This is a genomic window from Amaricoccus solimangrovi (genome assembly GCF_006385685.1).
Lineage (GTDB): Bacteria > Pseudomonadota > Alphaproteobacteria > Rhodobacterales > Rhodobacteraceae > Amaricoccus > Amaricoccus solimangrovi.
On record NZ_VFRP01000013.1, the window covers coordinates 1 to 56,215 of the forward strand.

Genomic DNA, 56,215 nt, shown 5'->3' on the forward strand with positions numbered 1-56,215 from the left:
AGACGCAACCCTTGACGCGGGGTGGAGCAGCCCGGTAGCTCGTCAGGCTCATAACCTGAAGGCCGCAGGTTCAAATCCTGCCCCCGCAACCAAGATTTACGCACAAGATCAAACACTTAAGCAAGCCCCGGAGTGACCCTCCGGGGCTTCGTTGCGCTTGCGGTCAAGAAGGGGTCAAGGATTCGGGGGTTTCAGAGACACGGTCAAGCGACGGCGCTCAATCGTCTTCCGTTTCGACCTGAGGCTGAGGACGTTGGAAGTGACCTGCCCCCCGGAAACTCCCTCGCTCTGATGTAGGGTCTGCTCGACCTCGAAGGAGCAGACGAATGAGAAAGAGCCGATTTTCCGAGACGCAGATCATTTCGATGATCAAGGAGCAGGAAGCCGGGATGCCGACGGCCGAGGTGTGCCGAAAGCACGGGCTGAGCCCGAACACGTTCTACAAGTTCAAGTCGAAATACGGCGGCATGAACGCTTCGGACGCGGTGAGGCTGCGGACGTTGGAAGACGAGAACGCGAAGCTGAAGCGGCTCTTGGCGGACGCGATGCTCGACAACACCGTTCTGAAGGATCTTCTAGGAAAGCGCTGACGACGCCGAAAGAGCGACGGGCGGCGGCGCTGAAGGCGATGCGGAACCATGACATCTCGCAACGCCACGCCTGCCGCATCGTCGGTGTCGATCCCAAGACCGTCCGGCGCGACCGTCCGCCGGACAACACGGATGTTCGTGAGGCGATGAGGGAGATCGCCGGAAAGCGGCGTCGGTTCGGTTATCGCCGGTGGCCCACCTCACGTGAAAGCAGACTGTAGCCTTTCGATCGTCCAGAAGGCGGCAACGATGCCGATGGCGTAGCTCGAAACAAGGGTGGCGTATCGCGGTATGGTGTAAAGGCGGTTCAGTGCGGCAAGAGCGGTCAGGACGACGGTAATGAACACCATCTGTCCCGCCTCCACACCGACGTTGAACATCAGGAGGGCCAGCGGAACGTCGCCCTGCGGCAAGCCGAGGTCCTGCAGGGCACCGGCGAAGCCGAAGCCGTGAAGCAGCCCGAAGGCGAACGCAACGACCCAGGGCCATTCGATCGCGATGCTGGTCCTGCCGCGTTCACGCCGGACCGCCTCGACGGCGACGAGCATGATGCTGGCGGCGATCAGCACTTCGACCGGGCCCGGCGGAAGGCGGAAGAGGCCGAAGGTCGCGAGGGCGAGCGTGATCGAATGCGCGACGGTGAAGGCGGTAACGGTCTTCACCAACATCCGCCAGTCGCGGACGATCAGCAGCAGCGCGAGGACGAAGAGCAGGTGGTCGATGCCGGAGAGGATGTGGTCGATCCCCTGCCGCAGGTAGGTCATGGCGATGGCGATGGCGATGGCGAGCGCGCCGCGGTCCGGATCGAGTTCGATCCATGGGCTCGAGGGCCGGACGAGTTCGGTCGCGTAGCCGCCGTCGCCGTCACCGATGCGGACAAGGACGTCGGTGATCGTCGCCTCCAGTCCGACAAACGCGATCCGCTCGCCGGCGAGACCGCCTGGGAGCGCGATCATCTGGCGCTCGACGCGGGAGCCTGGAAGGGCCTGCACGCGCGGCGGAGAGATGGTTTCGGCCGCTTCAGGCAGGGACAGCACGACCGGGAGCGGAGCGCCGGAGAGGACGGGCGTGCGCCAGATCAGCGTGTATTGCTCGGGGCCCGTTGGATCGATCTGCAGGTACGCCGGGCGCACATCGTGGGCGGAGACCTGCCCTGCCCACGACAGCGGGATGAGCAGCGTCAGGACCGCCGCGACGAGGTCGCGCCGGATCATCGTCCCAGCGCCTGCGCGCTTCGACCCATTGTGGCCGCGGGCGCGAGGTCGACGGTGGCGGGATCGGGGATGACGATGGTGTAGCGCAAGAGCATCTCGTCGTAGGCGCGCGCGCGGATCTCGCGGTAGCGCTCGTCGAGCCACGCGGAGCGGACGTCCTCGCGGATCGTTTCGAAGTCGGCGGGGCGTCCGGGCTCCAGAGTGTCGATCCAGACTAGGTGCCAGCCGTAGCCCGAGCGGATCGGCCCTGCCCAACGGCCTTGCGGCTGCGCGAGCAGCTCATCGGAAAAGGCCGGACCGAACTCCTTGGCGATCTCATCAGGGGTGCGGCCGCCGTAGTAGTCGCGGAACATGAAGCGGTCGGCCATGCCCGGGAGCCGCGGGTCGTCGGGGGCGACCGCCGCCAGCGTCGGCAGCGCCTGGGAAGCGGCGATCCGGGCGCCCTCGGGCCCGTGTGCGTCCAGGGAGAAGTAGAGGTGGCGGAAGCTGACGCGGGGCGGCAGGGCGAAGCGGTCCGCGTTCTCGACGTACCAGGCGCGCAGTTCGTCCTCTGACGGCTCGTCGAAGGTGGCGAGATCGGCGAGCAGGAAGTCCATCTTCTGGGCAAGGCGCCGCGCGATGATCTCGTCTTCCTGGTCGAGGCCCAGCGACACCGCCTCACGCACCAGTATTCGCTGGGTCGCTTCCTGCTGGGCGAGTTCGCGCATCTGGTCCGGCGAGGGCAGAGGGCGTCCCTGCGACAGCCAGACCAGTGCCATCCGGCGCAGGTCATCCTCGGTGATCTCGATCCGCACCGGGTCCGGTGGCGGCGCGGCCTGCGGCGAGAAGGCGGTCCAGGCCGCGAAGAGCACGCCGCCCGCGACCAGGAAGTGCGTCAGCGGATCGCGCAGTATGTGCCGCATCCAGCCCAGGGGGGCGCGTTCAGCCATCGGGCAGTTCCAACTTCGATGCGGCAGCCGTATCGGGGCTCCGCTGGACATAGCTCAGCGCCGCGAAGGCCCCGGCTGGGTCGGGTATGGCGCCGGCGTTGAGCAGCGTCACATATTCGGCGGTCGCGCTCCACTCTTCCCAGGCGGCAAGATCCATGGCGACGAAGCCCGCCATGGGCGGCCGGGAGCGGAGGAACCTGCGATACGCCGCCGCCACGTCTCCGCGCGGCACCGCCGCGTCGGCCTCGCCGTGTAGGCGAAGCGCCAGCAGGGCCGCCTCGATCTCGTCGAGGCCCCGTGACCGGTCGAGGAAGTAGCGTTCCTCGATCCGTCCTATCCGCGAAGGGCCGCGCAGCTCTAGATCGGCGGCAAGGAGTGCGGCGAGATCGCTCGCGTCGCGGGACTGCCACGCCCTGTCGAGCCGCCCGTCGAGCCACGCCTCCGCGGCCTCGTCGCCGGTTGCGCCGAGCATGTGGATGTAGGCCGCCCGGTGCGCCGGATGCGCCTCGTTCCGGAGGTGCTGCAGGATCTCCGGGGTCGTCATGGCGCGACCGAGGTCGAGGATCACCGGATAGGGCGCGCGGGCAAGGTCTCCGTGCGCGATGGCCTCAATTTGCGGGTCGTCGCTCCGGAGTTCCTGCACCGCCAGTGCCAGCCGGGCGCGCCACTGCGCCGCCGCATCGTCAGCCTTCCCGTCGGGGGCCGGTGTCAGAGCCACCTTGCGCAGCCACGCAGCGTTGGTCTCCGCGACCTCGCCCAGTGCGCTCCAGCGATGGCCCAAGGCATCGCGCAGGAACAGTTTGGACCGTGCCCCGTCGGAGGGGGCCGCGTCGGCCAGAGCCGCCGGGTCGACAGGCGCCGAGCCCTTGATGTCCGCAACGATGCGCCAGCCATCCGCGCCGTCCGGTACGGCAAGGAGGGCGCGGTCCGCGTTGTCGAGGCGCTCGCCCGGCGAGATCTCGAGGGCCGAGAGGCAGATCGCGCAAGCCAGCGCGGGCCCCGCAGATGCGGCCCCGGCAAGCGCCAGGACCGCGTGTGACAGGAGCAGCCTCCTCACGGCGATGTCGTCGGCGGCTCCGCCGGAACCTGGGCGTCGGTAATCTCGGTGCCGAGGAACACCGGCGGGTCGATGACCTTATAGTTGACGTAGCCGAACTCGTTGCTGCGGGCGAAGTAGTAGGTCGGCTTCGCCTCGGTGCTGCTGGCCGTCGTTGCGCCCGAGGTGCTGCTTGCGCCGCGGCTCGAAGGATCGAGTTTGTAGACGGTATAGCCGTAGTCGCGGTTGCCGAAGTTGGTCACCAGCTTCCCGTCCGCGATCGACCACGCGCTGTTCGCCTCGCCGAGGTAGGAGTGACGCGCGAGGTCGCCGAACTCGGACGGCTGCGGGATGCGCGGATCGACATTCATGATCATGAACAGGCCGTCCTCGGTCCACCGCGTCTTGAAGGAGCCGCCGGTGACGGTGTTCTTCAGCCAGAGGTACTTGGCCGACACGAGGGTCTTGAGTTCGTCGTCGATGAGCGCCACCGCGCCCTTGCCCGTCAGGTCATCCACCGTCATGCCGGCCACTGCCTTGGCGCGCGCGTCGGACGTGGGCGTGTACCAGATCGGCGAGGACCAGGCGCGCTCCTGCACCGTCGCGGCCACCATCTCGGGCGGCGAGATGCCCATCTCCCTGGCCTGGATCGTGGTCCAGCGCGGCGTCGGCACGGCAAGTGCCCGGGCGTAGTAGAACGCATCGAGCGACGGGTCGAAGTCCGGGTCGGTCCAGACCGTGATCAGTTCGGCCGCGCCGGTCGTGTCGTCGTAGGTCGCGCTCGCGATGTCGACGGTCGACTCGATGGCCGGCACCTTGCCGGTGACCGGGTCAGGCTGTCGGTCGCCCCACCAGACCACGTCATGGACCTTCTCGTAGGACTGGCCGTTCACCGACCATCCCTTGACGATCTGGATGCGGTCGAGGTTCGCGGCGGACGGATCCTTGACCGCCCAGACGATGAAGTGCGGCGCGGTTCCGCCCGAGCGTGTCACCGCCGGCGGAGCGGTCAGATCGCCGCCCATCGGGACTCCGCCCGCATAGCCCGCCTCCACCCAGTCGTCGCGGCCCGCGTCGTTGCTCGCGTAGTCCCAGCCTCCGAAGAAGCGGATCTGCATCCGGGGACCGCTGGTGGCGAAGGTCTCCTTGCGCTGCATCGCCTCGAAGAGGCTTGCGCGCGTATTTTCCTCGGCCCAGACGCCGCTCAGGCCGGCAGGGTTCTCGAACCGCACATCGAGCCCGGTGAAGTTGTGGCCGGCCATACGCTCGCGCATGGTGCCGTCGAGTCGGGCGTGGCCGCCGAAGAAGTTCTCTTGCCGGTAGGGCACGCCAGTGTTGTGCGAGTCGGATCCACCGACCACGCCGGTCTTGTAGGGGTTATAGCCCCTTGCCTGCTGCATCGCGATGCCGTCCTTGAGCGCCTGACGGACGTAGCTGCCGCCCAGCGTGACGAACTGCCCCTCCGGGTTGCCGAGCAGGAAGTTCAGGATCTCGAAGTTGGCGAACTCGTCGGTCGGGGACAGCAGCGGATGCGTCTCGGACGCGCCCTTGATCTGCTTGATCTCGGTCAGCCTTTCGTTGCGCTCGCGCGACTCCGCCCATGCCTGGTCGATGGGGCGCCCCTGCATGTCAACCTCGGTCGGAAACATGATCCCGCCCGAAACGTTCGCGTTGTGCGAGATCGCCAGCAGTTCGTTGCCCGCCGCGCGCTGCTGGTCCATCCACGCCCAGAGGTCCGACGGCGTCTCGCTGTCGAGCGCGCTGAACGGTCGGTCCGGAACCTTGGCGCAGTCCTTGAAGTAGATGTTGCGGTGCATGTTCCGGAAGTTGGGCGTGGAGGTCCATTCGTACGAGCAGAAGGCGGTGAACTTGCCGGGCTCGTTCGCCGCGTCGGCGGCCTCGTTGTTCTGCTTCCAGACGGTGTCGGTGATGTCGGGCTTGATCAGGTCCGCGATCGGCTTGCCCTCGATCATGCTGCCGCCAAGCCAGAGGTAGATCTTCTGGATGTCGGCCGGGTCGTGGACCACGAGTTGCGTGGCGACGGGCAGCTTGCTGATCGAGGAACTGGGATCGTTCGCCAGACGCACGACACCGGCGTATTCGGAGTGGTCGGTCACTCCCACCCAGTCGAGCGGCGTGGTGATCTGGATGTCGTAGCCCAGCGGATGCTTGATCGGTTCGCCCTTGGCGTATTTGTAGGCGTCCGCCGGCCCGGTGAGGTGGTTGCCGAAGATGTAGGCGTCGAACGACCAGCTGGTGTGCACGTGCTGCTCGCCAAAGAACGCCTGCCGGCTCGCTGGATCGGCGTCCTGCGCGACGGCCGGGACGGGCAGCATGAACGTCGCGGCTGTCAAAGCCAGAAGCCGGCGCCGCTCTGGGCGGGCCGTAGGTGATCGCGTCATTGGTACCCTCCTCACTCCAGCCTCCGACCGGATTGTCCCGAGAAATACTGCGGGGTCATTTCTTCCCGGCCCCGGCCCCGGCCGCAAGGGCGGAGACCGGGATGTTGACGGTCAGGAACACGCTTCCGCCCTCGGGCCTGTTCCGGACATCGAATTCATAGTAGCCGCGCAAATTCGCGTAGATCGGCACGCCGTTCACGTCGAAGTTGTATCCGATCTGGGGGCCGACGGCGAAGGTCCGGCTCTCGAAGTCGCCGAGCGCCTCCGGCTGCCCCTCGTCGGACGTCAGCTGCACGTAGGCGTAGCCGACGACACCTACGAACAACTTCTCTCTCAGGAAGCGCGACATGCCGACGTCGAGGTGCCAGTCGGTGCCGCTGGTGTACTGGGTGTCGGGGTTCTCAAAGTTGTAGGTCAGCCCCGACGTCGCCGAGAACTCCCACCCGGTCTTGGTGTTCAGGTACGTATAGGCGCCGCCGGCATCGACCGCTACATGGCCAAGTCCGAGGTTGGACAGGCGATCAGGATCGTAGTCGCCCACCGGGATGTTGCCCGTCAGATAGGCCATCCAGTTGTGGACGCCGCGGCTCCAGAAGAGCTGCGCGGTCGGATAGATGTCGCCCCACCCGCTCACCTGGTCGCTCCTCTCGACGGCAAGCCCGTCGAGCCCGACCTCCGTCGACACATCGTTCCAGCCGGGAAAGAACGCCAGCGAAAAGCTGGGACGCGCACCAAGCCAGGTGGCGTTCGGCGTCCAGGTGGGGGCAAAGAACTGGGCGAAGAAGCTGGTGTCGAGATCGAAGCTGAGCTCTCCGCCGCGCTCGATGCCACGGTCGGCGCCTGCGCGGCCCGAATAGTAATAGGTCTGCATCGGCAGCGAGACCCCAGCGTCGGGCGCAATCGCCGCGAAACTCCCGTATTGTCCGGGCAGCCAGAAGCTCGCACCTCCCTCATCGCCCAACGCGACGCCTGACGGAATGGCCAGAATGACAAACGACAGGATTCCGGCCCGAGCCGATCGCGGGGGACCCTTCGCACACCCCGCGCTTCGCAAAAAAGGTGGCCGCGAACTTGAAGGACGCACGAATTTCAACGATCAAGAACCCCACTTTGGTCGTCCGCCAGTCACACGTCGGGGGCCGTGTGTTTGCGGCCGTTTCGCGGGCGGACCACGCCGCTTCGGTTACGCAGGGTAACGCCAATGAATGTCTCCGCCACTCATTTTGCGCCAACTTCGCCGAGTCTGGCCGGTCGCGCGGGGGCCGTCGCACCCCCGATGATCTCGGTCGCCGCGCTGGCCGGTGTGCCTGCGTGGGTTCGCGAGACCTTCGGGGACGGGGTTCTGCGGCACGGGAACCATGCGGCGGCGCTCGACATCGAGCTGATCGAGGATCAGGACTGTTTCATCCCGCAGGCCACGATGACGAGCTTCCTGTACGAGGTCGAGCGCCGAGCCGGTGAGGAGAACCTCGGGCTGCTCCTTACACCTTACCTCACGTTCCAGACCTACGGACACTGGGCCGACTACGTGCTGGCGGCGGAGACCCTGCGGGGCGCTATCGACCGAGCGGTGTCGACCTTGGGATACCATACATCTGGCGATCGGATGGAACTCTCAGTTGTGCGCGGCGCGGCGAGACTCAGCTACTACAACGCCACTCGGGGACGCGCCGGGTATGCTCACGTCGCAGTCGGAACTGCGGGCGTCCTGCTCGACCTCATCCGGTCGTACCTCTCCTCCGATTGGCGGCCGGAGTTACTCACACTCGATATTCTTCGGCCGCGGAAGGCTGCGCCGTTCGAAGACGCATTCCTCTGTCCCATCGCGTTCGAAGCAAACGCCGTGTCAGTCTTCTTTGGTGCCCGCTTCCTCAACCACTCTCGCAGAAGGCACCTACGCACCGGTCATCTAACGCTCGAAGACCTCGCTCGTCAGCGCTTCAACCCGACTAGGCCGTGTGGACGAATTGACTCAGGTATCGCTTTCCGGGTTCCCGCGCTGCGACTTGTCTGATTCATGGAGAGCCGACCTTGGGAGGGTTGGCGATGTCCACGAAGATGAACGAAGCGGATTGGGTGATGGCGGTCGAGGTATTCCGGGCCTGCCTGCCGGCGCGCGGGGCGAAGGCTCGGAACGACCGGCTGTTCCTGGAGGCGCTGCACTTCTTCGCGGTTCACAACATCATCTGGCGGGCACTGCCGGAGCGGTTCGGTCCCTGGAACAGCGTCTGGAAGCGGTTCTCGCGCCTGAGCCAGGCGGGGGTGTTCGAGGCATTCTTCGCCCTGCTCGCCGAATGCAGCCGCACGGCGCATGTCACGCAGATGTTCGACAGCACGGTCGTACGCGCCCACGTCTCGGCGGCCGGCGCCAAAGGGGGGCCGAGACGCAGGGACTGGGGCGCTCGCGGGGCGGATACTCCACGAAAATCCATCTGAAGACCGACTTCGACGGCCATCCGCTCGCCTTCGAGATCACCGGGGGCGAGAAGGCCGACGCGCCGATGTTCGAGACCCTCCTGCGCCTCGGCCCGGACACCGCGCCGCGCGCCGTCGTCGCCGACAAGGGCTATGACAGCCGCGCCAATCGCGCCGCCGCCCGTGCCCTCGGCGCCATCCCGGTGATCCCGGTCAAGGCCAACGCCGCCAACCCGCCGAAGCACTTCGGCCGCGCGCTCTATCGCGGCCGAGCCCGCATCGAGCAGGCCGTCGGGAAGCTGAAGCGCTTCAAGCGCATCGCCCTGCGCTGCGAGAAGACCAGGACAAACTTCTCTTCCTTCGTCGCCCTCGCCATCGGCTTTATCTTGGTTCAATTCGTCCACACGGCCTAGTTTCGAAGACTTCTCGGGGGCGGTCATTGCGCAGGTCTGGGCCCAGGTTCTGGCGGGCGCCACTTCGATTGACGGCGCCGCGCATGCGTTGGACACCAACGTGCGGACGCTGCAGCGGACGCTGAACCGGGAGGGCCTCGATTACCGTGGTCTGGTGAACGTGATCCGGGTTCAGCGCGCTAGGGAACTCCTCGGAGGCACGCAGATGTCGATCACCGACATCTCCAGCCAACTCGGCTACTCGGCACCGGCCAACTTCGCACGCGCGTTCCGTAGGATCACCGGGGTTGCTCCGAGCGACTTCCGCATGTTTTGCCGGCGTTCCCTATGACAACGGGCCGTCACCGATCCGCGCCAACCGGGTCGGCGAGGTGCTGGAAGATGTTCAGTCTCTCGATGCGGCCGCGAATGGTGAAGACGACACGGCGGGGCACAATACAAGCTGTTTCCAAAGCACCGGCGAGAGTTCGATTTCTGATCCGTCGCGCCGAGAGCCGCTGGGATCGAAGTGCTTAGCCAAGCGTCGACAAATTTGGCTATGTCTGAAAAGCGTGTTGTTTCTGGTTTGTTCTGATATCTGAATGGAGTGCGCAGGGCTTGCGCGCAGCGTTTGGATGGAGGAGGGGATGGACTTGGGATCCAACCTTCTCCACCGACGACCACACACCTTCTGCTAACAGGTAGGCAATATGGCCGCCGCTTACCAAGAGCAGAATCAGAAGGCGACTATGATAACAGCGAAGACTCAGCTACCCCGCATTTCTCGCCGGAAGCTTCGTGAAGGTGACGACGGGCGGGATCATGCCGCCGCGCGACGGCGGCGGGGCGATCGGGCACGGCCGCGCGTGGCGCCTCGGGGCGATCAAAGTCGGGGTTGGGTGGTGGTGCTACGGTCTGGGCGGGGCGATTGCGGATCAGCCGCTGCGAGGCCCGCGAGTGCGGCGACGGCGGGATAGGTCGCGGCGTCGGAGCGCAGTGTGGTCAGGCCGCGCAGCTCGGAGCCTATCAGGAAGCCATCGACGCCGCCCGCCGCCGCGCAGAGATGCGCATAGTGCAGGATCATCCGTGCGTAGCCCGCGTCCGCGCCGCCGGCCCAGGCGACGCGCTCGCCCGCGATGTCGCAGTCCACCGGCCGCGCCGCGCCGAAGAAGGCGGCGACCTGGGCTCCGGCCGCCGGGTCTGGTCGACCGACCCAGCGTAGCCCGGTGCCGGCGAGCCGGTGATGCGGCCGCGCCAGGGAAAGGCGGGCTGGCCGGTCGCGCCCGCGTGGTCCAAGTAGGGGTTCGGCAGTGCGTTCCCGGCCGGCACGTCCATCAGCACGAAGGGGTAAAACGTGACGCGGAAGCCCCGGCGCCGCAGCTCCTGGATGGTCTGGATCACCGAGACATTCGAGGGCGTGCCGCCATAGACCGGGTGTCGTCGACGTGGGAAAGACCGCTGACCTCCCAGCTGACGGGCGCGGTGTCCCGCGCGACCTGCTCGACGCCCGGCAGGATCGCGCAATGGCCGGCGCGCAGATCAGGGCCGAACCAGCTCACGACCAGCGACACGCTCCCGACGTTCGGCGCCAAGGCCTCGAGCTGGTCGAGCGAGACCAGCAGGTCCGCGCGGTCTTCGGCGGCGTTGGCGTTGACGGCGCCGCGCTCGGTCCGGACAAGGTCGGTGGCATAGGCGGACTCGCCAGTCGCCGGGATCAGCGTCGCCGCGCGGACCATGCCCTCGGCGGTATCCGGGTTGGCGAGCGGCGCGAAGACCTCGAAGGTGGGCTGCGGCGGCCGGTTGCCGAAATCCCCGAGCAGAAGACGTGGTCGAACTCCCGCGCCGCGAAGAGCGCCTCAAGCACCGCCGCGTCGCCGGTATCGAGCGTCACGCCCTCGGCGTCGAGACACGCCGCGGTCGCCTCGACCTCGGGACCACGAGGCGATGGTCACGAACGGCCCCCCCGCCGTTAGCGCCGCCTCTGACACGCCGAAGCCTATGCCCGGCGAGTCGCCGAGCACGAGGATCGCTTTTCTTCAGGGCGATCCCATCGCTCCATGGTTCGACCCCCATGTAGTCGTCCGGACGGCCAAGTCCCGGTCAGCGTCAGCTCGGGAAGGCCGTTTCGAGTTCGGCGACACGGCGGGCGTCGAGCGGAGCGGCCGGGCGGTCGCCGAGGATAAAGAAGATCTTCGCCGTTTCCTCGAGCTCCTCGTAGGCGTGGATCGCTTGTTCGAGCGAGGCCGCCGAGACGATCGGCCCGTGGTTGGCGAGCAGCATCGCCCGGTGGTTCCGCGCCTGCGCCCGCACCGCTTCCGCGAGTGCGCGATCGCCGGGGCGGTAGTAGTCGATGAGCGGCAGGCGGCCGACCCGCATCGCGTAATAGGCCGTCAGCGGCGGCAGCACGTCCTCCGCGCAGTCGTGGCAGAGGCAGGAGAGGGCCACGGAATAGGTCGAATGCAGATGCACTACGGCGCCGGCCTTCGGACGCTCCTCGTAGACGGCGAGGTGGAAGAACGCCTCCTTCGAGGGCGGATCGCCGTCGAGCAGCTTGCCCGCGGGCGAGACGCGCGAGATCTGGTCGGGACGAAGCATGCCGAGGCAGCTGTTCGTAGGCGTCACCAGCAGCGAGCCGTCGTCTAGGCGCACGGAGAGATTCCCCGCGCTGCCATGGGCGAGGCCGCGCTGGTAGAGCAGGGCGCCGAGCCGGACCAGGTCCGCGCGCAGTTCCGCCTCGCGGCTCATGCCTCGCCCTCCGCGAGGATGCCGAGCGCCTTCTCGAAGAAATCGCGCTGGCCGAAGTTGCCGGATTTGAGCGCGAGGGCGGCGCTGTTCCCGGCGCTGAACAGGACCGGCACGCCGGGAGCGATCTCGGGTCCGATCATCAGCTGGCCAAGGTCGAGCGCCTGGGCGACGGCGCCCGATGTCTCGCCGCCCGCGACGACGAGGCGGCGCCCGCCGCCGCGCACGAAGGCCCGCGCAGTCTCGGCGAAAAGGCCGTCGAGCGCGGCAGCCACCCGTTCCCGCCCGTAGCGGTCCTGCAGGGCCAGCACCTCGTCCGGTGTCGCGGAGGAATAGGTAAGCGGCGCCTCGCCCGCGTGATCCGCGAGGAAGGCGAGCAGGTCATTCACTCCGACCCGGCCGGCCATCACCGCGTCGACCGAGATCGGCAGGACCGGGTGGCGGCGGGCGTGGTACTCGATCTGCCCGCGCGTGGCCCCGGAGCAGCTGCCCGCGAGGATCGCCTCCACGCCAGGCCGGCCCGGAAAATGGCTGCGCCTTGCGCCTTGTGCCGCCCCTTGCGCGATGAAGTTCGCGGCGAGACCGAGCGCGATGCCCGAGCCGCCGGTGAGAAAGGGCGCGCCGGCGCGGGCCGCTCCGATCGCGACCAGATCCGCGTCGGAGATCGCATCGACCACGACAAGCCGCTCCGGCGCTCTCGCAAGCGCCTTCCCGATCGCCGTCGGCCCCTCTCGCACCACGTCATGCGGCACCAGACCGATCGGCGATCTGACCTGCCGCGCGAGCCAGCGGCGGATGTCGGCGTCGGTCATCGGCGTCAGCGGGTGATGCTCCATCCCGGATTCGTTCAGGAGCCGGTCGCCGACGAAGAGATGGCCCTGGTAGAGGGTGCGGCCCGCTCTCGGGAAGGCGGGACAGACGACGACGCCCGAGGCGCCGAGCGCCTCGGCCAGCGCCTCCGCCACCGGCCCGATATTGCCCTCCGGCGTCGAATCGAAGGTCGAGCAGTACTTGAAGACGATCTGGCGGCAGCCCTGCGCGCGGAGCCAGCGCAGCGCTTCGAGCGACTGGACGACCGCCTCGGTCGCCGGGACCGAGCGCGTCTTGAGCGCGACGACGCCGGCCTCGACCTCGGCCCCCGCCGGGCCTGCCGGCACGCCAAGGAACTGCGCGGTCACGAGCCCGCCCTGACCGGGCAGGCCGCGCGCGATCGTGTTCGCGATGTCGCTCGCGCCGGTGAAATCGTCTGCGATGACCCCGAGCAGCATGGTTCAGCCTCCGACCAGTTCGCGCATCCGCGTGACGGCCGCGTCCGGCGCGGTGAGCACCGGGACCCTCACCGTCGCCCGGACGGCCTCGGCCGCGCGCGAGGTGGAGAAATGCGCGAGCATGATCGCATCCGCCCCTGCGAGCTCCGGCGCCGCGGCGGCGACCAGCCGGTTGTGCGCCTCCGCGTCACCGCCGCGCAGCAGGTCGATCGCATCGCGCGCGACCACGGTCGTCAGCTCGGCGCGGGCGCCCGCCTCGGCGGCGAAATCGGCGAATTCGCGCTCCATCGTCGCCACGGCGGGCGCGAAGGTCGCGAGCATGCCGATCCTGGCCCCGGCGCCGATCGCGGCGCGGAACATCGCCTCGTTGGGCTTCAGCACCGGGACGGGCAGTTCCGCCGCCATCCGCTCGATCGCCGGTCCGAAGGCCGAGCAGGTGACGAGGATCCCGTTGGCGCCGATCCTGACCGCGTAGCGCCCGAAATCGACGAAACGCTCGGTCAGTTCCTCGGAGAGTTCCTCGCCCTCGCGGGCGCGGTCGATGCTCAGCGCATCGTCGAGCAGGTTGACCGCCTCGGCCTCGGGCCAGAGCCGGGCCATCGCGGAGCGGACCGGTTCCATCGCAACGGGGGTCGCGTGATAGAGCACGACGCGGGGGGCCGCCTTTGCCATTTCCGCCTCCTCAGGCAGGGGTGCGCGCGAGACGCGGGTCGAGCCCGCCGGCGCGGTAGGCGGCTTCGGAGGCCGCGGACTGGAGGAAATCGAGGAAGCGCTCGGCCTCCTGGGGGTCGGCGGCCTCGGTGAAGATCGCGGCGGAGAAATCGGTCGGCCGCTGGAAGGGCTCGGGGAAGGGGCCGAGGATCTCGACGCCGTCCACCGACATGAGCTCGCTGATCTGCTGCACGGCGAGATCGGCCTCGCCGCTGACAAGCTTCTCGGCGGTGAAGCCCTCCGGGATCGCAACGGCGCGTTCGAGCGCGGCCTCGGCGCCGTTGGACCGCAGGATCTCCGCGAACCACAGCCCGCTCGCGCCCGTGAGCGAATAGGTGACACGCGCCGATGCCATCGCGGCGAGGAAAGCCTCCGGGGTGGAGATGTCGGGCCGGGACGCGCCAGGAAGTGTCGCCACGCCGAAATTCGCCCGTGCGATCGGGACGATGGTTTCGCGCCGCACCACGCCGCGGTCGGCGAGTTCCGCCATCGGCGCGTCGATCAGCACGACCACGTCGGCGCGCGCGCCGGCGCCGATGTCGCGCATCAGGACGGTGGTGGGCGACCATTGGGTCCGGATCTCCCCGCCAGCCGCCTGCCACCGGGGCAGGATGTCGCGCTTGAACGCGCATTCGACGGCGAGGGTGCTCATGAGGCGGAGCGGACGGGTCATGTGTTCCTCCCTGCGCCGGCGCGCCCCTCGTCGCCACGCGGCGCGGTAAGGTCGTTCGGGGCTGCCCGGCGGGCCGCAGTTGGCGCGCCGGCCGGCCGGGGGTCAACGCGGGACGGCGTCATTTCACCAGGTCGAAAATCCCGCCTCGCCGACGGCGCTCCGATATTTCACATCGTGAAATTCCATCGGGCATTCCTGGTATCACTTTGAGCCCCGCCCGGGCTGCGTTACTCTCACTGTCATAAAAAGCCGGGAGGACCAGAATGCAGATCGCCCCGCCGCCCGCCACGGGCGCGCCCATGGCCCGTGTCGTTCAGTACGAGAAGGCCGCGCGCGAGCATACCGAGGAGGCGAGGAGCCGCGGCATCCAGTCGGTGGACCGCGCGCTCTCGATCATCGAGGTGCTGTCGCTCAGCGACGCGCCGCTGATGCTCAAGGACGTCTCGAAGCTGTCCGATCTCAATCTCTCCACCTGCCATCACCTGATCACCACGCTGGTACGGCGGGGCTACGTGATCCATGCCGGCCGCGCCCAGGGCTACGCGCTGAGCTCCAAGTTCGAGATCCTGTCGCGACGGTCGGAGCGCGAGGTCGACCTCGTGACCTTCGTCAAGCCAAGGCTCATCGAACTCAACGAGAATATCCTCGAGGCGGTGCAGATGGCGGTGCTGCGCGGCTCAGCGCTTGTGAGCCATGTCCGGCTTCCGGCTCGGATGCGGGCGTCGGAGAACGTGTTCGACCGGCCGCTGACCCACGCGGCGCACGCGGTCGCGACGGGAAAGGCGATCCTCGCCTGGCTGCCCGAAGGCGAGCTTGGCAGGGTCATGGATGACAACGGCCTGACCGCCTTCACCGAGGCGACGATCACCAGTCGCAAGGCACTGACCGAGGAATTGCGACTGGTCCGGCGCTCCGGCTTCGCGGTCGAGGATGGCGAGTTCCACCCGGATCTGGTCGGCATCGCCGCGGCGGTGCGCGATCTTTCCGGCGCGGTAGTGGGATCGATCGGGGCGACATTCCCGCGCCGCCGCGCGAGCGAGGCGTATCGCGCGCATGTCGCGAAAGCCATTTCGACCTGCGCGAAGGACCTTTCCGGCCGGATGCCGGCGGGCTGCTTCGTCTGATACTTCCGGTGGGATGACAGGGAAGGCCGCGCACCCGCGCGGCCTTTTCCTTTGCGCGGCGCCCGTCGCGCCCGCCTTTCATATCATGAAACCAAGGGTGGGCTCGTTGACCCGGGGGGAGGGCGCCGGCATGCTTTCCGAACAAGGAGCGGAACGAAGAACGAAAGTCACCGCCCGAAGATCAAGAGATGGCAGGCCATCCTGATGAATAATCCCGAAAAGCGGAGGAACATACCCATGGGTATGCCAGACAACGTCACGACCAGTCGCGACTATCCGATCCCCGATACAATGAAGGCCTGGGTCATCGGCGATCCCGGCGAGCTGATCTACGGTGAAAAGCCCATTCCCGCTCCGAAGAAGGCCGAGGTTCTGGTCCGGATCGACGCGGTCGCGATCTGCGCCACCGATCTCGAGATCATTTACCATGGTCCGCCCGCGATGATCGAAGGCGGCGCGCCCTACAACAAGAATTTCACCCCCGGCCATGAATACATGGGGACCGTGGTCGCCCTCGGGCCGGGCGTCGACGAGTTCGCGATCGGCGAGCGCGTGACGGTCGAGATCCACGCCGGCTGCGGCCAGTGCAAGCGCTGCCGCCAGGGCATGTATACCTCCTGCCACAACTACGGGAAGAACTACGGCGACGTGGACAAGGGCCATCGCGCCAACGGCTTCACCACCGATGGCGGCTTCGCGGAATACGCGGTCAACAACATCAACACGCTCGTCCATGTAGATGACTCGATGTCCGACGAGGAGGCGACGCTGGTCGTGACCGCCGGCACCTCGATGTACGGGCTGACCGAGCTCGGCGGGCTCGTCGCGGGCGAGAGCGTGGTGGTGAGCGGTCCGGGACCGATCGGCCTGCTCGGCGCCGCCGTCGCCAAGGCGCTCGGCGCGCAGCCGGTGATCCTGACGGGCACCCGCGACAACCGCCTCGAGATCGGCAAGAAGCTCGGCGCGGATCACGTGATCAACATCCGGAACGAGGATCCGGTCGCCAAGGTGCGCGAGCTCACCGGCGGCAAGGGCGTCGACTACGTCGTCGAATGCTCCGGCGCGCCGAACGCGGTCAACGAGGCGGCGCAGATGCTCAACCGCGGCGGCAAGATCTGCCTCGCCGCCTTCCCGGGTGACCAGGTGCCGATCGACGTCGCCTATCTGGTGCGCAACAACATCTATCTCTACGGCATCCGGGGCGAGGGCAAGACCGCCACGCACCGCGCCGAGGCCTTCATGCGGCAGAAGCGGTTCGATGCGCGCCTGATCCACACGCACACCTTCGACATGGCCGATCTGCCCGAGGCGATCCGCTACGCGAAGGATCGCGTCGAGGATGCGATCAAGGTCGTGGTGCGCAACCGTCGCGCCGAACAGATGATCGCCGCGGCGGAATGAGACTCTCCGGCTCCGGGGCAGACGCTCCGGAGCCGGCACTACCGCTAGAATACGGGCGAAAACGCCCGACGCGACGCGCCAGATCCAGGGAGGACGGCATGGTGCACTATCCGACGACGGCGGGGCTCGCTCCGCCGAAGAAGGGCTTCGTCCGGCGCTGGCTCGGCAAGCTCTACGTGCAGGTGATCATCGGCGTGATCGTCGGAACGGCGATCGGCTTCATGGATCCCGCCTTCGCGGCCCAGCTCAAGCCCCTCGGCGATGTCTTCGTCCGGGCGATCAAGCTTATCGTCACCCCGATCATCTTTCTCACCATCGTGGTCGGCATCGCCGCGATCGGCGACATGCGCAAGGTGGCGACGGTCGGGATCAAGGCGCTGATCTACTTCGAGGTCGCCTCGACCCTCGCGCTGCTGATCGGCCTCGCGGTCGGCAATCTCTGGCCTGTCGGGCGCGGCATCAACGCCAATCCCGCCGACCTCGACGCCGGCGCGGTCGCGGGATACGTCGAGCAGGGTTCGCATCTGACGATCATCGACTTCCTGACCGAGATCATCCCCAAGACCTTCCTCGAACCCTTCGTCACTGGCCAGATCCTGCCCGTGCTCTTCGTCGCCGTGCTGTTCGGCCTCGGTCTCTGCAAGCTTGGCGAGCAGTCGAAGGCGCTGGTGGCGATCCTCGACACCGCCGCCCACGGCCTCTTCGGGATGGTCAACATCATCATGCGCTTCGCGCCCTTCGCGGCGGGCGGTGCGATGGCCTTCACGGTCGGCAAATACGGCTTCTCGACGCTCATCGGTCTCGGTCAGCTGGTCCTCGCCGTCTATGTGGTGAGCATCCTCTTCGTCGTGGTGGTGCTCGGCTTCTTCCTCCGGCTGGCGGGCCTCAGCCTCTGGCGCGTGATCGCCTACTTCAAGGACGAGATCCTGATCGTCTTCGCCGCCACCTCGGCCGAGACGATGATCCCGCGCTCGATGGAGAAGCTCGAGGCGCTCGGGGTGCGCAAGGAGACCGTGGGGCTCGTGATGCCGACCGGTTTCTCGTTCAACATGGACGGGACGGCGATCTACATGACGATGGCGGTGCTCTTCATCGCCCATGCGACCAATACCGAACTCACCATCGCGCATCAGTTCATGATCCTCTTCATCATGCTCTTCACCTCGAAGGGCGCGGCCGGGGTCACGGGTGGCGGCTTCATCGCGCTCGCCGCCACCATGCCCGCGATCGGCGTGCTGCCCGTCGCCGCGCTGTCGCTGCTGATCGGGGTGGACCGCTTCATGGCGGAGATCCGCGCCGCGACCAATCTCACCAGCAACATCATCGCGACGCTGGTGGTCGGGGCCTGGACCGGGAACGTGGACGTGAAGCGCGCCCAGGCGATCATGCGCGGCGAGGCGAAGCCGGAGGATTTCGAAGAATCCCAGCCCCAGCCTGTGCCGCAGCCCGCGCGGCCGAGCTTCGGCCACGATCACCTCGGCCTCGCCACCGGACGCTGACATTCCCGGCGGCCCGAGGCGGGCCGCCAACTTCCCGCCGGAATTCAACTGCTCGGCCGGCCCCGCGCCGGCCTCAAGGAGACCTTTGCCATGAGCTTCGCCTTTTCCGAAGGAAACCCCGTCGAGGACACCTCCCGGCTCGGGAAACCCCCGTTCGACACCGACCGGCTCGACCGGCTGATGGAGGAGGCGGAGCTCGACGCGCTGCTCGTCACCTCCAAGCATTCGATCCAGTACCTGCTCGGCGGTTACCGCTTCTTCTTCTACGACTTCATGGACGCGCATGGGCTCAGCCGCTACCTGCCCTTCTTCGTCTATGTGAAGGGTCGGCCGCTCGACTCGGGCTATGTCGGCGTGCCGATGGAGCGCTACGAGAAGCAGCTCGGCAGCTTCTGGGTCTCGAACCTCAACCTGAAGAACTTCCAGAGCAAGGGCTTCGCCGGCGCCGCGGCCGAGATGCTGAAGGGCCTCAACGGCGGCAAGGGCAAGGTCGGCATCGAGGTCGGCTTCATGCCGATCGACGCCTATCAGGTGCTGGAGGCGGACCTGCCCGACGCGAAGCTGACTGACGCGACCTTCACGCTCGAGATCCTGCGGGCGCTGAAGTCCCCCGCCGAGCTCGACCTGCTGCGCGAGGCGTCCGAGAAGGTGGTCGACTCGATGCTGGCGGTATTCGCGACCCATGGCCCTGGCGTCTCCAAGCGCGCGCTCTTCGAGGCGCTGCGGATGGAAGAGACCAAGCGCGGCATGAAGTTCGAATACGCGCTCACCAACATCGGCACCGCCTTCAACCGCGCGCCCTATGACAAGATCTGGGAGGAGGGCGAGACGCTCGCGCTCGATTCCGGCGGCAACTACAAGGGCTACATCGGCGACCTCTGCCGCATGTGCTTCACCCGCGAGCCGGACCAGGAGCTGGTCGATCTGCTCGGCCAGGTCGAGGAGGTGCAGCAGGCGGCGCGCAAGGGGCTGAGGCCCGGTGTGATCGGTGGCGAGATCTTCGAATGGGCGAACGAGGCCAAGGCCCGCTGCGCGGAGAAGGACCGGATGTTCTTTTCCGCGCATGGGATGGGCATCGTCAGCCATGAGGCGCCCTGGCTGATGCCGAACGCCGTGCCGGTCTATCCCGCCTATCATGCCGACAGGCCGCTCGAATCCGGCATGGTGATCTCGATCGAGACCGAGCTGCACCATACGAAGCGCGGCTTCATCAAGCTCGAGGACACGGTGGCGATCATCGGCAACGGCTGGGAGGCCTATGGCGACGGCGGTCGCGGCTGGAACGTCTGCGGCGCGGCATGAGAGTCCGCGGGACCGCGCGGCCCCTCGGCGGTCCCGCTCACCAGATAACCGGGGAACGGCCATGACCTCCTTTCCGCTCAGCGCCCATATCGGCTATCTCTTCACCGAACGCCCGATGCCCGAGCGGATCGCCGCGGCCGCCGCGGCCGGGTTCGACGCCGTCGAGCATCCGGCGCCCTATGCGATCCCGGCGCCTGAGATGGCGGCGCTGCTTCGGCGGGCACGCCTCACCTACACGCAGTTCGGCCTGCGCTCGGGCGACGCTTCCGCGGGAGAGAAGGGCATCGGGATCTTCCCCGATCGCCGGGAGGAATTCGCGCGTGATCTCGTTGAAGGCCTCGACTATGCCGAGGCGATCGGCGTGAAGCTCGTTCACGCGATGGCGGGGGTCCTGCCCGAGGCGGGCCGCCTGGCCGAGCACTGGGAGTGCTATGTCGAAAATCTGGCGCGCGCGGCGCGCGCGGCGGCGCCCCGGGGGATCACGATCATCGTGGAACCGATGAGCGCCCTGGCCGTGCCCGACTATTTCATCGCCACGCCCGACCGGGCAGCCGAGGCGATCCACGCGGCGGCCGAGCCCAACGTCGGGCTCTTGCTCGACATGTTCCACACCGCCGCCGCCGGGCTCGACGTTGAGGCGACGATCCGCGCCCACGCGCCCCTGATCCGACATGCGCATGTCGCGGATTATCCCGGTCGGCACGAGCCCGGCTCGGCGGGTCTCGATTTCGGACTCATCGCGCGGACGCTGGCGGCGATCGGCTACGGGGGGCGCCTCGGCTGCGAATACGTGCCTGCCGGCCGCACGGAGGACGGCCTCGCCTGGATGAACCGCCACCGCGCGAAATGGGTGAATGATACCAATCCGCATTGATCAGAACCCTTCATCATCGACGTGCCGGACGTCTTCGCCGAGGGGATGCTCTTCGCCGGCACCAAGCTCTACCGGAAGGGCGAGCCGAACCGGGCGATGTGGAACTTCATCCGCCGCAACTCCGGCGCCGCCCAGCAGCTCGTCGCCGACATCGAGGCGCAGGTCGCCTCCGCCCGGCTCGGCGCGAAGCGGTTCGTCGAGCTCATCGAGAAATACGGTGAGGACAAGGTCTTCGGCGCCGCCGGTCAGCTCATGGACTATTCCGAACGGCTGATGCGCGCGCGCATCGCCGAGATCCCGGACGGCGACTACACCGCCGAGGGCTGGCTCGACGACAATGGCCGCGATCGCGACCAGCGGCTCAAGGTCAGGGTCACCGTGCGGGTGCGGGGCGACGGGGGCGAGGTAGACCTGACCGGCTCCGCCGACCAGACGCCGACCGCCTACAACGTGCCCTTCGAGGGCTCGACCAAGGTCGCCGCCTATTGCGCCTTCCGCAAGCTCCTGCTCGACGCCGCCACCTCGGACCTACGCGCGCCTTCCAACGAAGGCTCGTTCCGCCCGGTCAAGGTGACGGCGCCGCTCGACTCGATCTTCAACCCGAAGGCCCCGGCCTCGGCCGAGGCGCGCTTCACCCAGTGCAACCGGATGATCGACCTCATCTTGAAGGCGCTCGCCCCGGTGATGCCCGAGCAGGTGATCGCCGGCTCCTCCGCCTCGATCTCCTTCGCCGCTTATTCCGGCGTGCGGCCCTCGGGTGACTACTGGGTGTTCCTCGAGGTGAACGATGGCGCCTATGGCGGCCGCCCGCGCTCGGACGGGCCGGATTCGATCGACAACCTGGCTCGGCGACACGATGAAGCGCCCCGGGTTTGCCGGAGGCGTTTCGGTTTGATACCACCCCCCGCTGAGGCAGACTCACGCGAGGGAAGGGGCTGGAAGTCTGAATCGATAGGGCGAACCAAGGGAGGTTCGCCATGGCTGCTGCGATTGCGTTGGGGAGTGATTTTGACGGAATGGCTCTGCGAAGGCTCGCGAAGGGCACGAAGGACTCGGCGCAGGCGCGCCGGCTTCTCGCGCTCGCGGAGATCTGCGACGGCGGCTCCCGCTCCGATGCGGCGCGGATGGGTGGGGTCGGTCTGCAGACCATCCGCGACTGGGTGCTGCGCTTCAACGCGCGGGGCCCGGCCGGGCTGATCGACGGCAAGGCGCCAGGCAACGCGTCCAGATTGAATGACGCTCAGCGTCAGGCTCTGGCCGGTATTATTGAACGCGGTCCCATCCCTGCGATCCATGAAGTTGTGCGCTGGCGTCTGGCGGATTTGGCGCGGTGGATTTGGGAGGAGTTCGGCATCGCGCTCAGCGAGACGACGGTGGCCGGGAGATCAAGGCACTCGGCTTCGTCAAGATCTCGGCGCGCCCCGTCATCACGCGCGGAACGAACTGGCCATCGTTGATTTTAGAAAAGATTCGCAACCACGCTGGACGCGATCCGCGAGGGCCTCCCGACCGGAACCGAGATAGAGCTATGGGGGCAGGATGAAGCGCGCGTCGGACAAAAGAACGCCATCACCCGTGGCTGGGCGAAACACGGCACACGGCCCCGCGCCCCGCGCGACCAGCGCGCCAAATGGGCATACATCTTCGGCGCGATCTGCCCAAAGAAGGGCAAGGGCGCGGGCTTGGTCATGCCTTGGTGCGACACCTCCGCGATGGCCGCCCATCTGGCCGAGATCAGCGCGGCCGTCGATCCGGGCGCTCACGCCGTGCTGATGCTCGATCACGCGGGATGGCACATGTCCGCCAAGCTCGCTGTCCCGGCCAACATCACCCTGCTTCCGCTGCCGCCCCGGTCGCCAGAGCTGAACCCTGTCGAGAACGTCTGGCAGTTCATGCGCGAGAATTGGCTCTTCAATCGCATCTTCCGGTCCTATGAGGACATCGTCGCTCTCTGCTGCGACGCCTGAAACAACCTCGTCGACCGACCCTCGAAGATCATGTCCATCGGAATGCGCCAATGGGCCCATGGATGAGGAGCAGTGCGGCTTGGTTTGAGTCCTACGCCGCCACGGCGGGTGCCTCCAGTCCGGCGTAGTAGTTTGCTTCGGCCTCGGCGGGCGGGATGTTTCCGATCGGCTCGAGGAGGCGGCGCTCGTTGAACCAGTGGACCCATTCGAGGGTGGCGAACTCCACAGCCTCGAAGGACCGCCAGGGCCCTCGACGGTGAATGACCTCGGTCTTGAAGAGGCCGATCACCGTTTCGGCGAGCGCGTTGTCGTAGCTGTCGCCGACGCCGCCCACGGAGGGTTCGATCCCGGCCTCGGCGAGACGCTCGGTGTAGCGGATGCTGACATATTGGAACCCTCGGTCCGAGTGGCAGATGAGCCGACCACCCTCGAAAGGATGGCGCTGGTGCAACGCCTGATCGAGGGCGTCGAGCACGAATTCCGCCGTGGCGACGCGCGACACGCGCCAGCCGACGATCCGCCGGGCGAAGGCGTCGATGAGCGAGCCGTTGTTCGCCCCACGGCATGTTCGGCGCCGGCGCCCTGAATACCCGGTTCACCCGGTCGCGCGGACAGGGCGCGGCGGGATCCGGCACGGTGGTCCGGACGCGCTTTCCCGGACCGCGCCCGACAAGCCCATGCTCCGCATCAGGCGGGACACGGTGCAACGAGCAACATCGAAACCCTCCCGGAGCATCTGGCGCCAGACCTCGCGGACCCCGTAGACGCCGAAGTTCTCGTTGAAAACACGCCGGATCTCGACGCTGAGCCGGGCATCGCGTCGCGCGCGGGGCGGGAGCCGGCCCGGATCGAGCCGGCGGGCGGCGTGCTCGTGATAGGTCGACGGAGCGATCGGCAGGACGCGGCGGATCGGCTCGACTCCATGGACCTCACGGTGCGCATCGATGAACGCTTTCATCGCTTCAACGGGCGGTCGAGCTCCGCCATCGCAAAATACGCGGATGCCTTCTTGAGGATCTCGTTCGCCTGGCGCAGTTCTCGGTTCTCGCGGCGAAGCCGGGCAAGCTCCTCCTTCTCGGCGCTCGTGACGCCAGGGCGCGCACCGTCGTCGCGCTCGGTCTGTCGCACCCAGCCGCGCAGCGTTTCACCGGAACAACCGATCTTCGCCGCGATCGACTGGATCGCGGCCCATTGCGAGCCGTGCTCCTCCTGATGGTCCATGACCATCAGGACGGCGCGGGCGCGCACCTCGGGGCTATAGGGTGGGCTTCTCTTCGTCATGGCTCCACTCTCTCAAGAGTTGGAGCCTCCGGCAAACCCGGGCCGCTTCACTCGTGTATTGGCTGCCCTGGTCCGAATGATGCGGCAGTGCGTCGGACTTTCCGCGCCTCCATACCGCCATCATGAGGGCCTCCATGACGAGCGATGTGTCGCGCTCGGCCTTCATCGACCAGCCGACAATCCTTCTTGAGAAGAGGTCCAGGGCGACGGCGACGTAGAGCCGGCCCTCCGCGGTCCAGGTGAAGTCGGCCAGCCACTTCTGGTTCGGGCTGTCCGCCTGGAAATCCCGGTCGAGGAGGTTTTCGGCGATGACCGACCGCTCCCCGTCATCCTTCGGCGGACCGCGCCGCCGAGGCCGGGCCTTCAATCCGTTCATCCGCATCAGGCGTTCGACACGGTGAAGGCCGCGATGCAGGCCTTCCTCGAGAATGTCACGCCAGATCCGGCGGGCGCCATAGGTGCGGTCGCTGTCCTTGAAGCTTCTTGCGCGTCACCCTCCCGATCTTCTCGTCGTGGGCCATCCGCGCGCTGACCGGCCGGTTCAGCCAGGTGTGAAACCCCGACCGCGAGACGCCGAGCACCGCGCACAGCCAGCTCACCGGCCAGACTTGTCGGTGCTTCCCGATGAAGGCGAACCTCATGTCGCGTCCCTCGCGAAGAACGCGGTCGCCTTTTTCAGGATGTCACGCTCCGCCTTGAGACGGGCGACCTCCTTCCGCAAGGCAATGATCTCGGCCTGCTCGGCGCCTGGACGGCCAGTCCCGGGAAACGCGCTCGTCGGGCGCCATCGAACTCGCGCATCCACCGCCGCGGCACGCTTTCCGAGAGCTCCAGCTCCCGGCACGCCTGCGCGACCGCGACGCCGCGCTCCGTCACCAGCCTCCCCGCCTCGACCTTGAACTCGCGGCTGAACGTTCGTCGCTTCATCTGCTGTCCCATGCTCCATGCTCACGATCTTGCCTTCGTGTCCACGGAACCGGCGGCGGGCCACGGTGCGTGACGCCATGGCGGCGGGCGACGATCGAGATGCTCTCTCTGGAGCGCAGCGTCTCGTCGACGATGCGCAGCTTTTCCCCGGCGGTCCAGCGTCGCCGCCGCGCCGCGCCGGTGATGACTTCGATCCTCCGGTGGCCGTCCGACATGAGCCTGTGCCTGAGGAGAGCCTCAAGCCTTTCCGCCTATGCCGGGGGTCTGGCCGAAACGGGGGCCATTTCACCGAGCCATGGCGTCGGCAAGAATGTCCCTCACGCGGCACCATCCTCCGAAACGACGAAAGCCCCGGAGTTTCCGCCAGGGCTTTTTCAAGGCGGGCCGGACCCGAGGGTCGGTGCCGCGGCTCAGGCGCCGTAGACGGCTTCCCGGGCGACGGCGCGCAGGTTGTAGCGCGAGAGGCCGAGGTCGGCGAGTTCGCGGTCGTTCATCGTCTCGAGCTCGACGAGCGTCCGGCGATAGAGCCGCCAGTCGGCGATCATCCTGAAGACGCGGTTGGTGTCGAAGCCGAACGGGCGGGCATAGGTCGTGTTGGTCGTGGCGTAGGCCATCTTGGTCATCCTTTCATCGCCGACCACGCTGGCCGGCCGTCTGTCTTTCGGCCCTTCTTTCGGGCCCGGCCGCTCGGCCCATCCGGGCGGCCCCTTCGCAGTCAGTCGCCGAGGCGGCTCAGCGGCCCCGGACCGCCTGGCGGGCGATCTCGGGCAGCGCGAAGCGCGAAATGCCGAGGTCGGCGAGTTCCCGGTCGTCCAGCGCGCGAAGCTCGGCGAGCGTCCGGCGATAGAGCAGGTGGTCCTTCATGGCGCGGAGCAGGCCCCGGGATCCGCCCGCGGCGCCGGTCTCCGCGACCGCCTTGAAGCCGGCAAGCGAGGTGGCAGAAGCGGTCGTCATCTTTGTGGTCCTTTGTGTTCGCTTTCGCGCGTTTCCTTATGACCTCCGATATAGACCCACTGTTCCGAACCACAACGAACATGGCTTCAGACCCGTCATGCGCGGGCCGCGGGTCTCCGGGCGGAGGGATCGCCGCGACTTGCCGCCCGCGCCGCCGCGTGCTCTATCCCGCGCGACAGGGCGGAGGAGCGCGCGGAAGGTGGCGGGCGGCTTGACGCGGCCGCTTCGCGTGGCCGGACATTTCGGCGAACTGCTGCAGGGCCGGCTCGGGCCCGGCGGGCCGGTCGCGCTCGTGACGCTGCCCTGCCCGGTGCTCGCCGCGCGGTGCGACTGGCGGCCCGGCCCTTTCGCGCTTCACCAGATCGCGCCGGCCGTGATCGCGCCGGCCGAGGCGCGCGCGCTGCTCGGCCGGCTGCGGATCGCCCCCCGGGGGGCGTTCCGCCTGCGGATCGACGCGCCCCCGGGCGGCGGGGCCGGCGCCTCGACCGCGGCGCGGGTCGCGCTCGCCCGCGCGGCGGCGCTCGGCGCGGGGCGGCCGGCGCCGGTGCCGGAGACACTCGCGCGCGCCTGTGTCGCGACCGAGGGGGCGAGCGATCCGCTGATGTATCCCGACCCCGCGCGGCTGCTCTGGAGCTCGCGGACCGGGCATGTCCTCGCGATGGCGCCGGCCCTTCCGCCGCTCGAGATCCTCGGCGGCTTCCTCGGCCCACCCCGGCGGACGGATCCGCGCGATACCGACTTTCCCGACATCGCCGATCTCGCGCGGGCCTGGCCGTCGGCCACCGCCGACGCCGCGGCGCTGGCGGCGCTGGCGAGCGAGAGCGCGCGCCGGACCCTCGCCCACCGCGGCTTGCCGGCCGATCCGACCGAGGCGCTTGGCCGCGGGCTCGGGGCGCTCGGCTTCGCCATCGCCCATACCGGCTCGGCCCGCGCGCTCCTGTTCCGGCCCGGCCGCGTCCCGCCCGGGGCCGCCGCGGCGCTGCGCGCGGCGGGCTTCGCGGGAGTGATCCGCTTCCGGACCGGAGGCCGCGCGTGAGCGCGCTCGCGATGATCGTCGGGCTCGGCGTCGACGCGGCGCTCGGCTGGCCCGACGGGCTCTTCGCGCGGATCGGCCATCCGGTCACCTGGCTCGGGCGGTTGATCGGGGCGCTCGACCGGCGCTGGAACCGCGGCGCGCCCTGGCGCCGGCGCCTCGCCGGAATCGCGGCGGCGCTCACCGTGATCGCGGCGGCGGCGCTGCCGGCGGTCGCGCTCGACCGGCTGCTGCCCGGCGGCTGGCCGGGCGCGGTCCTGACCGGACTCCTCGCCTGGCCGCTGATCGCGCTCCGCTCCCTCCGTGATCACGTGGCGGCGGTGGCCGGGCCGCTCGCCGCCGGCGATCTCCCCGAGGCCCGGCGCCGGGTCGCGCTGATCGTCGGGCGCGATCCGGCGAAGCTCGACTTGGCCGGCGTGGCCCGGGCGGCGATCGAGAGCCTCGCGGAGAACGCCTCCGACGGGGTGGTGGCGCCGGTCTTCTGGGGCGCGCTGTTCGGCCTGCCGGGGATCGCGGGCTACAAGGCGATCAACACGCTCGATTCGATGATCGGCCATCGGACGCCCCGGCACGAGACCTTCGGATGGGCCTCCGCGCGGATCGACGATCTGGCCAATCTCGCGCCCGCGCGGCTCACCGGACTGCTCGTCGCCCTCGCCGCCCCCCGTCCGGGGCGGAGCCTCGCCGTCATGTGGCGCGACGCCGGGCGCCACCGCTCGCCCAACGCCGGCTGGCCCGAGGCGGCGATGGCGGGCGCGCTTGGCATCCGGCTGTCGGGGCCCCGGATCTACGCCGACCGCCGCGCGGAGGAGCCCTGGCTCAACGAAGGCGCCCGCGATCCCGGCGCGGCCGAGATCGTCGCGGCGCTGCGGCTGGCGCGGCGCGCCGCGCTCCTTCTCGTGCTCGGCCTCGCCGGCCTCGCGATCCTGGCCTGAGGATCAGGCTTCGGGAACGAGTTCGCTCAGCGTCACCGGGCGCAACCCCTCGGCTGCGAAGGCCCGGGCCGCCCCGCCGATGAAGCCGGCGGTGGAACGGCCGCGCGCGCCCAGATCGTGCACCGTCAGGATCGCGCCCGGATGCGCGTTGAGCCGCAGCCAGGCCTCCGTCACCTGCCGCTGAGGCGCGCTCGTGTCCATCGGCGGCACGTCGCCCACCACGACGGTCAGCCCGTGGCGGGCGGCGGCGTCGATGATCCGGCGCGTCGGCACGCCCCAGCCGGGCCGCAGGAAGCGGACCGGGCCGAAGCGGCGCAGGAACTCCGCCGTTTCGGCGACCCCCTTCTCGAGCGCCGCGTCGTCGAGCCGGGCGGACATCTCGTCGCGGTCCATGTGGTGGCCGATCTCGTGACCGCGCGCGACGATCTCGGCCACGGTTTCCGGCGCCGCGCGCGCATTCTCTCCGATCAGCATGAAGGTGCCGCGCGCGCCCGCGCCCTCGAGCGCCTCCATGATGAGCGGCGTGGTCTCGGGATCGGGCCCGTCGTCGACCGTGATCGCGAGCGCGGGCACGTCTGACGGGCCGGAAAAGACGACTTCGGGAAAGATCGCGCCGCCGAGCGTGGCGACCGGCCCCGCCCGGACCCGGCCGGCGAGGCCGAGAAGGGCGAGGCCGGAGAGAAGCCCCCGGCGCGTCGCGCGCATCAGCCGAGCGCGGTCGCGCGCCGCAGATCCCAGGCGAGGAAAGTCATCGCGCCGCCGACGGCGATGAGTTCGATCCCGAGCAGCAGGCCGATCAGCCAGCCCGCCGCGCCGGGCAGGTTCCAGACGAGGACGAAGGCGACGAGGATGCCGGTGATGCCCGAGAGCAGCATCCAGCCCCAGTTCCTCATCGGCCGGATCATCAGCGCGAAGACCACGCGCTGGAGCCCGTCCACCATGAAATAGGCGACCATCAGCAGCGCGGCGGCGAGCAGCCCGGCCTCGGGGCGCGAGATCAGCATGAAGCCCACGATGACGGCGAGCACCGCCGAGATCAGTTGCAGCCAGAAGTAATGCACCTGCGTCGCGCCGATGAGCCCGATCGCCTGGGCGATGCCCGCGATCACCAGCATCCAGCCGAGGAAGACGATGAAGAAGGTCGAGGCGAAGATCGGCGACAGCAGCGCCACGATCCCGGCGAGCACGAGCAGGCCGCCCTGGATCATGAACAGCATCGAGCGCCTGCGGATCGTCTCCCGCGTTGCCTGACGCAGAACGGCCGAGGCCTCGTTTACCGATAGCGACATCTGGACTCTCCCACTCCTCGAAGAAATCTAAGGAGGTATCGCCCCGCCGGGCCTGTCCCGCAAGCGCTTTGACGGGATCAGCGCAGCGTGACGAGCAGGTCGGGATAGACCACCTTCGTCCAGGACCCGTCGCCCGAGCCGCCGTTCCAGAAGCCGCCGACGCTGACGCCGGTGCCGCTCCACCCGCCCGAACCGGTCCCGACCGATATGCCGATCGCGGGCCAGCCGCTCATCCCGGTATCGGCGACGCGCGTCGCCGGCTGCGCCCTGGCCGAGCCGCGAAGCTTGCCCGAGGCGCAGGTGACCGTGACCGGCGGCGTGGCCGATCCGAGGTCCGGCAGCGCCACGCTGGCGGGGGCGGTGAAGCGCGCCGTCGTATAGGGGCTCGCCAGGTCGCAGGTCGCCCCGGCGATCTCGCCCGCGACGCCCTGGACACGCACCGCGAGATTGGTCACCCCGCGCGCGGGCGGCATGACGACCTCGGCCCGGGGCTGGCCCTGGACGCCGGGCGGCGGCGGCGTGGCCGGCGCCGTGGCGCAGGCGCCGAGCAGCAGACAGAGCGCGAGGCCGCGGGCGGCTCTTTCCTCGATCACCGGATGTCTCCCTTCATCGCAGAGCGACGGATGTATCGGGATATTCCCAGACCGGGTAGGTCGGTTCCGGATATCCCCAGCCATACCAGCCCGGCCCGTACCAGCCGGGGCCCCAGGGCCCCCACGGTCCCGGCCCGAAATAGCCCGGCGCGGTGCGCCAATAGGTCGCGATCGGCACCGAGGCGGAGCCCTTCTGGACGCCCGCCGCGCAGCTGATCATCAGATCCGGCGATTGCGGCCCGAAATTGGGCAGGCGCAGCCGGGTGGGCGTGGTGAACTTCGCGGAATAGAGCACGCTCGAGAGCGCGCAGGTGGCGCCGGCCACCTCGCGCTTCGTGCCATCGGAACCGACCACATGGGTCCGGACGACCAGGTCGGCCTCGCCCCGCGCCGCGACGAAATCCTGCCCGCCGACCACCACGTCGGGCCCGAGCGGCAATCCGCCGGCGCATCCCGCGAGCAGCCAGAGGACCGCGGAGAACGCCCCGGCGCGGCCGAAAATTCGTGAACGAGACCGCATTCCCCGCCCCGTCGCCGCCACCAACGCGACCGGAACCGTCAGGGTTTCCGTATCGCCCCGCCGGCCGGACGGCGTTCCGCGCGCGGGACAGGCATTCATCCTAGGCTTGCCCCCGGGGGGCGGCAAGGCCCCGGAGGACCGCTCCCCGCGGGCGGATTTTGCCGCGGCGCACAATATGAGGATTCGCGCGGGCAGATCTATGGTATAGAGGGCAAAAGCCCTTACATGGGTCGGCAACAGGGATCTCGAACGGACCAATCAATGGACTGGGACAAACTCAGAATCTTTCACGCCGTCGCCGACGCGGGCAGCCTCACGCACGCGGGCGAGACGTTGCACCTCAGCCAGTCAGCCGTCAGCCGCCAGATCCGCGCGCTCGAGGTCAGCCTCAACACCACGCTGTTCCGCCGCCATGCCCGCGGCCTGATCCTGACCGAGCAGGGCGAACTCCTGTTCGAGGCCACGCGCACGATGACGCGCCGGCTCGACGCGACCGCCGCGCGGATCCGCGACAGCGAGGACGAGGTCTTCGGCGAGATCCGCGTGACGACGACCACGGGCTTCGGCACGCTCTGGCTCGCCCCCCGCCTGCCGCGGCTCTTCGAACGCTATCCGAAGCTCAAGATCGACCTGATGCTCGAGGAGCGCGTGCTCGACCTTGCGATGCGCGAGGCCGACGTGGCGATCCGGATGAAGGAGCCGAGCCAGGCCGACCTGATCCGCCGCCGGCTCATGGAGGTCCGGATCCGCTTCTATGCGAGCCAGGAATACGTGGAGAAGCACGGGCTGCCCGCCACGCCCGAGGAACTCGCGCACCACCGCCTGATCACGCACAGCCCGGCCTCGCCGCAGGTGCGCGCCGGCGCCGATTTCGTGCTGCCCTTCCTCGCGAGCAACACGCAGTCGGTGCTGACGGTGAACAGCTACTTCGGCATCCTGCAGGGAGTGATGCAGGGGCTCGGCGTGGGCGCGCTGCCCGACTACGTGATCTCGGAGACCGCGAATCTCGTCCCGGTTCTGGCGGAGGACCAGAGCGCGCCGATCCCGGTCTATCTCGCCTATGTCGAGGAACTGCGTCATTCCAAGCGGGTGACGGCCTTCCGCGACTTCATGCTGGAGGAGATCACCGCCTACAAGCGCAACGCCGACCACGTCCCCGTCGGAGCCCTCCGGTGAGGGCCGCGGGGGAAGGCCCGGCGCGGAGCCATGCATTCTCGCGATAGCGGCTTTGCTCCATTATCGCGCACCCGCCCATTGTTGAAGGGGCTTGCCTGTCCTATATCACCTCTCGAAGACGACGCGCGCCAGTCGCGCATCTCTTCATCCTCCCTGTTGGACTTGGGCCGGGCCATTGGTGCTCGGCCTTTTTTTTGCTTCTTCTTGCCGTGATCGCACATCTCCGTGAATGGTCCGCGGCGAGGCCGCGCGCCTGCTCCGCCCCCCCGGCGTGTCAGGGGCGTGTGCGAAGCCCGTCCACGAAGATGTCGACGAGACGCAGCGCCGTGACCTGCCAGCCGGGCTCGTCGCGCCCGTAGGCGATGCCGTGGAGCGCCCAGAGCAGTTCCTCCGGCGTCACGTCGGGCCGGATCGCCGCCGCTTCCCCGGCGCGACGCATCAGGGCGCCGGCGGCTTCGAGGAGCCGGCGGCGTGAATCGTCGTAGAGCGCACGCGAGCGGTCCGGCGCCGGCGTGAGCGCCACGAGCATGCCCCGCTTCGTCGCGATCACGCGGATGTTGGCGCGCATCCAGCACCGCAGCCCCTCCAGCGGGTCGGGCTCCGCGAGGAACCGGGTCGCGAGCGCGACGAGTTCGTCGATCTCCTTGGCATAGACCGCGTGGAACAGGGATTCCCGGGTCGGAAAATGCCGGTAGAGCGTACCGATGCCGAGTTCGGCCCGCCGCGCCACCGCCTCGAGGCTGGCGCCCGGGCCGCCCTCCGCGAAGACTTCCCGGGCGGCGGAAATCAGCCGCTCGCGATTGCGCAGCGAATCCGAGCGGGGCGCCCGCCTTGCCTTCGCCGGTCCGGCCTCCATCCTCTCCGTCATCTTGCCCCTTGCAAAACGGAGGAACCCTCCGTATAAATCCTGCCAAGGCACACCGCCCGCGACGACGCGCTCTCGCGCGCGCCCCGGATCCCGACCCGTTTCACCGATCCACCTCCGCGCCCCGGGCGCGCGCCGATGCCACCTTCTGATCCAGCCGATCGGAGCAGCCATGACGTATTCGTTCAGCCTGACAGTAAACGGAGCCACCCGCGCGGTCGAGATCGAGGATCCGCGCGTCACGCTTCTCGACCTCCTGCGCGAGCGCCTCGCGCTCACCGGCACGAAGAAGGGATGCGACCGCGGCCAGTGCGGCGCCTGCACCGTGCTCGTGGACGGGCGGCGCGTGAATGCCTGCCTGATCCTCGCCGTCACCCTCGACGGGGCCGAGATCGAGACCATCGAGGGCGTCGCGGACGGGAATCGCCCGCATCCCGTCCAGGAGGCCTTCATCGCGCATGACGGCTTCCAGTGCGGCTTCTGCACGCCGGGCCAGATCATGAGCGCCATCGGCCTTCTGCGCGAGGGGGAGACCGGGGAGGATCGCGAACGGATCCGCGAGGGGATGAGCGGCAATCTCTGCCGCTGCGCCGCCTACGCGGGGATCACCGAGGCCGTGGCGGCCGCCCAGCGCGCCCTCGCCGCCGGGGACAGGAGGCGCGCGTGAACCTGTTCGAGTACATCCGCCCGGCCTCGCTGGACGAGGCCGTGGCCGCGGGATCCGAGCCCGGGGCCGCCTATCTCGCCGCCGGAACCAACCTTCTCGACCTGATGAAGACCGGCGCCGCGCGCCCGGCGCGCCTCGTCGATGTCACGCGCCTGCCGGGCCTCGACCGGATCGAACTCCTCGCGGACGGCGGGGCGCGTATCGGCGCGATGGTCCGCAACGCCGAACTGGCGCGCGACCGGGGCTTCGCGCGGTCCTATCCGGCGGTCGCCGAGGCGCTGCTCTCCGGCGCCTCGCCGCAGATCCGCAACGCCGCCACCCTGGGCGGCAACCTGATGCAGCGCACCCGCTGCGCCTATTTCTTCGATCCCGCGAGCAATTGCGGCCGCCGCGACCCCGGCGCGGGCTGCGACGCGCGCGCGGGCCTGAACCACGCCCATGCGATCCTCGGCTGGAGCGACGCCTGCCTGGCCACCCATCCCTCCGACCTCTGCGTGGCGCTCGTCGCGCTCGACGCATCCCTGGAGATCGTCGGTCCGGCGGGGAGGCGCGTGATCCCGCTCGAGGAACTGCACCGCCTGCCCGGCGACGCTCCCTCCCGCGAAACCGCGCTCGAGGCCGGCGAACTCATCGTCGCGCTGCGCCTGCCGCCGGAGGCCGCCGCCGTCCGGGCCCATTCGCGCTACCTGAAGCTGCGCGAGCGGACCTCCTTCGCCTTCGCCCTCGTTTCCGCCGCCGCGGGACTGGAGATCGCCGACGGCCGGATCCGCCGGGCGCGGCTCGCCCTCGGCGGCGTCGCCGCGAAGCCCTGGCGCGCCCGCGCGGCCGAGGAAGCGCTCGAAGGCGCCCTGGCCGGACCCCTGGCCTTCGCGGAAGCGGCCGCGCTCGCGCTCGCCGATGCGCGGCCATCCGGCGACAACGCGTACAAGATCGAGCTCGCGCGCCGTCTCGTCCTCCGCGCGCTGGAGCGGGCGGCGGCCGGAACGCCGGAGCGCATCCCCGCCCTTCCGGCCTCGGTCCTCGCAGATACGGGAGCGACCGCCCATGCCTGACACGCCCCTCACCGGCCCCGGCCACGTCCGCCTGGGATCGAACAGCGGCCAGCCGCTGACCCGCCGCGACGGCTTCCTGAAGGTCACCGGCGCGGCCACCTTCGCCGCCGACAACCGCCCCGCCGGCCTGCTCCACGCGGTCCATGCGATCAGCACCATCGCGCGGGGGCGGGTGAGGAGCCTCGACGTCGCGGCGGCCCGCGCCCATCCGGGCGTCGTAGAGGTGATCACGCCCGCCAACCGTCCGCCGCTCGCGCGGGATCAGGACGACAAGCCGACCATGTTCAGCTGGCGCGTCGAGACGCTCCAGGACGACCGGGTCCGCTACGCCGGCCAGCCGATCGCGCTCGTGATCGCGGAGACGCTCGAGGCGGCGACCGAGGGCGCGCACCTGCTCGCGCCCGGCTACGCGCCGGAGCCCGCGCGCATCGGCTTCGAGGATGGGGAGGCGTTCGAAGCCGAGACGGTCGGCATCGGCTCGCCGGCCGCCTTCGTCAGGGGCGAGGTCGAGGCCGGCCTCGCCGGGGCGACGGTCCGGGTGGAGTTCCGCGTCGAGACGCCGACCCAGTACCACAATGCGATGGAGCCGCATGCGATCGTCGCCGCCTGGGACGGAGATCGCGTGACGATCGACAGCCCGAACCAGGCGATCGCGATGGGCCAGGCCGCCTTCGCCGGGTTCCTCGGCATCCCGCCGGAAAACGTCACGCTGCGCAGTCCCTTCATCGGCGGTGGCTTCGGCTCGAAGGCGATCCTCTCCGGTCCCCATGTGCTCGCCGCGCTGGCGGCGCGGATGGTCGGGCGGCCGGTGAAGCTGGTCTTCCGCCGCGACCAGATGGTGGGCCCGGTCGGCCACCGCGGCGCCACGCGGCAGCGCTTGCGCCTCGGCATGGACCGCGACGGCCATCTCACGGCGCTCGATCACGAGGCGGTGGTGATGACCAGCGCCTTCGACGATTTCCTGGAGCCCGCGGCCAACGCCTCCCAGAACATCTACGCCACCCCCGCCCTCGCCACCCGCCACGGCGGGGTCCGGGTCGACCTCGGCACGCCGGGTCCGATGCGCGCGCCGGGCGAGGCCTCCGGCTCGGCCGCGCTCGAATGCGCGGTCGACGAGGCGGCGGTGGCCTGCGGGATCGACCCGCTCGAATTCCGGCTGCGCAACTACGCCGAGACGGATCCGGCGACGGGCCGGCCCTATTCCTCCAAGGCGCTGCGGGAATGCTACGCGCAAGGGGCGGAGCGGTTCGGCTGGGCCGGCCGGCCGCTCGCGCCCCGGCGCATGCGCGACGGCGCCGGCCGCCTGATCGGCTGGGGCATGGGCAGCGCCCTGTTCCCGGCGCCGATGTTCCGGGCCGAGGCGCGGGCGGTGCTGCGCGCCGACGGCACCGCGCTCGTGGAGACCTCGGCCGTCGACATGGGCCAGGGCGCCTGGACCGCCCTCGCGCAGATCGCCGCCGACGGGCTGGGCCTGCCGGTCGAGCGGATCGAGTTCCGCGCCGGGCATTCCGACCATCCCGACGGCGGCGTCGCCGGCGGCTCGGGCCACACCGCGACGGCGGGCAGCGCCCTCTTCGGCGCGGGGGCCGACGCGGTCGCGCGGCTCGCCGAACTCGCGACCGGCCATCCCGACTCGCCCCTCTTCGGCGCGGGAAACGCCGGCGTCGAGGCCCGGCTGGGCCGGCTGGTCCACCGCGAGGATCCGGGCCGGCACGAGAGCTACGCCGACATCCTCGCGCGCGCCGGGATCGCCGAGCTCGCGGGCCAGGCCGTCGGCGCCCGCGACCCCGCGCATGCGCGGGACCGCGCGATGTTCTCCCACGGGGCCGTCTTCGCCGAGGTCCAGGTCGATCCCGATCTCTGCCAGATCCGGGTGAGCCGGCTCGTCGGGGCCTTCGCCGCCGGGCGGATCATCAACCCGCATCTGGCGCGAAGCCAGCTCAACGGCGGGATGATCTGGGGGCTCTCCTTCGCCCTGCACGAGGAGGCGCTGCACGATCCGCGCACCGGACGCTCGATGAACGCCGACCTCGCCGGCTACCACGTGCCGGTCAACGCCGACGTGCCCTCGGTCGAGGCGCTGCTGGTCCACGAGGACGACCCATACGTCAATCCGCTGGGGGTGAAGGGCGTCGGCGAGATCGGCATCACCGGGACGGTGGGGGCGATCGCCAACGCCGTCTGGCATGCGACCGGCACGCGGCCGCGCCGCTTTCCGATCCGGATCCGCGACCTGCTGGAGGCCTGAGCGCCCGCTAGGCCAGCATGACCCCGTCGGCGTCCGCCCGGCGGAACCAGCGATAGCCGTAGCCTTCCAGCAGCACGACATGGCGGCCATCGTCGCCCGCGACGCTGTGGTCCTCCGAGAGCAGGTTCACGAGGCTTTCGCCCGCGGCCTTCGGGCCGGCGCGGAAGCTGATCTCCCGCGCCCGATCGGAAAGGTTGTGCAGGAACACGACGCTGCCCGCGTCTCCGTCGTAGCGCATGGCAAGAACGGCCGGGTCGTCGACGCGCAGCAGCCGGGGCCGGCCGAGTCCGATCTCCGGCACCTCCTTGCGCATGCGGATGATGCGTTCGAACCAGTTGAGGAGCGATTCCGGGTCCCGGCGCTGCGCCGCGACGTTCACGTGCCGGTAGCCGTAGACGCCCTCCGGGATCACCGGCTTCGTCGGCTTCCGCGCCCGCGTGAAGCCGCCATGCTCGAGATCGGACCATTGCATCGGGGTGCGCGCGCATTCGCGCTCGGGAAGCGACAGGTCGTCGCCCATCCCGATCTCGTCGCCGTAGCGCAGGACCGGCGTGCCGGGAAGCGTGAAGAGCAGGCTGTTGGCAAGTTCGATGCGCCGCCGGTCGCCGTGGAGCATCGGCGCGAGCCGGCGGCGGATGCCGCGGCCGTAGAGTTGCGCCTCCGGCTCGGGCCCGAAGGCGGCGAAGACCTTCCCGCGCTCGGCCTCCGTCAGCCTGCCGAGGTCGAGTTCGTCGTGGTTGCGCAGGTGAAGCGCCCACTGGGCGGTCGCCGGCAGGTCGCGCGTCGCGGTGATCGCATCGGCGAGCGGCTTCGCCTCCCCCGTCGCGAGGGCGAGGAACAGGTGCTGGTTGAGATGGAAGTTGAACATCATCTGCATCCGGTCGCCGTCATCGCCGAAATAGCGCATGTTCTCGCCTGGCGTGACATTGGCCTCGGCGAGCAGGACGGCGTTGCCGCTGCGCCACTGCACGAACTCGCGAAACTCGCGCAGAAGCTCGTAATCCGGCTTCTCCTTGCCGGTTTCGGGGTCGGGGAGCGCGATCACGAAGGGCACGGCGTCGAGGCGGAAGCCCGCGACGCCCAGCTGGGTCCAGAAGCCCATGATCTTCAGGATCTCGGTCCGGACCTCGGGATTGGCGAAGTTCAGGTCGGGCTGGAACTCGTAGAAGCGGTGGAAATAGTATTTCCCGGCCCGCGCGTCGCGTGTCCAGGTCGTCTTCTGGACGCCCGGAAAGACGATCCCCTTCTCGGCGTCGGGCGGCTTGCGGTCGGCCCAGACGTACCAGTCATGGAAGGGCGAGTCCGGGCCCTCGCGCGCGGAGCGGAACCACGGATGCTGGTCGGAGGTGTGGTTGACGACGAGATCCATGATCACGCCGATGCCCCGCGCGTTGGCCCCGTGGGTGAAGGCGACGAAATCGCCGAGCGAGCCGTAGCGGGGATCGACGCCGTAATAGTCGGTGATGTCATAGCCATGATCGCGCCGGGGCGAGGGCTGGAACGGCATCAGCCAGACCGCCGTGACGCCGAGCCCCTGCAGGTAGTCGAGCCGGCGCGACATCCCCTCGAAATCGCCGACCCCGTCGCCATCGGTGTCGAGAAAGGTCTCGATCGCGCAGCAGTAGATGACGGCGTTCTTGTACCAGCGGTCGCTAATCATGGCTCGCGTTTCCTGTCAGTGGCATCCGGCGGTGGAGCCCGCCGGCCCGGGCAAGCACGGGGGAGCGGCCGGACGGGCATCGCGATCGTCAACCTCCGCCCCCCTCAGGTCGTTCCCGCCGCGACCTGCCCTCCGGCGCCGGGTTCCGGAATCGGGGCGAGTGGCATATGCTTCCCTGCGCATATCAGGATGGGAGGAACGATGCCCCTTCAGGTACTCTCGGCGCTCGCCGAACCGACCCGCCTGGGGGCGATCCGGATCCTCGCCGACGGCGGCGAACACTGTGTCTGCGAGCTCATGCGTCGGCTCCTGGCGTCGCAAAGCCGGATGTCGCGCCACATGCAGGTGTTGAAACAGGCGGGGCTGGTGATCGATCGCCGGGACGCGCAATGGGTGCGCTACCGGCTGAACCCCGATCTCGCTCCGGAAATCCGCGCCATCGTGACGGCCGTCCTGGCCGCGCACGCCATCGAGGAAAGTCAGGCCGCGTGAGCGCTCCCGCCTCCGTTCCCGAGCATCCGTCCCGGCCCGACTGGGTCTGGCATCTCGGCCTCGTCGCCGGGCTCGTGCTCTGGGCGCTGCTCTATCGTCAGCTGGTGCCGCTGTCGGAGACGGTCACCACCCTGTTTCCGGTGGACCGGCACAGCCATACCGGCGAGGCCATCGCCTTCTTCTTCTACGACGTGCCCAAGGTGCTGATGCTGCTCGTGCTCGTGGTCTTCGCCATGGGTGTGGCGCGGAGCTTCTTCAGCCCGGAGCGTACCCGCGCGCTGCTGGCCGGGCGCCGCGAGGGCGTGGGCAACGCGCTGGCGGCGCTGCTCGGCGTGGTGACGCCCTTCTGCTCCTGCTCGGCGGTGCCGCTCTTCATCGGGCTCGTCTCCGCCGGCGTGCCGCTCGGGGTGACCTTCTCCTTCCTGATCTCCGCGCCGATGGTGAACGAGGTGGCCCTCGGGCTGCTCTTCGGGCTCGTCGGCTGGAAGGTCGCGCTCACCTATTTCGCCTTCGGCCTCGCGGTCGCGATCGTCGCGGGCTGGGTCATCGGGCGGCTGCGGCTCGAAGGCTGGCTCCAGGACTGGGTGCGCGACATCCATTCCGGCGCGACGGCCCCCGAGCCGGTCGCGGCCGAGCGGCTCACCCTCGTCGAGCGCTACCGGCTCGGCATCGAGGCGGTGCGCGAGATCCTCGGGCGGGTCTGGAAATGGATCATCCTCGGCATCGCCCTCGGCGCGCTGATCCACGGCTACGTGCCCGAGGCGCTGATGGCCCGCGTCATGGGCGCGGACGCCTGGTGGTCGGTCCCCGCCGCGGTCGCGATCGGCATCCCGATATACACGAACGCGGCCGGCGTGATCCCGATCGTCGTGGCCCTCCTCGGCAAGGGCGCGGCGCTCGGCACGGTGCTCGCCTTCATGATGAGCGTGATCGCGCTGTCGCTGCCCGAGATGATCATCCTGCGCCAGGTCCTGACGGCGCGGCTCATCGCGGTCTTCATCGGCGTCGTGGGCTGCGGGATCCTCGCCGTCGGCTATCTCTTCAACATGCTGTTCTGAAAGGACGCGCTCATGGAGATCAAGGTTCTCGGATCCGGCTGCGCCAAATGCCGGGCCACGGTCGAGACGATCGAGACCGTGGCGCGCGAGACTGGCCGCGACATCGCGCTCGAGAAGGTCGAGGACATGCGCCGGATCGCCGGCTATGGCGTGATGAGCACGCCCGCCGTGGTGGTCGACGGCAAGGTCGCGCACAAGGGCTCCGTCCCCACGCGCGAGCAGGTCCGGGCCTGGCTTGCCTGATCGAAGCGTCGCGCCGCGGCCGATGCCTGGCGCGGCGCCGACCGGGCATCTCGGCCACGAGCACGGCGACGTGGCCCCGCCCCTGGCGTCTCATGAGCAGTGCCCCCCGAGGGGAGCCCACGGAAGAAACGCGCCGCCTTCAGAGCCGCTCCGCCAGATAGCGCGCGAAATCGTAGAGCGGGCGTTCCAGATGGCTCATCGGTCCGGCCGCGGCGAGGCGCGAGGACACGCCCCGGAACACGCGCTCGGTGCAGCCCCGGTCCTCGACGTTCACCGCGTCGAGCAGCGCCTTCACCTCCGCGATCAGGCTCTCCGCCTCCGGATCGGCGGCGAAATCGGGCGAGAAGCCGCCGCCGAAGATGATGTGGACCTGGCCCGCGGTCACCGGCTGCATCGAGAGATACCAGAAATAGCCCGGCGTCACCGTGATCATCAGCGAGGGATAGACCGAGAAGATCGCGTTCCGGGTGCGCCATTCGCCCGTCAGCGTCGTGTTGGACGGATGGGCGCAGGCGAGGCGGAACTTCGGATCCTTCGAGATGAAGTGGATGTTGTAGGCCGGCTCCCCCTCCGGCAGGTCGAAATCCGCGATGTTGGAGACGCCGCCGATCGTCGCCGCGTGGCAGGCGGGCAGATGGTAGCTCTCCATGAAGTTCTCGGCCAGCACCTTCCAGTTCGTGTCCCAGACGTGCTCCTCGCGGAAGAACTCGACGTAGTCCGCCATGCCGAAGGGCGCGATCTCCTCCGCGAGCTTCGCCAGACGCGCCGCCACCGGCTCGGCCTCGGGGCTCAGAGTGACGAAGATCCAGCCGAGCCAGACCTCGCAGCGGATCGCCGGCAGCTTCATCCCCTCGCGGTGGAAGCACTCGTTCCGGTCCATGAAGGAGGCGTCGATCAGCGAGCCGTCGAGGTCGTACATCCAGGCGTGGTAGGGGCAGGTGATGACCTTGCGCCGCCCGGTGCCGGTCAGCAGCGTCGACATCCGGTGCAGGCAGACGTTCGACATCGCCCGGATCTCGCCCGCCTTGTCGCGGAGCACGATGACCGGCTGGCCGGCGAGGTCGTAGGTGAGATAGTCGCCCGGCTTCGCGAGGCGCGAGGCGCGGCCGACGCAGATCCAGTCGCGGGCGAAGATCCGGTCCTTCTCGGCCGCGCAGACCGCCTCGGAGGTGTAGATCGCGGGTGGCATCGCCATGGCCTGGCTGAAGGGGCGGGCGGCGGTGGCCTTCAGTTCGGCGATCGGGTCGAGGGCATCCATTCGGGTCATGGGGCGGCTCCGCGCGGGCTGGGAGGTCCGGGCGCGCTCTGGCGGGGCGCCCGGGATCGCCCCATCCATGCCGCGGCGCCGCCCTTTCGGTAAAGTAGAACCTGCCGCGGGAGGAGTTAGGCTGAACCTAATCCCCGTCGAACCTAGTCCCCGTTGCCGTGGCGCCGGTTCCACCGGATCGAGGAGAAGAGCGCGATGCCGATCAGCACCGCCCCGCCGAGGCCGGTGACGACCTCCGGGATGTGGACCATGGTCTGGCAATACATGATCACGCCGAGGATGAAGATCGCGTAGAAGGCGCCGTGCTCGAGATAGCGGTATTCGGCGAGCGTGCCCTTCTCGACCAGCATGATCGTCATCGAGCGCACGTACATCGCGCCGATGCCGAGCCCGATCGCGATCACGAAGAGGTTCTGCGTCAGCGCGAAGGCGCCGATCACGCCGTCGAAGGAGAAGCTCGCGTCGAGCACCTCGAGATAGAGGAAGGCGCCCATCCCGCCGCGCGCCGCGGCGTCGAGTCCCTTGTCGGCGCGGTCGAGCATGTGGCGCAGCACGTCGACGACGAGGAAGGTGACGAGGCCCCAGATCGCCGCCGTCATGAACTCGCCGCCCCGTTCCGGGCCGATCAGCTTCGTGAAGAGCACGATCATCAAGAGCACGAAGGTGATCTCGATGCCCCGCACATCCGCCGCGCGGCTCAGCCGCCGCTCGATCGGCTTCACCCAGTGGATGTCCTTGTCCTTGTCGAAGAAATAGGCGAGCGCGACCATCATCAGGAAGCTGCCGCCGAAGGCGGCGATCCCGAGATGGGCCTCGTGCATGATCGCCGCGTAGTCATGGGGCCGGTTGATCGCGAGGTCGAGCGCCGCGATCGGCCCGATCCCCGCCGCGACGACGACGATGGCGAGCGGAAAGACGATCCGCATGCCGAAGACCGCGATCAGGATGCCCCAGGTCAGGAAGCGCCGCTGCCAGAGCGGGGTCATCGTCTTGAGCTTGTTCGCGTTGACGACGGCGTTGTCGAAGGAGAGCGAGATCTCGAGCACCGCGAGCACGGCGCAGATGAAGAAGATCGAGAGCGTCCCCGGAACGGTGCCGGTATAGAGCCAGCCCACCAGCGCGCCGAGCGCCAGCCCCGCGACGGTGACGATGAAGGCCCATCTGAAATAGGAGAGGGACGAGGGGGACGAATGGACTGCGCTCGCGTCGCTCACGAAACCTCCGGATCCTGGCCGCCCGCGGGCGCCGCCGCCCGGGGGAGAGATGCGTTCCGGAGCGATATCGGGACGACGGGAGGCGCGTAACAGGCCCCGGCGACCTTTCGCCGCGGGAGGTGCGCGCGCGCCGGGGTCAGGAGCGGTGGACGAAGGACATCCGGCGGGCCGTCTCGCGCGCCATCGCGGCGATGATGTCGGTGCGGGTGACGATGCCGACGAGGCGTTCGCGCTCGAGCACCGGGATCGCGTCGGTATTGCCCTCCGCCAGCATCGGCAGCAGCGCGCCGAGCGGCGTCATCAGCGTCGCGCGGGGAACGGCGCTCGCCATGATCTCCCCGGCCCTGGGGGGCGTCTCGCGCCGCCGGTCGAGAAGCCGCGCCATCGCCGCGCCGAAGCCCCGGCCGATGCGCAGCGCGTCCTCCCGGCCCCGGCGGATCAGATGGATCTGGAAGATCACGCCGAGGAACCGGTCGTTCCCCTCGACCACCGGCAGCGAGGTGAAACCGTGCTGGCGGAAGAGCTCCGCGACCTCGGACAGCGGCGTCTCCGGGGTCACGGTCACGAGGTCGCGCGACATGATCTCCTCGGCGGTGAGCGGGCCGGCCCGGTGCCCGGCGGCGCGCATCTCCGCCGCGCCGATCAGCCGGGCGAGATCCTCGGCCCCGAGGTTCAGCGACTGGTTGTAGGCGCTCAGGATCCGCGTCAGATCCTCCTCGCTGAGCCCGAGCCGCTCCGCCGCCGGCCGGTCGGCCGTGCCCTGCGCGTTGGTGTCGTCGAAATGGCGCAGCGGATAGTGCCGGCCGGTCGCGCGCGCGTAGACCATGGCCACGAGGACGAGCAGGATGGTGCCGAGCGCGACCGGCGCGAGCGCGAAGCGGAAGCCGAGTTGCTGGATCGCGTCGGGGCTCATCGCCGCGGTCATCGCGACGGCGCCCGCCGGCGGATGGACCGCGCGCGCGAGGCTCATCAGCGTGATCGCGAGCCCGACCGCGAGCGCGATGCGCAGCGCCGGATCGGCGACGGTGAGGCAGACGGCGACCCCGACCAGCCCCGCGATCGTGTTGCCCACGACCGCCGACCAGGGCTGCGCCAGCGGGCTGTTCGGCACGGCGAAGATGAGCACCGAGGTCGCCCCGAAGGGCGCGATCAGATAGAGGCCGAGCCGGGGGTCCACCGTGGGCGCCAGCACGAGCATCCCGACGAGCCCGAGGCCGATCAGGGCGCCGAGGCCCGCGCGCGCGGCCTCCCGCGGCGAGACGGTCGCGACGGCGGGGCCGAGCGCGCGCGCGAGGCGGTGGGAGAGGGTGGGTTTCGCTGTCATGGGATCAAACCGTCTTCTTGCTGGCCGCCGGGTTCCCGCGCGCCCGGCCTAGAGCATGCCGCCGAGGGCGACGAGCGCGGCGCCGACCATCGCGCCGCCGAGGCCGTAGACCCAGCCGGGCAGGGCGCGCGCCGCGGCCTTCTCCTCCGCGAGGGTCACGCGCATCAGCGCCGCCTCGGCGAGCTGGGGCAGGCGCGGGCCGAACCGGCCGAGCACGCGCAGCGTGGAGGCGATGTCGCGGGCGGTCGCGAGCGGGCTGATGTTCTCGGCGATGTAGCCCGCCACCACCGGCCGCGCCGTCTCCCACATGTTCATCGCGGGATCGAGGCCGCGGGCGACGCCCTCGACCACGACCATCGTGCGCTGGAGCAGGATGAGCTCGGTGCGCGTCTCCATCCCGAAACGCTCCGTCACCTCGAAGAGATGCGCGAGCAGGCGCGCCATCGAGATGTGGGCCGCGTCCTGGCCGAAGATCGGCTCGCCCACCGCGCGCAGCGCCTGGGCGAATTCGGCCACGTCGCGGTCGGCCGGCACGTAGCCCGCCTCGAAATGGACCTCCGCGACGCGGGTATAGTCGCGCAGCAGGAAGCCGTGCAGGATCTCGGCGTAGACGCGGCGCGTATAGGCGTCGATCCGGCCCATGATCCCGAAGTCGAGCGCGACCAGCGCGCCGTCGGGGCCGAGCTTCAGGTTGCCCTGGTGCATGTCGGCGTGGAAGAAACCGTCCCTGAGCGCGTGGGTCAGGAAGGTCTGGATCACGCGGCGCGAGAGATCGGTGAGGTTCACCCCGCTCTCCCGGAGCGCCTCGAGATCGCCGATGTTGATCCCCGAGACCCATTCGAGCGTCATGACGCGCCGCCCGGAGGCGGACCAGATGACGGCGGGCACGCGGAAGCCGGTGTCGTTCTCGGTCCGGGCGCGGTATTCGGCGGCGGCCGCCGCCTCCATCCGCAGGTCGAGCTCGCCCCGCACCACACCCTCGAAATGCTCGATCACCGCGCGCGGACGCAGGCGCCGGCTGAAGGGCGCGAGATGCTCGATCATCCAGGCGGCGAGGTAGAACGCGTCGACGTCGCGCAGGAAGGCGCGCTCGATGCCGGGGCGCAGCACCTTCACCGCGACCGCGCGGCCGTCGTCGCGCATCCGCGCGCGATGCACCTGCGCGAGCGAGGCGGCGGCGACGGGCGGGCCGAATTCGGAGAAGAGCACGTCCGGCCCGACGCCGAGCTCCCGCGCGACCGCGGCGCGCGCCTCCTCGGGCGGGAAGGGCGGCAGCTTGTCCTGGAGCACCTTCAGCTGCTCGGCGATCTCGGGGCCGACGACGTCGGGGCGGGTCGAGAGCAGCTGGCCGAACTTGATGTAGGCGGGGCCGAGCGCGGTCAGCGCGCGCACGATCGGCGGCCGGGACGGGTCGCCGGGGAGGCCGAGCCACTGGAACGGCCAGCCGAGCACCCGCGCGGCCGCGCGCAGCGGCGCCGGCGCGTCGAAGGCTTCGAGCGCGATCCCCATCGCCCCGGTCCGCTCGAAGGTCGCGCCGGTCCGGATCAGCCGCCAGATATTGTGCGGTCCGCGCATTCAGACCTTCCAGCCGGAGTGAAGCGCCGCGATCCCCATCGAGAGGTCGCGGTATTTCACGAGGCTGAACCCGGCGTCGCGGATCATCTCGGCGAAACGCTCCTGCGGCGGGAAGCGGCGGATCGATTCGACGAGATACTGGTAGCTTGCCCGGTCGCCCGCGATCGCCTGGCCCATCGGCGGGATCACGTTGAAGGAATAGCGGTCGTAGAGCCAGCGCAGCATGTCGTTCGGCACGCGCGAGAATTCGAGCACCATGAGCCGGCCGCCGGGGCGCAGCACCCGGCAGGCCTCGGCGAGCGCCTCGTCGATCCGGGTGACGTTCCGGATCCCGAAGGAGATCGTGTAGACGTCGAAACTCGCGTCGCGGAACGGCAGCGCCATCGCGTCGCCCGTCACCCAGCTCAGCCGGTCGGCGTATTTCGTCGCCTCGGCGCGCTCGCGCCCCTCGATCAGCATCGATTCGGTCATGTCGAGCACGCTGACCTCGGCCTCGCCCTTCACCCGGTCGAGATAGCGGAAGGCGATGTCGCCGGTCCCGCCCGCGACGTCGAGCAGGCGCGTGCCCGGACGCGGCGCGAGCCAGTCCATCATCGCATCCTTCCAGAGCCGGTGGATGCCGAGGCTCATCGCATCGTTCATCACGTCGTATTTCGAGGCGACCGAGGTGAAGACGCCATGGACGCGCCGCGCCTTCTCGGACTCCGGGATGCTCTCGAAACCGAAATGCGTGGCGGCGGCCGGGTCGCGGGGATCGGGATCGGTCATGGCCTGAGACCTTTCTGTCGGTGGCGCCCCTGCTTATATGGTCCCCGCGCGCGGAGACAAGGCGCGCGGGGAGGGGGGCGCGGAAGTCGGCGCCCGGCGACGCGGAGGAAGGCTTGCCCGAACTGCCCGAGGTCGAGACGGTCCGCCGGGGGCTCGAGCCGGTGATGACCGGCCGGGTGATCCTCGCGGCCGAGGTCCGCCGGCCGGACCTGCGCTGGCCCTTCCCGGAGCGCATGGCCGAGCGGCTGACCGGGGCGCGGGTGCTCGGGCTCGGGCGGCGGTCGAAATACCTGCTGATCGATCTCGACCGCGCCGAGACGCTCATCGTCCATCTCGGCATGTCCGGGCGCCTGCTGATCTCGGGCGGGGAGGCGCGGGAGGTCGTCGGCGAATTCCACCATCCCCATCCCGCGCCGCTGCCCCACGATCACGTCGTGCTCGACCTCGAGGGCGGCGCGCGGGTCACGATGAACGACGCGCGGCGCTTCGGCGCGATGGACCTCTGGCCGACGGAGACGCTCGAAACCCACCGGCTGCTCGCGGGGCTCGGGCCGGAACCGCTCGGCAACGCCTTCGACGCGGCCTGGCTCGCGGCGCGGTTCGCGGGGAAGCGGACGCCGGTCAAGGCGGCGCTGCTCGACCAGCGCCTCGTCGCCGGGCTCGGCAACATCTATGTCTGCGAGGCGCTCTGGCGGGCCGGGATCCATCCCGCGACCCTCGCGGGCGATCTGGGCGAGGGCGAGACGACGGCGCTGACGGCGGCGATCCGCGAGGTGCTGGTGGATGCCATCGCCGCCGGAGGCTCCTCGCTCCGCGACTACCGCCGGGCCGATGGCGAACTCGGCTATTTCCAGCATTCCTTCGCCGTCTACGGCCGGGAGGGCGCGCCCTGTCCGCGCTGCGGCGGAACCATCGCGCGGATCGTCCAGTCCGGCCGGTCGAGCTTCTTCTGCCCGGCCTGCCAGCCGGGGTTGATCCCCGCCTGAGCGCGCGCCACTCTGCCGCGCCCAGTCAGGAAGGAATGCGCGGTGGAGTATCAGACGCTGTTGGTCTCGGTGGAGGAGAAGGTCGCCACGATCCGGCTAAACCGGCCGGAGGCGCTGAACGCGCTCAATTCGGCGCTGCTGGCCGAACTCGCCGCGGCGCTCGGCGCGCTCGACGCGGATCCGGGCGTCCATGCGATCGTGCTCACCGGCTCCGAGAAGGCCTTCGCCGCCGGGGCGGACGTGCGCGAGATGTCGGAGAAGAGCTTCGCCGAGGTCTTCGGCGAGGAGATGTTCAACGCCTCCTTCGACGCGATCGGGCGCTGCCGCAAGCCGATCATCGCCGCGGTCGCGGGCTTCTGCCTCGGCGGCGGCTGCGAACTCGCGATGGCCTGCGACTTCGTCATCGCCGCGGACAGCGCGAAATTCGGCCAGCCGGAGATCAACCTCGGCATCATCCCGGGCCTCGGCGGCACCCAGCGCCTGCCGCGGCTGGTCGGGCGGGCGAAGGCGATGGACCTGATCCTGACCGGCCGCTTCATGGAGGCCGAGGAGGCCGAGCGCGCCGGCCTCGCCGCGCGCGTGGTGCCCGCCGCCGACCTGCTCGCCGAGGCGGACAAGGCCGCCCGCGCGATCGCGGCGAAATCCCCCGTCGCGGTGAAGGCCGCGAAGGAGGCCGTGCACCGGGCGGAGGAGACGCCGCTGCGCGAGGGCGTGCTCTTCGAACGGCGGCTGTTCCAGGCGCTCTTCGCGACCGCCGACCAGAAGGAGGGGATGGCCGCCTTCCTCGCCAAACGCGCGCCACGCTTCGAGGGCCGCTGAGCCCGCCCGGCATCCGCGCGAATATGTATATGCATATTCGCGGGGCGGTTGTGGCGGGGACAAGGAGGCCCGAATATGCAAATGCATATCCGCGGCGAATTTCGCGGGGCCGCCCGGTCGAAAGCCGGTTGACTCTCGCGGAACCCGGCGATAGAGACGCGCCCTGATCCTAGAGACTGACAGACGGACCTCAGCACATGGCAAATTCGCCGTCCTCCAAGAAGCGTGCGCGCCAGACCGAGCGCCGCACGGAAGTCAACAAGGCGCGCCGCTCGCGCATCCGCACCTTCATCCGGAAGGTCGAGGAAGCCATCTCCTCGGGCGACAAGACCGCCGCGGTCGAGGCGCTGCGCGTCGCGCAGCCCGAGATCATGCGTGGCGTGACCAAGGGCGTGACCCACAAGAACACCGCCTCCCGCAAGGTTTCGCGGCTCGCCGGCCGGGTCAAGGCGCTCAGCGCCTGACGGCCTGACACCCGGTTTCCGATTGCCTGGACGCGCCCGGATTCGGGCGCGTTTTTCTTTGTCCGGGCGGCGGCGGGGAATTCGGCGATGTTCCACGTTCGATCCGGTTGTCCGCCCGGGGCCTCTTGGGTATGGTTAACCCCAGCGTAGCGAATCCAATCCGACCCTTCGACCCAGCGTCACCCCGCTCCTTCTGTTCGGCCCGCCGCCCGAACAGAAGCGTGGGTTGTTTCGTCGGCCGACGAAGAAGTTCCGGGGCCGGATGGACTCGCCCTGTTCTGCCCGGTCCGGATCCGGATCGGTACTGGAGTGATACAAGACGAATGTTGGCGGCGGTAACAAACATAACTCTCGTGGAGGGATTGGGCATGCGTTCGAGTGAGGTCTATTCCGGATCGCCCGACACGGCCGGCGCCCAGCCGGTCGATCTGCCCAGCCGAGCTTTCCGGGCCCTGGTCGCCTCCCACGAAGCAGCCTGATGATGAACGATATGTCGGATGCCTGTTCAGGCGCGTGGTCACGCGTGCGCGGCCACCTGCGGAGCCAGATCGGAATAGACGCCTACCAGAACTGGATCGACCCGCTCGCCTTCATCGGCGCCGATCACGGGATCGTCCGGATCGCGGCGCCCAACAGCTTCATCGGGACCTGGGTCCAGCGCAACTACGGCGAGGCGATCCGCCACCTGCTCGCGCGGGAGCGGGTGCAGGTGAGCCGGCTCGAATTCACCGTGGCGGTCTGTTCGAACGACCCCTCGCCGCCGGCCGAGCCGCCCCGGCGCGGGACGGCCCCCGAAATCGTTCGCGGCGAGGCCGGGGAGGCCCCGGCCCGGACGGCCGCCGGGCGGCCCGCCGCCGCGCGCGCCCCGGCCGCGCGTCCCGCCGCGCCCGCGATCGCCGCCGACCCCGTCGCGGATCCGGCGTTCGACGAGGCGCTCCACTCCCCGGCGATCCCGCGTTCCAGAGCCGAGGGCGCTGCCATGCCCGCCGATGCCGATCTGCCCCAGGCGCCGCTCGACGGACGGTTCACCTTCGACAATTTCGTGGTCGGCAAGCCGAACGAACTCGCCCACGCCGCCGCGCGCCGCGTCGCGGACGGGGGCGAGGTCGCCTTCAACCCGCTGTTCCTCTATGGCGGCGTCGGCCTCGGCAAGACGCATCTGATGCATGCGATCGCCTGGGAGGTGCGTCACAACACGCCGGATGCGAAGGTGCTCTACCTCTCGGCCGAGCAGTTCATGTACCGCTTCGTCTCGGCGCTGCGCTTCAAGGAGATGCACGGGTTCAAGGAGATGTTCCGCTCGGTCGACCTGCTCATGGTCGACGACGTGCAGTTCATCGCCGGCAAGGATTCGACCCAGGAAGAGTTCTTCCACACGTTCAACGCGCTCATCGACCAGCAGAAGCAGATCATCATCTCCGCCGACCGCGCGCCGGGCGAGATCGACGGGCTGGAGGAGCGCATCAAGTCGCGCCTGCAATGGGGCCTCGTCGTCGACCTGCACCCGACCGACTACGAGCTCCGGCTCGGCATCCTGCAGGCCAAGGCGGAGGCGCAGATGCTCGCGCATCCGGGCATCCTGATCGGGCCGGGGGTGATGGAGCTGCTGGCGCACCGGATCTCGTCCAACGTCCGCGTGCTCGAGGGGGCGCTGACGCGGCTCTTCGCCTATGCCGGGCTCGTCGGGCGCGAGATCGATCTCGACATGGCGCAGGAATGCCTCGCCGACGTGCTGCGCGCCTCCGAGCGCAAGGTCACGATCGAGGAGATCATCCGCAAGGTGGCCGATCACTACAACCTCAGGATGTCCGACCTGCTCTCGGCGCGGCGCGCGCGGCAGGTGGCGCGGCCGCGACAGGTGGCGATGTATCTCGCCAAGACCCTGACCTCGAAGAGCCTGCCGGAGATCGGGCGGCGGTTCGGCGGGCGCGACCATACGACGGTGATCCACGCGGTCCGCAAGATCGAGGAACTGAGGAAGACCGACAGCCAGATCGCCGAGGACGTCGAGCTCCTGCGCCGGATGCTCGAGGCGTGACGGCGCGCGGGAGGCGGACCGAGGTCCGCCCTGCGCCGCCCTCGTAGGGCGGACATTTGTCCGCCTCTGGCCTCGGGCGGGCATTCCCCGCCCTCGCAGGCGGGGTGGCGGACCGAGGTCCGCCCTACGGTTCGCCCCGCGTAGGGCGGACATGTGTCCGCCATCCCCCCGCGCCGTCCCCGGGACCGCCGCGCCCCCTTGCAGTCCGCCGCCGATCGGCTAGTGTCGCCTCCCCGCCCGGGTCCGGGCGGGCGGGAGCACGGGGACAACACGATGAAACTCAGCATGGAACGCGGCGCCCTGCTCCGGGCCATGAACCGCGCGCAATCCGTCGTCGAGCGCCGCAACACGATCCCGATCCTCGGCAACGTGCTGATCGAGGCCGAGGGCGATCAGGTGAGCTTCCGCGCCACCGATCTCGACATCGAGGTGATCGACAAGGCCCGCGCCATGGTGATCCACGCCGGCGCGACCACGGTCTCCGCCCATACGCTGCACGAGATCGTCCGCAAGCTGCCCGACGGCGCGATGGTCGAACTTTCCGACGACGCCTCCGCCGGCCGGCTGGAGGTTCGCGCGGGGCGGTCGCATTTCTCGCTCCAGACGCTGCCCCGGGAGGACTTCCCGATCATGGCGAGCGCGGAATACGACTGCGACTTCTCCTGCCCGGCGCCGGTGCTGCGGCGGCTGTTCGACAAGGCGAAATTCGCGATCTCGACCGAGGAGACGCGCTACTATCTCAACGGCGTCTACATGCACGCGGCGACCGCGACCGACGGGCCGGTGCTGCGCTGCGTCGCGACCGACGGGCACCGGCTCGCCCGGATCGACGCGGCCCTGCCGGAGGGGGCGGAGCGGATCCCGGGCGTCATCGTACCGCGCAAGACCGTGGGCGAGCTGCGCAAGCTGCTCGACGACGACGAGGCGATCATCGCCGTCTCGGTCAGCGAGACCAAGGTGCGTTTCGCGACGCCGGAGGTGACGCTGACCTCGAAGGTCATCGACGGCACCTTCCCCGACTATTCCCGCGTGATCCCGACGAACAACACCCGCCGGCTCGAGGTCGACGCGGCCGAGTTCGCCCAGGCGGTGGACCGGGTCGCCACCGTGAGTTCGGAACGCTCGCGCGCCGTCAAGATGGCGCTCGACGAGGACCGGCTGGTGCTCTCGGTCAACGCGCCCGATTCGGGCGCGGCGGACGAGGAACTGGCGGTCGCCTACGCCGACGAGCGGCTGGAGATCGGGTTCAACGCGAAATACCTGCTCGAGATCGCGGGCCAGGTCGACCGAGAGAACGCGGTCTTCCTGTTCAACTCCTCCGGCGACCCGACGGTGATGCGCGAGGGCAACGACGAATCCGCGGTCTATGTCGTGATGCCGATGCGGGTGTGAGCCGGCTGGCGCTCCGGCGCCTGACGCTCTCGCATTTCCGCTCCCACGCCCGGGGCGCCTTCGGCTTCGCCGGCGCGCCGGTCGCGATCCACGGGCCGAACGGCTCGGGAAAGACCAATCTGATCGAGGCGATCTCGCTCCTCTCGCCCGGCCGCGGGCTGCGCGGCGCCGCGGCGGAGGAGATGGCGCGGCTGCCCGAGCGGATCGGCTGGAAGATCGCCGCGGAACTCGAGGCGCCGTCGGGCACGCATGAGGTCGTGACCTGGAGCGAGGGCGCGGGGCGGCGGGTGGAACTCGACGGCAAGGCCGCGGCGCAGGCGGCGCTCGGCGCGGTGGCGCGGGTCCTGTGGCTGACGCCCGCGATGGACCGGCTCTGGCTCGAGGGCGCGGCGGAACGGCGGCGCTTCCTCGACCGCGCGACGCTCAGCCTCCTTCCCGAACATGGCGCGGCGGCGCTCGCCTATGACCGGGCGCTGCGCGAGCGCGGGCGGCTGCTGCGCGAGGGCGTGCGCGATCCGGGCTGGTACGCCGCGCTCGAGGCGCGGCTCGCGGAGGAAGGCGCGCGGATCGACGCCGGCCGGCGCGCGGCGCTCGCCCGGCTCGGCGCGGCGCCGGAGACGCCGGGATTTCCGCGCGGCGATCTGGCGCTGATCGCGGAGGGGCCACGCGATCCGGCGGGGCTGCGCGCGGCGCTGGCGGAGGGCCGCGCGCGCGATCTCGCCGCCGGGCGGACCGGGATCGGCCCGCATCGCGACGATCTCGGCGCGGTCTACGCGGCGAAGGGGATGGAGGCGCGGCTCTGCTCGACCGGGGAGCAGAAGGCGCTGCTGATCGGCGTGGTGCTTGCCAATGCCTGGGCGGTGGCGGAGGATTTCGGCGCGCCGCCGCTCCTGCTGCTCGACGAGGTGGCGGCGCATCTCGACGCGGACCGGCGCCGGGCGCTCTACGGTGCGATCGCGGGGCTCGGCGCGCAGGCCTTCCTCACGGGGACCGGGCCGGAGCTGTTCGAGGGGCTGGAGGGGGAGCGGCTGGCGCTGTAGGGCGGACCTCGGTCCGCCGTCGCGCGCCGGGATGGCGGACCGAGGTCCGCCCTACGAGCGATTGGCGCCTTGGGGCCGAGATTCCCCAAGCCGCGCCGCAAGCGGCGGACCGTGGTCCGCCCTACGGAGGACGCGCATGTTTCCAAGATCCATCAGCCTGATCACGCTCGGCGTCGCCGATCTCGAGCGCGCGCGGCTGTTCTACGCCGCGCTCGGCTGGGAGGCGGTGGCGGCGCCCGAGGGGGTGGTCTTCATCCAGCTCGCCGGGCAGGTGCTGGCGCTCTTCGGCCTCGACGATCTCGCGAAGGACATGGGCGTGGCGCCGGAGACGCTTGGGCGGGGCGCGAGCAATCTCGCGCGCAACTTCGCGACCGAGGCGGAGGTGGACGCGGCCTTCGCGCGCGCGCTGGACGCGGGCGCGGCGCCGATCAAGCGGCCGGAAAAGGTGTTCTGGGGCGGCTATTCCGGCTATTTCGCCGATCCCGACGGCCATGTCTGGGAGGTCGCGATGAACCCGTTCTGGTCGCTCGGCCCGGAGGGCACGCTGACCCTGCCGGAGGGCGGGGCCTGAGCCCCGCGGGGGCGTTTCGCGACCCCGGGGGCGGGAGAGCCAAAGGATTGATAAAACGGAGGATTTTCCCGACGCCCAGGGGGATTCGAGGGGTGACATCCGGACTGTCAATCGCTAGATTATGACACCATCACCAAGGACCCCCGCGACATGGCCGAACCAGCCCGCGTCCCCGAGACTTACGACGCCGATTCCATCAAGGTTCTCAAGGGACTGGAGGCCGTGCGCAAGCGGCCGGGCATGTATATCGGCGATACCGACGACGGGTCGGGCCTCCATCACATGGTCTACGAGGTCGTCGACAACGGCATCGACGAGGCGCTGGCGGGCCATGCGACCGAGGTGGCCGTCACGCTGCACGCGGACAATTCGGTCAGCGTCTACGACAACGGCCGCGGCATCCCGGTCGGCATCCACGAGGGCGAGGGCGTCTCGGCGGCCGAGGTCATCATGACCCAGCTGCACGCCGGCGGCAAATTCGACCAGAACAGCTACAAGGTCTCGGGCGGGTTGCACGGCGTCGGCGTCTCGGTGGTGAACGCGCTTTCCGACTGGCTGGAGCTCAGGATCTGGCGCGAGGGGTTCGAGCATGTCGCGCGGTTCGAGCGCGGCGACACGGTCGAGCATCTGCGCCGGGTCGGCCCCGCGGGGGAGCGGACCGGGACCGAGGTGCGCTTCCTCGCCTCGACCGACACGTTCAAGAATCTCGACTATTCCTTCGCGACGCTGGAGCACCGGCTGCGCGAACTGGCCTTCCTCAATTCCGGCGTGGGCATCCGGCTCCGCGACGAGCGGCATACCGAGCCGCAGGAGGTCGAGCTGCGGTACGAGGGCGGGGTGAAGGAATTCGTTCGCTATCTCGACCGGCTCAAGACGCCGCTGATCAAGGATCCGATCTATGTCTCGGGCGAGCGCGACGGGATCGGGATCGAGGTCGCGATGTGGTGGAACGACAGCTACCACGAGAACGTGCTGCCCTTCACCAACAACATCCCCCAGCGCGACGGCGGCACGCATCTCGCCGCCTTCCGGGGCGCGCTGACGCGCACGATCAACAACTACGCCGGATCGAGCGGGATCGCGCGGAAGGAGAAGGTCAATCTCTCGGGCGACGACGCGCGCGAGGGGCTGACCTGCGTCCTCTCCGTCAAGGTGCCCGATCCGAAGTTCTCGAGCCAGACCAAGGACAAGCTCGTCTCCTCCGAGGTGCGGCCGGCGGTCGAGGGCATGCTGAACGAGAAGCTCGCCGAGTGGTTCGAGGAGAACCCGGCCGAGGCGCGGACCGTGGTGGGCAAGATCGTCGAGGCCGCCGTGGCGCGGGAGGCGGCGCGCAAGGCGCGCGACCTCACGCGGCGCAAGACGGCGATGGACGTGGCGAACCTGCCCGGCAAGCTCGCCGACTGCCAGGAGAAGGATCCGGCCAAGGCCGAGCTCTTCATCGTCGAGGGCGACTCGGCCGGCGGCTCCGCGAAACAGGGGCGGCACCGGGCCAACCAGGCGGTGCTGCCGCTCCGGGGCAAGATCCTCAACATCGAGCGGGCGCGTTTCGACCGGATGCTGTCGTCGGAGGCGATCGGCACGCTGATCACCGCGCTCGGCACCGGGATCGGGCGCGACGAGTTCGACCTCGGCAAGCTGCGCTACCACAAGATCATCATCATGACCGACGCGGACGTGGACGGCGCGCATATCCGCACGCTGCTGCTCACGTTCTTCTTCCGCCAGATGGAGGAGCTGATCACGGCCGGGCACCTCTACATCGCCCAGCCGCCGCTCTTCAAGGTGACGCGCGGACGCTCGGAAGTCTATCTCAAGGACCAGCCGGCGCTCGATTCCTACCTGATCGAACAGGGGCTCGAGGGTGCGAGCCTCAGGCTCGGCGACGGATCGGTGCTCGCGGGGGCCGATCTGGCGCGGGTGGTCGAGGAGGCGCGGGCGGTCCGCGCCGCGCTCGGGAGCTTCCCGACGCATTACTCGCGCCATGTGCTGGAACAGGCGGCGATCGCCGGCGCGCTGGCGCGCGGCGTGCTCGACGACGATCCGCAGGGCACGGCGGACCGGGTGGCGGCGCGGCTCGACATGATCGCGCCGGAATACGAGCGCGGCTGGCAGGGACGGCCGACGCAGGACGCCGGGATCCGGCTCTGGCGGGTGCTGCGCGGGGTCGAGGAGGCGCGCATCATCGACGGCGCGGCGCTGCGCTCGGCCGAGGCGCGCCGGCTCGCCGCGCTGAGCGGCGCGCTCGGCGAGGTCTACGCGACGCCGGCGGTGCTGACGCGCAAGGACAAGAGCCAAGTGATCCACGCCCCCTCCGAACTGCTCGACGCGGTGACGCGCGAGGGCGAGAAGGGGCTGAGCCTGCAGCGCTACAAGGGTCTCGGCGAGATGAACCCGGAGCAGCTCTGGGAGACGACGCTCGATCCCGAGGCTCGCACGCTCCTGCAGGTCCGGATCGAGCATCGCGAGGAAGCGGACGAGGTCTTCACCAAGCTGATGGGCGACGAGGTGGAGCCGAGGCGCGAATTCATCCAGACGAACGCGCTCAGCGTCGCCAATCTCGACTTCTGACGCGCCGCGTCAGGCGCGCCCCCCGCGCGGGTCGAGCCCGGCGAGAAAGACCGAGGCCGCGCGCGTGGCGGGGCGGTCGGCCCGCCTCAGCGCGGTGAAGCGCCGTTCCGGCAGCGGCAGCGGCACCCGCAGGAGCAGCCCGGCATCGAGGCTCGGCGCGGCGACGGAGGCCGCGAGCGCGGTGGCGCCCAGCCCCGCCTCCACCGCGCCGCGCACCGCCTCGTTCGACGGCAGTTCCAGCCGGATGTCGAGCCGGGCCGGATCCACCCCCATCCCGGCCAGCGCCGCCTCGAAGACCGAGCGGGTGCCGGAGCCGCGTTCGCGCAACACCCAGGCTCCCCCGGCGAGCGCCTCCGCGTCGGGGGCCCCGCCCGCCGCCCAGGGATGATCCGGGGCGACGAGGAGCACGAGCTGGTCGCGCGCGACCACCCGGGCCTCGCAGGCGCCGCTCTCGACCGCGCCTTCCACCAGCCCGATCTCCGCGAGGCCGCGCTCCACCGCGTCGAGCACCTGTTCGGTATTGCCGATCCCGAGGCGGATCTCGACCCCGGGCCAGGCCCGCCGGAACGCCGCGAGATGGCGGGGCAGCCAGTAGCCGGCGATGGTCTGGCTCGCGCGGATCGTCAGGACGCCGCGGGCCAAGCCGCCGAATTCGGC

49 protein-coding genes, 1 tRNA gene, 7 pseudogenes and 1 other annotated feature (1 of these 58 cut by a window edge) are annotated in these 56,215 nt (G+C 69.5%); of the genes and pseudogenes, 30 read left to right on the top strand and 27 right to left on the bottom strand.

Going from position 1 to position 56,215, the window contains the following annotated elements; all coding sequences use genetic code 11:
* Window positions 1–15: 15 nt before the first annotated feature.
* Together FJM51_RS13490 and FJM51_RS13495 are read left to right on the top strand one after the other, a co-directional pair.
* Window positions 16–92: transfer RNA gene (locus FJM51_RS13490), tRNA-Met, on the top strand.
* Window positions 93–326: 234 nt separating this feature from the next.
* Window positions 327–781 (top strand): annotated as a pseudogene (locus FJM51_RS13495) (transposase); the annotation flags it as partial.
* 9 nt (window positions 782–790) lie between these two features.
* Here the strand turns inward: FJM51_RS13495 and FJM51_RS13500 are convergent.
* Genes FJM51_RS13500 through FJM51_RS13520 form a run of 5 tightly spaced genes read right to left on the bottom strand, consistent with a single transcriptional unit; the run spans window position 791 to window position 7,132 of the window.
* Window positions 791–1,804, bottom strand: a complete 1,014-nt coding sequence (locus FJM51_RS13500) for a HupE/UreJ family protein (protein ID WP_140454664.1) — start codon at window positions 1,802–1,804, stop codon at window positions 791–793.
* A complete protein-coding gene (locus FJM51_RS13505; protein ID WP_181164555.1) occupies window positions 1,801–2,733 on the bottom strand; it encodes a peptidyl-prolyl cis-trans isomerase in 933 nt (310 codons plus the stop codon). The genes FJM51_RS13500 and FJM51_RS13505 overlap by 4 nt, the downstream gene beginning before the upstream one ends.
* Window positions 2,726–3,790, bottom strand: a complete 1,065-nt coding sequence (locus FJM51_RS13510) for a hypothetical protein (protein WP_140454666.1) — start codon at window positions 3,788–3,790, stop codon at window positions 2,726–2,728. Before FJM51_RS13510 ends, FJM51_RS13505 begins: the two co-directional genes overlap by 8 nt.
* A complete protein-coding gene (locus tag FJM51_RS13515) occupies window positions 3,787–6,171 on the bottom strand; it encodes a DUF3604 domain-containing protein (protein ID WP_210240284.1) in 2,385 nt (794 codons plus the stop codon). Before FJM51_RS13515 ends, FJM51_RS13510 begins: the two co-directional genes overlap by 4 nt.
* A 55-nt stretch (window positions 6,172–6,226) precedes the next feature.
* Window positions 6,227–7,132 carry a SphA family protein gene (locus FJM51_RS13520; RefSeq protein WP_140454667.1) on the bottom strand — a complete coding sequence of 302 codons (906 nt, stop codon included), beginning with the start codon at window positions 7,130–7,132 and terminating at the stop codon, window positions 6,227–6,229.
* Between the two features lie 315 nt (window positions 7,133–7,447).
* Here FJM51_RS13520 and FJM51_RS13525 point away from each other — a divergent pair, with 315 nt between their 5' ends.
* The 4 genes from FJM51_RS13525 (at window position 7,448) to FJM51_RS13540 (ending at window position 9,330) form a co-directional block, all read left to right on the top strand.
* Window positions 7,448–8,185 carry an AraC family transcriptional regulator ligand-binding domain-containing protein gene (locus FJM51_RS13525; RefSeq protein WP_181164556.1) on the top strand — a complete coding sequence of 246 codons (738 nt, stop codon included), beginning with the start codon at window positions 7,448–7,450 and terminating at the stop codon, window positions 8,183–8,185.
* Between the two features lie 32 nt (window positions 8,186–8,217).
* Window positions 8,218–8,607, top strand: a complete 390-nt coding sequence (locus FJM51_RS13530) for a transposase (RefSeq protein WP_140454669.1) — start codon at window positions 8,218–8,220, stop codon at window positions 8,605–8,607.
* Entirely contained in the window at window positions 8,565–8,999 is a 435-nt protein-coding gene (locus FJM51_RS23800; protein ID WP_233713130.1) for an IS5 family transposase, read from the top strand. Before FJM51_RS13530 ends, FJM51_RS23800 begins: the two co-directional genes overlap by 43 nt.
* 88 nt (window positions 9,000–9,087) lie before the next feature.
* Window positions 9,088–9,330, top strand: coding sequence for a helix-turn-helix transcriptional regulator (locus tag FJM51_RS13540; protein ID WP_181164557.1), 243 nt, complete (start codon window positions 9,088–9,090; stop codon window positions 9,328–9,330).
* 588 nt (window positions 9,331–9,918) lie between these two features.
* On the opposite strand, the pseudogene FJM51_RS25555 reads toward FJM51_RS13540, so the two are convergent.
* The 5 genes and pseudogenes from FJM51_RS25555 to FJM51_RS13565 form a co-directional block, all read right to left on the bottom strand.
* Window positions 9,919–10,831 (bottom strand): annotated as a pseudogene (locus tag FJM51_RS25555) (baseplate megatron protein TIM-barrel domain-containing protein); the annotation flags it as partial.
* 253 nt (window positions 10,832–11,084) lie between these two features.
* Window positions 11,085–11,723: a 3-oxo-tetronate 4-phosphate decarboxylase gene (gene otnC, locus FJM51_RS13550; protein WP_140454672.1), complete on the bottom strand. Its 639-nt coding sequence runs from the start codon at window positions 11,721–11,723 to the stop codon at window positions 11,085–11,087.
* On the bottom strand, window positions 11,720–12,988 hold the full coding sequence (otnK, locus tag FJM51_RS13555) for a 3-oxo-tetronate kinase (RefSeq protein ID WP_140454673.1): 1,269 nt from the start codon (window positions 12,986–12,988) through the stop codon (window positions 11,720–11,722). Before otnK ends, otnC begins: the two co-directional genes overlap by 4 nt.
* A gap of 3 nt (window positions 12,989–12,991) precedes the next feature.
* Window positions 12,992–13,660: an aspartate/glutamate racemase family protein gene (locus FJM51_RS13560; RefSeq protein ID WP_140454674.1), complete on the bottom strand. Its 669-nt coding sequence runs from the start codon at window positions 13,658–13,660 to the stop codon at window positions 12,992–12,994.
* 10 nt (window positions 13,661–13,670) lie between these two features.
* Complete coding sequence (locus FJM51_RS13565; protein ID WP_210240285.1) at window positions 13,671–14,372, bottom strand: molybdate ABC transporter substrate-binding protein; 702 nt, start codon at window positions 14,370–14,372, stop codon at window positions 13,671–13,673.
* Between the two features lie 263 nt (window positions 14,373–14,635).
* Between FJM51_RS13565 and FJM51_RS13570 the strand changes: the two genes are divergently transcribed.
* From FJM51_RS13570 to FJM51_RS13600, 7 genes and pseudogenes are all read left to right on the top strand, one after another.
* Window positions 14,636–15,496 (top strand): IclR family transcriptional regulator, encoded by an 861-nt coding sequence (locus FJM51_RS13570; RefSeq protein ID WP_140454675.1) that lies wholly within the window; start codon window positions 14,636–14,638, stop codon window positions 15,494–15,496.
* Window positions 15,497–15,733: 237 nt separating this feature from the next.
* The gene (locus FJM51_RS13575; protein ID WP_140454676.1) at window positions 15,734–16,897 is read left to right on the top strand and encodes a zinc-dependent alcohol dehydrogenase; all 1,164 of its coding nucleotides are present in this window, start codon (window positions 15,734–15,736) and stop codon (window positions 16,895–16,897) included.
* A 98-nt stretch (window positions 16,898–16,995) separates the two neighbouring features.
* Window positions 16,996–18,396, top strand: a complete 1,401-nt coding sequence (gene dctA / locus FJM51_RS13580) for a C4-dicarboxylate transporter DctA (RefSeq protein ID WP_140454677.1) — start codon at window positions 16,996–16,998, stop codon at window positions 18,394–18,396.
* A 90-nt stretch (window positions 18,397–18,486) separates the two neighbouring features.
* Window positions 18,487–19,698: a M24 family metallopeptidase gene (locus FJM51_RS13585; protein WP_140454678.1), complete on the top strand. Its 1,212-nt coding sequence runs from the start codon at window positions 18,487–18,489 to the stop codon at window positions 19,696–19,698.
* A 61-nt stretch (window positions 19,699–19,759) separates the two neighbouring features.
* On the top strand, window positions 19,760–20,572 hold the full coding sequence (locus FJM51_RS13590) for a hydroxypyruvate isomerase family protein (RefSeq protein WP_140454679.1): 813 nt from the start codon (window positions 19,760–19,762) through the stop codon (window positions 20,570–20,572).
* Window positions 20,573–20,593: 21 nt separating this feature from the next.
* Window positions 20,594–21,397 (top strand): annotated as a pseudogene (locus FJM51_RS13595) (hydantoinase B/oxoprolinase family protein); the annotation flags it as partial.
* Between the two features lie 152 nt (window positions 21,398–21,549).
* Window positions 21,550–22,605, top strand: a pseudogene (locus tag FJM51_RS13600) (IS630 family transposase).
* 25 nt (window positions 22,606–22,630) lie between these two features.
* Here the strand turns inward: FJM51_RS13600 and FJM51_RS13605 are convergent.
* The 5 genes and pseudogenes from FJM51_RS13605 to FJM51_RS24155 form a co-directional block, all read right to left on the bottom strand.
* Window positions 22,631–23,820: pseudogene (locus tag FJM51_RS13605) on the bottom strand (IS3 family transposase).
* Window positions 23,423–23,539, bottom strand: a sequence feature (AL1L pseudoknot). Its footprint overlaps the pseudogene before it by 117 nt.
* Window positions 23,821–23,866: 46 nt before the next feature.
* Window positions 23,867–24,747 (bottom strand): annotated as a pseudogene (locus FJM51_RS24435) (IS3 family transposase); the annotation flags it as partial.
* Window positions 24,748–24,818: 71 nt separating this feature from the next.
* A pseudogene (locus tag FJM51_RS13625) lies at window positions 24,819–24,962 on the bottom strand (transposase); the annotation flags it as partial.
* Between the two features lie 195 nt (window positions 24,963–25,157).
* A complete protein-coding gene (locus FJM51_RS13630) occupies window positions 25,158–25,370 on the bottom strand; it encodes a DUF1127 domain-containing protein (RefSeq protein WP_140454684.1) in 213 nt (70 codons plus the stop codon).
* 109 nt (window positions 25,371–25,479) lie between these two features.
* Window positions 25,480–25,701 carry a DUF1127 domain-containing protein gene (locus FJM51_RS24155; protein WP_140454685.1) on the bottom strand — a complete coding sequence of 74 codons (222 nt, stop codon included), beginning with the start codon at window positions 25,699–25,701 and terminating at the stop codon, window positions 25,480–25,482.
* A gap of 211 nt (window positions 25,702–25,912) precedes the next feature.
* Between FJM51_RS24155 and FJM51_RS13640 the strand changes: the two genes are divergently transcribed.
* Together FJM51_RS13640 and cbiB are read left to right on the top strand one after the other, a co-directional pair.
* Entirely contained in the window at window positions 25,913–26,737 is an 825-nt protein-coding gene (locus FJM51_RS13640; RefSeq protein ID WP_233713126.1) for a propanediol utilization protein, read from the top strand.
* 11 nt (window positions 26,738–26,748) lie between these two features.
* Window positions 26,749–27,669, top strand: a complete 921-nt coding sequence (gene cbiB, locus FJM51_RS13645) for an adenosylcobinamide-phosphate synthase CbiB (protein ID WP_140454771.1) — start codon at window positions 26,749–26,751, stop codon at window positions 27,667–27,669.
* A 3-nt stretch (window positions 27,670–27,672) separates the two neighbouring features.
* On the opposite strand, the gene FJM51_RS13650 is transcribed toward cbiB, so the two are convergent.
* From FJM51_RS13650 to FJM51_RS13665, 4 genes are all read right to left on the bottom strand, one after another.
* Window positions 27,673–28,374, bottom strand: coding sequence for a polysaccharide deacetylase family protein (locus FJM51_RS13650; RefSeq protein WP_140454686.1), 702 nt, complete (start codon window positions 28,372–28,374; stop codon window positions 27,673–27,675).
* On the bottom strand, window positions 28,374–28,958 hold the full coding sequence (locus FJM51_RS13655; RefSeq protein ID WP_140454687.1) for an HdeD family acid-resistance protein: 585 nt from the start codon (window positions 28,956–28,958) through the stop codon (window positions 28,374–28,376). Before FJM51_RS13655 ends, FJM51_RS13650 begins: the two co-directional genes overlap by 1 nt.
* A gap of 77 nt (window positions 28,959–29,035) precedes the next feature.
* The gene (locus FJM51_RS13660) at window positions 29,036–29,551 is read right to left on the bottom strand and encodes a hypothetical protein (protein WP_140454688.1); all 516 of its coding nucleotides are present in this window, start codon (window positions 29,549–29,551) and stop codon (window positions 29,036–29,038) included.
* A gap of 13 nt (window positions 29,552–29,564) precedes the next feature.
* A complete protein-coding gene (locus tag FJM51_RS13665; RefSeq protein ID WP_140454689.1) occupies window positions 29,565–29,990 on the bottom strand; it encodes a hypothetical protein in 426 nt (141 codons plus the stop codon).
* Between the two features lie 342 nt (window positions 29,991–30,332).
* Here FJM51_RS13665 and FJM51_RS13670 point away from each other — a divergent pair, with 342 nt between their 5' ends.
* Complete coding sequence (locus tag FJM51_RS13670; protein ID WP_140454690.1) at window positions 30,333–31,247, top strand: LysR family transcriptional regulator; 915 nt, start codon at window positions 30,333–30,335, stop codon at window positions 31,245–31,247.
* Window positions 31,248–31,521: 274 nt separating this feature from the next.
* Here the strand turns inward: FJM51_RS13670 and FJM51_RS13675 are convergent, their stop codons facing one another.
* Window positions 31,522–32,115 carry a TetR/AcrR family transcriptional regulator gene (locus FJM51_RS13675; protein WP_233713127.1) on the bottom strand — a complete coding sequence of 198 codons (594 nt, stop codon included), beginning with the start codon at window positions 32,113–32,115 and terminating at the stop codon, window positions 31,522–31,524.
* 169 nt (window positions 32,116–32,284) lie between these two features.
* Between FJM51_RS13675 and FJM51_RS13680 the strand changes: the two genes are divergently transcribed.
* From FJM51_RS13680 to FJM51_RS13690, 3 genes are read left to right on the top strand one after another with little or no spacing between them, the layout of a single operon-like run.
* On the top strand, window positions 32,285–32,779 hold the full coding sequence (locus tag FJM51_RS13680; protein WP_140454691.1) for a (2Fe-2S)-binding protein: 495 nt from the start codon (window positions 32,285–32,287) through the stop codon (window positions 32,777–32,779).
* Window positions 32,776–33,831 (top strand): FAD binding domain-containing protein, encoded by a 1,056-nt coding sequence (locus tag FJM51_RS13685; RefSeq protein ID WP_140454692.1) that lies wholly within the window; start codon window positions 32,776–32,778, stop codon window positions 33,829–33,831. Before FJM51_RS13680 ends, FJM51_RS13685 begins: the two co-directional genes overlap by 4 nt.
* The gene (locus tag FJM51_RS13690; protein ID WP_140454693.1) at window positions 33,824–36,079 is read left to right on the top strand and encodes a xanthine dehydrogenase family protein molybdopterin-binding subunit; all 2,256 of its coding nucleotides are present in this window, start codon (window positions 33,824–33,826) and stop codon (window positions 36,077–36,079) included. The genes FJM51_RS13685 and FJM51_RS13690 overlap by 8 nt, the downstream gene beginning before the upstream one ends.
* A gap of 7 nt (window positions 36,080–36,086) precedes the next feature.
* Here the strand turns inward: FJM51_RS13690 and FJM51_RS13695 are convergent, their stop codons facing one another.
* Window positions 36,087–37,739, bottom strand: coding sequence for an alpha-amylase family protein (locus FJM51_RS13695; RefSeq protein ID WP_140454694.1), 1,653 nt, complete (start codon window positions 37,737–37,739; stop codon window positions 36,087–36,089).
* A gap of 201 nt (window positions 37,740–37,940) precedes the next feature.
* On the opposite strand from FJM51_RS13695, the gene FJM51_RS13700 reads away from it, so the two are divergent.
* Genes FJM51_RS13700 through FJM51_RS13710 form a run of 3 tightly spaced genes read left to right on the top strand, consistent with a single transcriptional unit; the run spans window position 37,941 to window position 39,532 of the window.
* Window positions 37,941–38,231 (top strand): ArsR/SmtB family transcription factor, encoded by a 291-nt coding sequence (locus tag FJM51_RS13700; RefSeq protein ID WP_140454695.1) that lies wholly within the window; start codon window positions 37,941–37,943, stop codon window positions 38,229–38,231.
* Window positions 38,228–39,289, top strand: coding sequence for a permease (locus FJM51_RS13705; protein ID WP_210240286.1), 1,062 nt, complete (start codon window positions 38,228–38,230; stop codon window positions 39,287–39,289). Before FJM51_RS13700 ends, FJM51_RS13705 begins: the two co-directional genes overlap by 4 nt.
* Before the next feature lie 12 nt (window positions 39,290–39,301).
* Window positions 39,302–39,532: a thioredoxin family protein gene (locus FJM51_RS13710; protein WP_140454697.1), complete on the top strand. Its 231-nt coding sequence runs from the start codon at window positions 39,302–39,304 to the stop codon at window positions 39,530–39,532.
* A 139-nt stretch (window positions 39,533–39,671) separates the two neighbouring features.
* On the opposite strand, the gene FJM51_RS13715 is transcribed toward FJM51_RS13710, so the two are convergent.
* From FJM51_RS13715 to ubiE, 5 genes are all read right to left on the bottom strand, one after another.
* Window positions 39,672–40,799 (bottom strand): aromatic ring-hydroxylating oxygenase subunit alpha, encoded by a 1,128-nt coding sequence (locus FJM51_RS13715; RefSeq protein WP_140454698.1) that lies wholly within the window; start codon window positions 40,797–40,799, stop codon window positions 39,672–39,674.
* Window positions 40,800–40,942: 143 nt separating this feature from the next.
* Complete coding sequence (locus FJM51_RS13720; RefSeq protein WP_140454699.1) at window positions 40,943–42,013, bottom strand: DUF475 domain-containing protein; 1,071 nt, start codon at window positions 42,011–42,013, stop codon at window positions 40,943–40,945.
* Window positions 42,014–42,149: 136 nt separating this feature from the next.
* On the bottom strand, window positions 42,150–43,337 hold the full coding sequence (locus FJM51_RS13725) for an HPP family protein (RefSeq protein ID WP_140454700.1): 1,188 nt from the start codon (window positions 43,335–43,337) through the stop codon (window positions 42,150–42,152).
* A gap of 48 nt (window positions 43,338–43,385) precedes the next feature.
* On the bottom strand, window positions 43,386–44,912 hold the full coding sequence (gene ubiB / locus FJM51_RS13730) for a 2-polyprenylphenol 6-hydroxylase (protein WP_140454701.1): 1,527 nt from the start codon (window positions 44,910–44,912) through the stop codon (window positions 43,386–43,388).
* A complete protein-coding gene (gene ubiE / locus FJM51_RS13735; protein WP_140454702.1) occupies window positions 44,913–45,680 on the bottom strand; it encodes a bifunctional demethylmenaquinone methyltransferase/2-methoxy-6-polyprenyl-1,4-benzoquinol methylase UbiE in 768 nt (255 codons plus the stop codon). It abuts the gene before it with no gap.
* Window positions 45,681–45,793: 113 nt separating this feature from the next.
* Here ubiE and mutM point away from each other — a divergent pair, with 113 nt between their 5' ends.
* The 8 genes from mutM (at window position 45,794) to gyrB (ending at window position 55,558) form a co-directional block, all read left to right on the top strand.
* Window positions 45,794–46,666 (top strand): bifunctional DNA-formamidopyrimidine glycosylase/DNA-(apurinic or apyrimidinic site) lyase, encoded by an 873-nt coding sequence (gene mutM, locus FJM51_RS13740; protein WP_140454703.1) that lies wholly within the window; start codon window positions 45,794–45,796, stop codon window positions 46,664–46,666.
* A gap of 42 nt (window positions 46,667–46,708) precedes the next feature.
* Window positions 46,709–47,485: an enoyl-CoA hydratase-related protein gene (locus FJM51_RS13745; protein WP_140454704.1), complete on the top strand. Its 777-nt coding sequence runs from the start codon at window positions 46,709–46,711 to the stop codon at window positions 47,483–47,485.
* Between the two features lie 197 nt (window positions 47,486–47,682).
* Window positions 47,683–47,949, top strand: a complete 267-nt coding sequence (gene rpsT, locus FJM51_RS13750; RefSeq protein WP_140454705.1) for a 30S ribosomal protein S20 — start codon at window positions 47,683–47,685, stop codon at window positions 47,947–47,949.
* Between the two features lie 481 nt (window positions 47,950–48,430).
* Window positions 48,431–49,987 carry a chromosomal replication initiator protein DnaA gene (dnaA, locus tag FJM51_RS13755; RefSeq protein WP_438502757.1) on the top strand — a complete coding sequence of 519 codons (1,557 nt, stop codon included), beginning with the start codon at window positions 48,431–48,433 and terminating at the stop codon, window positions 49,985–49,987.
* Between the two features lie 273 nt (window positions 49,988–50,260).
* Window positions 50,261–51,379: a DNA polymerase III subunit beta gene (gene dnaN / locus FJM51_RS13760; RefSeq protein WP_140454706.1), complete on the top strand. Its 1,119-nt coding sequence runs from the start codon at window positions 50,261–50,263 to the stop codon at window positions 51,377–51,379.
* The gene (gene recF / locus FJM51_RS13765) at window positions 51,376–52,419 is read left to right on the top strand and encodes a DNA replication/repair protein RecF (RefSeq protein WP_140454707.1); all 1,044 of its coding nucleotides are present in this window, start codon (window positions 51,376–51,378) and stop codon (window positions 52,417–52,419) included. The genes dnaN and recF overlap by 4 nt, the downstream gene beginning before the upstream one ends.
* A 136-nt stretch (window positions 52,420–52,555) precedes the next feature.
* Window positions 52,556–52,990: a VOC family protein gene (locus FJM51_RS13770; protein ID WP_140454708.1), complete on the top strand. Its 435-nt coding sequence runs from the start codon at window positions 52,556–52,558 to the stop codon at window positions 52,988–52,990.
* A 150-nt stretch (window positions 52,991–53,140) separates the two neighbouring features.
* Window positions 53,141–55,558 (top strand): DNA topoisomerase (ATP-hydrolyzing) subunit B, encoded by a 2,418-nt coding sequence (gene gyrB, locus FJM51_RS13775; RefSeq protein WP_140454709.1) that lies wholly within the window; start codon window positions 53,141–53,143, stop codon window positions 55,556–55,558.
* A 9-nt stretch (window positions 55,559–55,567) separates the two neighbouring features.
* On the opposite strand, the gene FJM51_RS13780 is transcribed toward gyrB, so the two are convergent.
* On the bottom strand, window positions 55,568–56,215 hold the 3' portion of the coding sequence (locus tag FJM51_RS13780) for a LysR family transcriptional regulator (protein WP_140454710.1). It continues 246 nt past the right edge of the window; only the last 648 of its 894 coding nucleotides appear in the window; its start codon lies beyond the right edge, outside the window; it ends in the stop codon at window positions 55,568–55,570.

Coding starts and splice junctions, on each gene's coding strand:
- dnaA (WP_438502757.1), top strand. CDS start 48,431: ATGAACGATATGTCGGATGCCTGTTCAGGCGCGTGGTCACGCGTGCGC.
- dnaN (WP_140454706.1), top strand. CDS start 50,261: ATGAAACTCAGCATGGAACGCGGCGCCCTGCTCCGGGCCATGAACCGC.
- FJM51_RS13670 (WP_140454690.1), top strand. CDS start 30,333: ATGGACTGGGACAAACTCAGAATCTTTCACGCCGTCGCCGACGCGGGC.
- FJM51_RS13690 (WP_140454693.1), top strand. CDS start 33,824: ATGCCTGACACGCCCCTCACCGGCCCCGGCCACGTCCGCCTGGGATCG.
- FJM51_RS13570 (WP_140454675.1), top strand. CDS start 14,636: ATGCAGATCGCCCCGCCGCCCGCCACGGGCGCGCCCATGGCCCGTGTC.
- FJM51_RS13575 (WP_140454676.1), top strand. CDS start 15,734: ATGGGTATGCCAGACAACGTCACGACCAGTCGCGACTATCCGATCCCC.
- FJM51_RS13715 (WP_140454698.1), bottom strand. CDS start 40,799: ATGACCCGAATGGATGCCCTCGACCCGATCGCCGAACTGAAGGCCACC.
- FJM51_RS24155 (WP_140454685.1), bottom strand. CDS start 25,701: ATGACGACCGCTTCTGCCACCTCGCTTGCCGGCTTCAAGGCGGTCGCG.
- FJM51_RS13650 (WP_140454686.1), bottom strand. CDS start 28,374: ATGCGCGCGACGCGCCGGGGGCTTCTCTCCGGCCTCGCCCTTCTCGGC.
- ubiE (WP_140454702.1), bottom strand. CDS start 45,680: ATGACCGATCCCGATCCCCGCGACCCGGCCGCCGCCACGCATTTCGGT.
- FJM51_RS13565 (WP_210240285.1), bottom strand. CDS start 14,372: ATGACCCGTCCGCTCCGCCTCATGAGCACCCTCGCCGTCGAATGCGCG.
- FJM51_RS13500 (WP_140454664.1), bottom strand. CDS start 1,804: ATGATCCGGCGCGACCTCGTCGCGGCGGTCCTGACGCTGCTCATCCCG.
- FJM51_RS13530 (WP_140454669.1), top strand. CDS start 8,218: ATGTCCACGAAGATGAACGAAGCGGATTGGGTGATGGCGGTCGAGGTA.
- otnK (WP_140454673.1), bottom strand. CDS start 12,988: ATGCTGCTCGGGGTCATCGCAGACGATTTCACCGGCGCGAGCGACATC.
- FJM51_RS13590 (WP_140454679.1), top strand. CDS start 19,760: ATGACCTCCTTTCCGCTCAGCGCCCATATCGGCTATCTCTTCACCGAA.
- gyrB (WP_140454709.1), top strand. CDS start 53,141: ATGGCCGAACCAGCCCGCGTCCCCGAGACTTACGACGCCGATTCCATC.
- FJM51_RS13710 (WP_140454697.1), top strand. CDS start 39,302: ATGGAGATCAAGGTTCTCGGATCCGGCTGCGCCAAATGCCGGGCCACG.
- FJM51_RS13585 (WP_140454678.1), top strand. CDS start 18,487: ATGAGCTTCGCCTTTTCCGAAGGAAACCCCGTCGAGGACACCTCCCGG.
- FJM51_RS13695 (WP_140454694.1), bottom strand. CDS start 37,739: ATGATTAGCGACCGCTGGTACAAGAACGCCGTCATCTACTGCTGCGCG.
- FJM51_RS13680 (WP_140454691.1), top strand. CDS start 32,285: ATGACGTATTCGTTCAGCCTGACAGTAAACGGAGCCACCCGCGCGGTC.
- FJM51_RS13675 (WP_233713127.1), bottom strand. CDS start 32,115: ATGACGGAGAGGATGGAGGCCGGACCGGCGAAGGCAAGGCGGGCGCCC.
- FJM51_RS13505 (WP_181164555.1), bottom strand. CDS start 2,733: ATGGCTGAACGCGCCCCCCTGGGCTGGATGCGGCACATACTGCGCGAT.
- ubiB (WP_140454701.1), bottom strand. CDS start 44,912: ATGCGCGGACCGCACAATATCTGGCGGCTGATCCGGACCGGCGCGACC.
- FJM51_RS13655 (WP_140454687.1), bottom strand. CDS start 28,958: ATGTCGCTATCGGTAAACGAGGCCTCGGCCGTTCTGCGTCAGGCAACG.
- rpsT (WP_140454705.1), top strand. CDS start 47,683: ATGGCAAATTCGCCGTCCTCCAAGAAGCGTGCGCGCCAGACCGAGCGC.
- FJM51_RS13630 (WP_140454684.1), bottom strand. CDS start 25,370: ATGACCAAGATGGCCTACGCCACGACCAACACGACCTATGCCCGCCCG.
- FJM51_RS13560 (WP_140454674.1), bottom strand. CDS start 13,660: ATGGCAAAGGCGGCCCCCCGCGTCGTGCTCTATCACGCGACCCCCGTT.
- FJM51_RS13725 (WP_140454700.1), bottom strand. CDS start 43,337: ATGACAGCGAAACCCACCCTCTCCCACCGCCTCGCGCGCGCGCTCGGC.
- FJM51_RS13770 (WP_140454708.1), top strand. CDS start 52,556: ATGTTTCCAAGATCCATCAGCCTGATCACGCTCGGCGTCGCCGATCTC.
- dctA (WP_140454677.1), top strand. CDS start 16,996: ATGGTGCACTATCCGACGACGGCGGGGCTCGCTCCGCCGAAGAAGGGC.
- cbiB (WP_140454771.1), top strand. CDS start 26,749: ATGATCGTCGGGCTCGGCGTCGACGCGGCGCTCGGCTGGCCCGACGGG.
- FJM51_RS13700 (WP_140454695.1), top strand. CDS start 37,941: ATGCCCCTTCAGGTACTCTCGGCGCTCGCCGAACCGACCCGCCTGGGG.
- otnC (WP_140454672.1), bottom strand. CDS start 11,723: ATGAGCCGCGAGGCGGAACTGCGCGCGGACCTGGTCCGGCTCGGCGCC.
- FJM51_RS13515 (WP_210240284.1), bottom strand. CDS start 6,171: ATGACGCGATCACCTACGGCCCGCCCAGAGCGGCGCCGGCTTCTGGCT.
- FJM51_RS13525 (WP_181164556.1), top strand. CDS start 7,448: ATGATCTCGGTCGCCGCGCTGGCCGGTGTGCCTGCGTGGGTTCGCGAG.